Raw genomic sequence first — 52,991 nt, forward strand, 5'->3', positions numbered from 1 at the left:
GCGGCTCGATCAGCGCTTCGAGCGCCGCCCACGGTGTCACCGCTTCGATCTGGGCAAGGAACCGGTCGCGGCGCGTCATCTTCTTCTTGGCCGCGTACTCAAGGTCGGAGAAGCTCGATTGCATCGGGATCGTCACCGTCGTGAAGGAACTATGCGTATTGTCTCAAACAGAGCCGCCCGTGGGGCGATATGCAAACGAAATAATCAGCGTTTCCCTATGTCCTGATATTGCTGGCCGGCTATTTCGCGCTGTCGCCGCGCATGGCCGACCACGACACCCCGCCCCGCCTGTCGCCACGGCTGTTCGACCCCGTGGTCGGCGGCGGACTGGGGCTGTACGGCGGGGTGTTCGGGCCGGGCATGGGCTCGTTTTCCGCCGCGGCCTTCGCCGGCCTGCGCGGCTTCAACATGCGCAAGGCGACCGCATGCACCAAGCCCCTGGTGTTGGTGGCCAATGTCACCTCGATGCTGATCTTCGTCGCCGGCGGCCATGTGCTGTGGGCCTTGGCGCTCGCCATGGCGGTGGCCCAGTTCGCCGGTGCCCGCCTGGGCTCCAATCTGGTCATCGCCCGCGGCGCGGCACTGGTGCGGCCCGTGATCATCGCGGCCACCGTGGCCATCGCGGTGCGGCTGCTGTTGCGCTGAGGCGCAGGCGTCGCGATTCACCGAGGCGTTGAAGCCGGCGGTTTGTCGAGCGCGCCATGCTGTCGCGCCGATCCGGGCCGAATACTTTCCAATTCTCTGATATACACCGTTCGGCGTATTGAGCCCGCCTCTTTCATTGGCAAATTCGTCAATGAATCAATTGCTTGAAGAAATTTCCAGACGCGCTGAGGCGTATGTTTCGCCCCCGGCGTGGCCGTGGACTGTCCGCTTCGAGAACACATTGAGATCTTGCCCGGAAGATCGAAGCTATGCCATTGAATTGTCAGCGGTTTTTACGGAATGCTGCGGCCTCGGATCGGTGCGGGGCCAGCGTCGGAGTGTTCCACGAATGAAACACCTTGGCAGGGGGACGATGGCTTTGTGGGCGGCTGCTGAACAATAGTCATTTAAAAACAATTGCTTGAGATCTTTTCCCGCAAATGGCCCGGATTATGCGTGAGTGCATTCCGGAGGCCGGCCATCGCCGGTGCCATTCATGGAAAGGGAGACACGTGATGAGACTGACGCTGATATCAGCTGCTCTGGCACTCGCGTTCGGGATGTCCGGCGTAGCGCAGGCCAACCCGGTGGTCAATGGCGACCACGCCGGTCGAGGTGCCGGGGACGACACCGTCGAGCAGACCGCGACCGCCACGTCCACGCAAGGCAACGGGCCAAACGCCAACGAATACTCCAGTGTGAAGGTCGGTTCAGGCAACAAGACCAAGACCGACGTCGACAACGACAAGAGTTCTGGCGATGCGCGCGACAACCATGGCGTAGCCACCGCCACCGACTACGGCAACGCCGCGGCCAACAACGGCGGCATGGCGACCAGCAACTTCGACAACGCGTTCAATACCAACAAAGCGATCGCGGTGAGCAAGCTCGAAGGCCTGGTGACCAACAACCGCATCCACCACCTCGGCAACTACGTGACCAACAGCGGCAACGCCAACGGCGCGGACGGCGGCTCGGCCGGTGACGGCGGAGCGGGGGCCGGCGGGGCCGGCTATGGCGGCAATGGGGCCGGCGGCTCGGGCGGCAACGGCGGCTCGGCGGGCAATGGCGGTTCGGGCGGCAGCGGCGGCTCGGGCGGCAGCGCCAACAACGGCAGCGCCTCGGCCGGTGATGTGCAAAACGGCAGCGCCACCAACGGCAGTGCCTCAGCCGGCAACGGCGGTGACGGCGGCAACGCGCGTGACGCGATCGGTGCCAACGGTGGCAACAGCGGCATGGCGAATGCCACCGGCGGCAATGGCGGCACCGGCAACGGCGGTGACGGCTACGGCGGAAAAGGGGCCGGCGGCGACGGCGGCAAGGGTGCCGGGGGTGACGGCGGCCTGGCCCAGGGCGGTGCCGGCGGGGCTGGCGGCTCGGGCAGCGGCGGCGACTCCGGCTATGCCTATGGCGGCAGCGGTGGCAGCACCGGCAGCGCCAGCGGTGGCTCCGGTGGCAGCGGCGGTTCGGGTGGCAACGGCGGCAGCACCGGCAATGCCTCAGCCGGCAGTGGTGGCGATGGCGGCTACGGCGGCGATGGTGGCACCGGCACCGGCTTTGGCGGCAAGGGCTACGCCGACACCAACGCCGACGGCGGCACCTCAAGCGCCGCATCCTCTGGCGACGGCGGCAGCTCACACAACGATGGCGGCGCCGGTGGCGGCTCAATGGCCAGCGCGGGCGACACCACGGGCGGCGCCTCCGGCATGGGCGGCACCACCGGCAACCAGGGCAACGGCGGCGCCGGCAGCGAAGGCGGCACCGGTGGCAATGGCGCCGGCCCCAATGCCGGCAACAGCACCGGCGCTGGCGGCATGAGCGGTGATGCGACCGCATCGAGCGGTGCGGGCGCCGGCGGCAGCGGCACCGGCACGGGCGGCAACGGCAGTTCGGGCCCGGCCACCGCAACCGGTGGCTCGGCCGATACGGCCACCGCGATGGCCAACGGCGGCGCAGGCGCGGGTACCGGCGGCAACGGGGCGGCCGGCGCAGCCGGTGCGGACGGCGCAGCGGCGACCAACACCGCGGCAGCCGGCGCAGCCGGTGCAGTCGGTGCGGCCGGCGCAACCGCCAGCAACACCGGCGGTGCAGGCGCGACGGGCACCAGTGGTGACGGCGGCGCCGGCGCGGCAGCGGTCGGCGCAGGCGGCGGCATCGCCTCCAGCGCGGGCGCCACGGGCACCGGCGGCGATGGTGCCGTGGGCAACGGCGGCGAAGGCAACGGTGCGGTCGGCAACGGCGGCATGGGCGGCATGGCCACCAACGCCAGTGGTGCCGGCGGTGCCGGTGGCATGGCCCAGAACACCGGCGGCAACGGCGGTGAAGGCGGCATGGCCAGCAATGGCAGCGCCACCAACGGCAGCGCCGATTCGCAAGCCACCAACGGCAGCGCGACCGGCGGCCAGGGCGCGATGGCTGCGGCCGGCGCGCAAGGCGGCGACGGCGGCGACGGCGGCGTCGGCCAGGGCGGCACGGGCGGCATGGGCAACGGCGGTGTCGGCAACGGCGCAGCTGGCGGCACCGGCGGCGCGGGCGGTGCCGGCGGCACGCTGATGGTCGATGGCGGCGTGTTCGACATGTCCAACGCCATCAGCGGCAGCTTCACCAACGGGGCCGGGATCATGGTGTCGAGCCAGAACTCCGGCATGTCCTCACTGGTTCAACAGAGCGTCAATGTTCAGGCCAACCTGAACGTCGGCCGCTGATCGCAGACAGGAGACAGCATCATGAAACTCACCATCATGTCATCAGCCCTGGCGCTCGCGTTCGGCCTGTCGGCCCCGGTGTATGCCAACCCGGTGGTCAACGGCGAAAACGCGGGGCGCGGTGCCGGCAACGACACCGTGACCCAGAGCGCCACGGCCGACAACACGCAGGGCGACGGGCCCAATGCCAACGAGTTCTCCAGCGTCAAGGTGGACTCGTACAACAGGACCACCAGCGACGCCTACAACGACAAGAGCACCGGCAACGACCGTGACAACCAGGGCACCGCAACCGCCCAGGACTACGGCAACGCGGCCGCCAACAACAACGGTGTGGCGACCAGCAACTTCTCCAACGCCTTCAATGTGAGCAAGGCGATTGCGATCAGCAAGTTGCACGGCACCGTCACCGACAACCGCATCCATGACATCGGCAACTACGCCTCCAACGCAGGCAATGCCAACGGCGCGGCCGGCGGCAACGGCGGCAACGGCGGCGCCGGCTATGGCGGCAACGGCACCGGCGGCGACGGTTCGGGCGGCTACGGCGGCAGCGGTGGCGACGGCGGCAACGGCGGCAATGGGGGCAACGGCGGCTACGGCGGCAATGCCAGCAATGGCTCAGCCACGGCCGGCAACGCCACCAACGGCAGCGCCACCAATGGCGGCGCCAGCGCCGGCAACGGCGGCGACGGCGGTGCAGCCCGCGGTGCCCAGGGTGCCAACGGCGGCAACTCCGGCGATGCCACGGCCTATGGCGGCAACGGCGGCACCGGCAACGGTGGTGCGGGCACCGGCGGCGGCGGCTACGGCGGCGACGGTGGCTGGGCCTGGGGTGGCGACGGCGGCACCGCCAACGGCGGCTACGGCGGCGCAGGCGGTGGCGGTGACGGCGGCAACTCCGGCGGCGCGACCGGCGGCAACGGCGGTTACACCGGCAGTGCGTCCGGCGGTGACGGCGGCAATGGCGGCTCAGGCGGCAACGGCGGCTCGACCGGCTATGCCACCGGCGGCGACGGCGGCAACGGCGGCGACGGCGGCTATGGCGGCGACGGCACCGGCAAAGGCGGCTGGTCCGGCTCGGGCACGCAGGCCTATGGCGGCAGTGCCACCGGCACCGATTCGGCCAGTGGCGGCGCCAGCCACAACGATGGCGGCGCCGGCGGCGCAAGCGCAGCCAGTGCCGGCATGAGCACTGGCGGCACCTCCGGCGACGGCGGGCTGACCGGCAACCAGGGCAACGGTGGCATGGCCAGCGGCGACGGTGCCACTGGCGGTGACGGTGGCGGTGGCAACACCGGCAACACCACCGGCGCCGGTGGCGCGGCCGGCGGATCGTCAGCGACCAGCACGGCCAATGCCGGCGGCAATGCCGACGGTGCGGGTGGCGCAGGCACCAGCGGCGGCTCGGCCGCCAATGGCGGCTCCGCCAGCGGTGCCATGGCCAGTGCCACGGGCGGTACCGGCACTGGAACCGGTGCTGATGGTGGCGCCGGGGCCAATGCCGGCGCTGGGGCTGCGGCGACCAATACCGCCGGTGCAGGGGCTGCCGGGGCGCAAGGCGCCGCGGGGGCGGCCGGCACCAACATGGCGGGCAACGGCGCGGGCGGCACCAGCGGCATGGCCGGTGCGGGTGCGGCAGCGGCCGGCGGTGTCGGCGGCGATGCGGCCAGCGCAGGCGCCATGGCGCAAGGTGGTGCCGGTGCCGTGGGCAACGGTGGTGTCGGCAACGGCGCCGAGGGCAACGGGGGCGACGGCGGCATGGCCGACAACACCTCCGGTGACGGCGGTGCCGGCGGCATGGCATCGAACACCGGCGGCGCGGGCGGCAACGGTGGCGCAGCCACCAACGGCAGCGCCACCAATGGCGGCGCCAGCTCGACCGCGAGCAACGGCAGTGCGACGGCCGGCAGCGGTGCGACCGGTGCGGTCGGTGCGACCGGCGGCCAGGGTGGCCAGGGCGGCACGGGCGAAGGTGGCCAGGGCGGCAATGGCGTGGCCGGCGTCGGCAACGGCGCGGTCGGTGGCGACGGTGGTGCCGGCGGTGCCGGCGGCATGGTCAGCGTGAGTGCCGGCACCTTCGACATGTCGAACGCCATCAGCAACAGCTTCACCAACGGGGCGGGGGTCGTGGTTTCGAGCCAGAACTCCGGCATGTCCTCACTGGTGCAGCAAAGTGTGAACGTGCAGGCCAATCTCAACGTAGGCCGATAACCGGGGCAGCCGGCCAGGGGCGGTATTGCTCCCCTGGCCGGCCTGCGTACGGAGAGGAGTGACGGCCATGACTCGATCAATTCACGCCATGCCCCGCCTGCTGGCGGTGGTGTTGCCGGCCTTGCTGGCGATGTCGCCGGTGCAGGCCGAACCGGACGAGCCGGACGGCTTCCTGAGCCCGGCGCCGGTGATGGCGTTGCCACCGATGATGACGCTGGGCGCGGGGCCGGTCTCCGATGCCGCGCTGGACGGGCGCCGCGGTGGCGCCGAGACGCTCAATGACATGGATCTGGAGGGCGTGGTTGCAGGCAACCATGCCTCGAATCTGGTGACGGGGCAGAACATCGTCACCGACGGGTCGCTGACCGGCAACGCCGGTTTCGCGACGGTGGTGCAGAACTCGGGCAACAACGTGCTGATCCAGAACGCCACCATCGTCAATATCCAGCTGGAGTGAGCGCCATGCGACGCCATGCCATGCCGGGGATTTTTCTGGTGCTCAGCCTCGCGGCCGGAGGGCCGAGCGCGGGGCAGCTGAGTTTTCCGATCGATGTTGTCGGCCCCTACACCTTGCAGGTGACCAGCCTCAAGGAGGCGCGCCATCTGTCGACCCTGCGCCAGCAATACGACTTCAGCTGCGGCTCGGCGGCGCTGGCCACCTTGCTCACCCATCATTACGGGACGCGGGTCAGCGAGCAGGACGTGTTCGTGGCGATGTTCCGCAACGGCGACCAGGCCAAGATCCGGGCCGAGGGCTTTTCGCTGCTCGACATGAAGCGCTACCTGGCCTCGCGGGGCTACCAGGCCGATGGCTTCGAGGCGCCGCTGGAGGCGCTCTCCGCGGTCGGCATCCCGGCCATCACGCTGGTCAACGAGAACGGCTACAACCATTTCGTGGTGGTCAAGGGCGTGCGGGACGGCCGTGTGCTGCTGGGCGATCCGGCCTTCGGCACGCGGGCCATGCCGCGCGAACAATTCGAGCGCATCGCGCAGGAGAAGATCCTGTTCGTGATTCGCTCCCATCAAGACATTGCACGTTTCAATCGGGCGGAGGACTGGCGGGTGGCGCCGCGTGCGCCGATCGAAATGGGCCTGCGCGCACCGCTCGACATGGTGCGCTTCGTGCGCGCCGCGAGCGATTTCTGAGCGCCGAGTCGACACATGCATGCTGTCCCGCGCCGTGGCTCGCAGCCATGACCGCGGGGGGAGAGGGAAAATGATGGCCAACTGGGCAGACAGGCCGTGGCCGGGGGCGCTGGTGGCGCTCCTGGCCTGCACGGCGGCACCCGCGGCGGCGCAGGACGAGGCGCGGCTGACCGCGTTCTCGGCACCGCCGCAATGGCGCGTGCTGAGTGCGCAGCGGCTCAGCGAGATACGCGGGGGCTTCGAGATGCCGGACCTGCAGCTGCGCCTGTCCTTCGGGCTCGAGCAGTCGGTGCTGGTCAATGGCGAGCTGGTGGCGCGCACGGTGCTCAACATCGAGCGCCTGCGCCAGTCGGTGGGGGATCGCGTCAGCGCGGTGCGCAATACCGTGCTCGATTCGACCGCCGGGCTCAATGCCCAGATCCAGGCCCAGGTCGCCGCGCAGTTGCAGGCGGTGGGCCTGCGCACCACCACCATCAACACCGTGAGCACGCCCCAGGCGCAGACCGCGGTGGCGAATGCGGCGGCGCAGGCGGTCGCCATGCCTGCGGCGGCGAGCCCTGCCGCACCGGCAAGCCCTCCGGCCGCGGCGGCGAGTTCGCCCGCGCCGGTGGCGAGCGGCGCATCGGGCGCTGCCGCGGGATCGACGGGCAGCGGCACGGTCGGTTCGGTGCAGGTGGTGACGCCGGCGCTGGCGGTGCAGGCCACAGCGCCGGTGACGGTGGTGCAAAGCGGGCCGGGCAACGTGGTGAGCGGGGCCAGCGTGGTCGGCAACGATGCGATGAACACCATCATCCAGAACACGCTCGACGACCAGCGCATCCAGGTGCTGACCGAGGTAAGCGCGTCGGCCAACAGCCTGCAGGTGCTGCGGGCCATGAACATGGCCGCGACCATCCGCGAGGGGGTGATCAACTCGCTGCGCCGGTGAGCCGGCGCCGGCCTGCGACAGGGCTTCCCCAAGCAAACGACCCGCGCCAGGCGGGTCGTTTGCGTTGACGGCCTGAGGCCGGCCGGTGGTTCAGAGGGTGAAGGGCATGCGCAGGGTGAGCGTCAGGTCGGGGGTGTCGCGGGTCACGCCGACGCCGAGCGAGACGTTCACGGCGCGGTCGGGCGCCAGCCGGTAGGCGTAGCCGAACATCAGGGTGCCGAGCTGCACCCGCACGCCGAGCGGGTCGTCGCGGCCATTGATGCGGGTCACGCCGACCGAGGCGTGGTCGTAGCCGACGCTGAACGAGGAGCGGTCGTTGAGCGCCAGCCCCATGCCGAAGTTGAAGCCGAAGACGCCGCCGGGCTGGACCTTGTCGAGGTTGGTGACGGTGATGTTGCCCTGCCCGTCGTCCTGGCGCAGCTTGAGGTTGGAGCGCTCGAAACTGTACTGGTAGTTGAGGCCGCCGAAGAACACCACCGGGTCGGACGGGAAGAGGAAGGTCAGGCCCGGTTGTATCGAGTAGAAGCCCGAGCCGGTGGGCAGGTCGCGCAAGAGGCCGAGGCCCTGGAAGCCGGGCACGATGAGCGTGGTGGTGTCGAACTGGTCGGAGCCGGTGCGGGTCTTGAAGCGCAGCGAGGCGACATAGATCGGCTCGTTCGCCACCGTCGGGTTCAGCTGGTAGCGGGCGGTGAATTCGACGTCGCCGATGTCGCTGCCGGTGGTATTGAAGACCTGGTCGTTGCTGCTCGGGGTGGCGATCGGGCGGCTGATCGAGTCGTCGGACCGATATACCCAGGGGATCTTGGCTTCGACCTCCAGGCGGTTGGTCAGCCCGGTGCGGGCGGTGAGTGCTGCGGTCCAGGTATTGCGTTTGACCTCGCGCACGTCGATCAGGCCGATGGTCAGCGCCGGGATCACGGTGTAGCCGACCAGCGCCACCCGGTTGGTCGAAGCGTAGGAGTATTGCAGCGAGGGCTCGAGGATGAGCGTGCCGGGCTGGGTGAGGATGCCGGGTTGGTCGAAGATCTGGGCCACCGGCGGAGAATCCGCCGGCGTCTTTTCCGGCGGGCGCTGGCCCACCGGTTGCGGCGGGTTGGCGGCGGCCGGCTCGCCCGGGCCGGCGGCGCGCAGCGTGCGCAGGCGCTCCAGGCCGACCTCGCGGCGCAGGTCGTCGAGCCGGGATTGTTCCTGCTCCATCTGGCTGCGCAGGTCGTCCAGCCGTCGGGTCTGCTCGATCAGCATCTGGCGGAGCTGGTCCATCGTCGGCGCCTGGGCCGGGGTGTCCTGTGCGGCCGCAGTGCCTGCGACGGTACAGCTTAGCAGCGCCGCCATGGCCGGCGGGCAGGCCCGCCGGATGCGCGATTGCGTGTTCTTCATGATGCCTCCCTCTCCTGTGTGTGCTTCTCCTGCCGGTCAACCGGAATGTTCGTTGTGCTGGATCCCCAGCCGTGCCATCAGCCGGTACAAGGTGCCCCGGGAGACGCCGAGCTGGCGCGCCGAGCGCGAGACGTTGGCGTCGTTCTGGCGCAGGCACTGCAGCACCACCTCGCGGTCGAGCTTGCTGCGCGCGCCTTCGAGCGTCAGGAAATCGGGGGCGGGGGACGGGTTGGGGCCGATGCCCAGATCGGCCGGCATGATCTGGCTGCCTTCGCACAGGATCATGGCGCGCCGCACCCGGTTGATCAGGTCGCGCACGTTGCCCGGCCAGTGGTAGCTCTCCATCGCCCGGAGGGCCGCTTCGCTGAAGCCGGTCACGCGCGGGCTCTTGATCGCCATGTTGTTGTGGAAGGCGGTCAGTGCCAGCTGGCGCACGTCGTCGCGCCGTTCGCGCAAGGGCGGCACATGCAGGTGCACCACGTTGAGCCGGTAGAACAGGTCGGCGCGAAACCGGCCGGCGGTGACCGCGGCCGACAGATCGACATGGCTGGCGGCGACCACGCGGGTGTCGACCGCGATGGACTGGGTGCCGCCGACGCGCACGATCGTCATGTCCTGCAGGAAGCGCAGCAGATTGGTTTGCAGATCGAGCGACAGATCGCCGATCTCGTCGAGAAACAGCACGCCTTTGCTGGAGGCCTCGAGGTTGCCGATGTTGCGTTGCTGGGCGCCGGTGAATGCGCCCTTTTCATGGCCGAACAGTTCGGACTGGATCAGGTTGGCCGGCACCGCCGCGCAGTTCATGGCCACGAAGGGCCCGGCCGCGCGGGCCGAGTACTTGTGGATGGCGCGGGCCACCAGCTCCTTGCCGGCGCCCGATTCGCCGCTGAGCAATACCGGCACATCGACTTTGACCACCTTGTCGAGCTGTTCGTAGAGCCGTCGCATGGCCGGGCTGCGGCCGACCATGCCGAAGTGCGTGTCGCCGTCCGGGGCGTCATGCATGCGCAGGTGGACCATGGCTTTGCCATAGGCATGGCCGAGCGCCATCATCAGCCGCGTGTCGTCGACCGGCAAGGTGTGGAAATCATGGAAATGCTGAACGATGCAGGGGCTCAAGTGCGGATCGTCGAGCATGCGCGGTTCGAGCACGGCGAGCCATTCGCTGATCGCCGTGCCGGTCAGTCGGGGCAGGGCGCTGAGCAACGCCGACGGGTCGTCACGCAGGACCACGATGCCGACCCGGCAGGGGTTCTGCGCCTGGCGCCGTTGTGCCGCCACCAGGTCGCGCACATGATGAAAGCACCACGAGTCGCCCGCGAGGCTCATCAGATGCGTCGCGAACTCGTCGTGCGAATCGACCAACAGAACATCTCTTACCACACTGTCGTCTCCCGTTTTCGGGATGGCATTGGATGCGCCGACAGTTCTTGTTGTTGGTGGCGCGTGCTGCGTTGCCGACCCGCGGATCAATGTCGCGCGGTGTCGGACACTGGGGTCAGGGTGCGGGCCAGGATCAGCGGCGGTGTCTCGAGGGCGTGAACCGGTCGGGGCAATTGCGCGATCCTGGCCTTGGGGAGATTCATTTCCACATCGACCCGCCGGTTCAGCCGGCGTCCGGCGGCCGTGGCGTTGCTTGCCACGAAGCAGTCGACGCACTGGTGGGTCGAAATCTTGTCGCGCGATACGCCGGCGGCGACGAAGGCCGAGGCCACCGTTTGCGCGCGGGCCTCGGCCAGTGCCCGGTTGGAACTGGGTTTGCCGAGGGCGTCGGTGCGTCCGCGGACGACCACCTGACGCGCCTCATGGGCGATCGGGAGCAATTCGTTCACCGCCTGGCGGCCCTTCGGCCCGAGTCCGGAGCGGCTGCTGGCGAAAGGCACCATACGGCTGATCGAGGCGAGTTCATGGTCCAGCCGCAAGGCGGAGGGCGCCGCTGCCGGGGGCGGTGCGGCCACCACGGCCGCCGGTGTTCCGGTCGGCACACTGTGCGCCTGCGGCGGCGGGGCGCCGAGGGCGACGGCGGCCGGGATGTCGAGGCCGCCTGAGGGGGCCTGTGCCAGCACGATGCGTGGAGCATGCCGGGTGGCAAGCACCGCGCGCGTCGGCAATCGATACGTTGTGCCCGTCTGCGGATCGAAAAATTCCCCCGCCAGCGGGGGTGGTGGCTGCAGGTCGGCGCGCGGCTGTGCCGCGGTCAACGAGCAGCCGGCCAAGGCGATGGCGGACAGCCATGCCACCAGGTTTCCGGCGCCTTGCCCCATATCGTCCCCTCGTGCGCGTCAACGCCGAAGCGCTGACCGCTTGCGTGTCGCTTTGGGGGCTGCGTATGTGGCCGTGGGCCGTTTCGTTGCGGGGCGGCACCCGGAATGGCCTGGGTGCAAGGCGAGTGCTCTTGGTGGCACGTGTTCTTTGGTACGGCTGCCCTCGCAGCGTGTCAGACGTTTCCCCCTCCCGTCTGATGACAAGCATCAACTGCGCCGGAGTGCACAAGCCGTTGATATTTAAACTGGTTTGTTAAGATCTGTTTCGCCAGGACAGCTATGAGACCCCGGAGTGTAAGGAATGCCGACATGGGTATTGAGGCGCCCGGCGGGGGATAAATGGCCGCCGCGCACGACCGGGTGGCCGCGGCGGCCTTGCGTCTTGGGGGCTCCGCCCGGGATTGCTATGCTCCGTCTATGGCCACCATCTTCATCAGCTACCGTCGGGACGACACACCGGGCTTTGCGGGGCGCCTGGAAGATGATCTGTCCGAGCGCTTCGGCGATGCGCAGGTGTTTCGCGATCGCGAAATCCCCGCCGGTAGCGACTTTGCCCGTCACCTGGAAGACCAGCTGCGCGACGCGGCGGTGGTGCTGGTGGTGATCGGCCGGCACTGGCTCGATGTGCGCGATGCGGAGGGGCGCTTGCGCCTCGATTCACCCACCGACTGGGTGCGTCGCGAGGTGGAGGCGGCCTTGGCCGGGACGACGCCGATCGTGCCGGTGCTGGTCGGCGGTGCCGCCATGCCCTGGCCGGACCAGCTGCCCGACAGTCTGGCGCCGCTGGCCGGGCGGCAGGCCATCAGTCTGTCGGATCAGCACTGGGGGGACGATATCGAGACCTTGTCGGTGCAACTGTGCCGGCTGTCGCCCGAGCTGGCCGAGCATTTCCAGGCGCGGCATGTGGACCACCGGCCGGACCTGCTCAAGGTCTTGCGCGAGCGTCTGGACGAGGCGGGCCGGGCGGCTGGTGGGGCTGGCGGTGGCGGCGGGTTTGGCCGCTGGGTGGCCGGTCGCCTGGGCAAGTTGTTCGGTGCCGTGGTGACGCTGGCGGTGCTCTACATCCTGGTGCGCGCCCTCGGCGGCAGCCAGCTCAACCGCATGCTGGACCGGGTGATCGCCACCACGGTCGAGCAGGTCAGGGCCGTGTTCTAGAAATGCCAGCGTGCGTGCAGCGTCGGCGCATTGGTGTCGACGCCCGCTAGCCCCTGGTTGCCGAACTTGTTGCGCCACAGCTCATAGCCCAGACCCAGGAAGAGACGGTTCGGCGCACTCCCCGCCGCGGCGCCGACGTCGGCCATCAGCGCGGTGCGCATCAGGGTTTCTTCGCCGACCGGCCGGCCGGTGTAGTCCTCGCCGCTGCGAAAGGCGTGGGCGATGAAGCCTTCGAAGCGGACCGGCACCCGGGCCAGCGAGAAGGGCACGCGCCAGGCGGCGTGCAGCATCGGGTAGGCGTCGAAACCGATGTATTCCTCATTGCCGGGCGCCTTGCACGGCGGCAGGCCGCAGTGATTCCATTCCTTGGCAATGAGCAGCGAGACATCGAAGAAGCCCGGCGCCGCGACGTTGAAGCGCAGTGTGGGCCCCGCCAGCAGCACGCGCTTGCGCGGGGCGAAGGCGTTGTCCTTGCTGTTCCAGTCGAAGCCGGCGGTGAGGGCGATGTCGCGGATCGGGCCGGCGGCCAGCGCGGTGTCGAACACCTTGCCCAGCGACAGCAGATGGCGATAGACGATGTAGAACTCGGTGGCGCCGTGACGGCTGTCGCGCGCCGGGTCGATGTCGTCCGAGCGCAGCATCTTGATGCTGACCAGATTCATGCCGTGGCTGTAGCCGCTGGCATGCACGAATTCGAGGATGTCCTTGCGTACCGGTGCGCGGTTGGCCGGCTCGGTAAAGCGGTTGCCGGCGGTGTAGGTGAGCGAGTTGTCCTGCCAGTCGATGGCGTTGGCGGGCGAGGTGACCAAGGCGCCGGCGAGCAGCGTGATGGCCGGGAGCAGGGGGCGCAGCATGCGGTTCTCCGAGATTTTCCGCCCCGGAGTATGGCGGCCGGCGTTGCGCAGGGCTTTGATCTGGGTCGGGTTCAGCCCTGTTTGCCGCAGCGCCGTTCGAGGTCCGCCACCACCACCGACAGCGCCTGGGTGGAGATCACCACCTCGACCAGCGACAGCACCAGCGAGATCGCCAGGGTGACGATCGACAGGCCGAAGAGCCAGTGACCGAGCGAGGCATGGGCCAGGAAGATGGCCAGCATGGCCAGCGCGCACAGCAGGAAGCTGACTACCGCAAAGGTCTGCATGAAGCGGATCAGGCTGATGCGCAGCTTGAGGCCGGGAACCTGCGCGCGGACCAGCGGGATGTCCTCGGGCGCGCTGCCGGCGAGCTGGCGGATGAGCTGCGCCAGCGTCAGGAAGCGGTTGGTATAGGCCAGCAGCAGCAGGGAGATGGCCGGGAACAGCAGGGCGGGCGTGGTGATGTTCATGGTCGGGGGATGAGGTGGTGCGGTGATGAGGTGGTGAGGTGATGAGGTGATGAGGTGGCGGGTGCGGATTCCAATCACCAATCACCCATAACCCATCACCAAGCTACACCTTGTGGGTCGAGAGCAGGATGCTGGTTTCGGTGGCGGCGATGCCGTCGATGGCGCGGATGCGGCCGAGGGCGCGGTCGAAGGCTTCGAGTGTATCGGCGCGCAGTTCGGCGACGAAATCCCAGCGGCCGTTGGTCGAGTGTAGGGTCTGGACGGCCGGCTCGCCGCGCAAGGCCTTGAGCACCGCCGCCGTGGTGTTGCCCTCGACGGCGATGCCCATCCAGGCGCGGATGCGGTGCCCCTCGGCGGCCGGCTTGAGCCGCAGCGTGTAGCCGGCGATGACGCCGCTCGCTTCGAGCTTGCGCAACCGGTTGAGCACCGTGCCGCGCGCCACCCGCAACCGGCGGGCGAGGGTGGCCACCGGCAGGCGGGCATCGTCGCGCAGCAAGGCGATGAGTTCGCGGTCGGTATCGTCGATGTCGTGCACAACGTCAGTCATGGCTGACACTTTGCCATGTTTTGTGGCTTAAGTGATCAGTTCTCGGCCTTTCTGTTGATGCGCCGGCTGACCATACTGAGAACATCCCTGGTCGGTCCAGGCGCTTTCCATGATGAGGCCACCATGAACGAATCCGCTCACATCCTGCTCGTCGCACCAATGCATTACGAGGTGCGCTACACCATCAACCCGTGGATGCAGCCCGAACGCTGGCTGCAGGACGCGGCGGGCCTGCATGGGCAGGCGCGGCGCAGCTTCGACGCGCTGGCCGCGGCCCTGCGCGCAGCCGGCTGCCGCCTGACGGTGATCGAGGGCGCGCCCGGCCTGCCCGACATGGTGTTCCCCGCCAATGCCGGCGTGGTGCTTGACGGGCGGCTGTTGCTCGCCCGCTTCCGCCATGCCGAGCGCCGGGGTGAAGAGGTGCCGTTTGCCCGGGCTTTTGAGCAACTGCGCGAGGCGGGCATCCTGCACGAAGTGGCGACGCTGCCCGACGGCGTGTTCCAGGAAGGCGCCGGCGATTGCCTGTGGGACGCCACCCGCGGCCATTTCTGGGCCGGCTGGGGGCCGCGCTCGTCGCGCTCGGCGGTCGATGCGGTGGCGGACTACTTCGGCCAGACCGTGGTGCCGCTGGAGCTGGTCACCGAGCGCTCCTACCACCTCGACGTGTGCTTCTGCCCGCTCGCCGGCGGCGAAATCCTCTACTACCCGCCGGCCCTGTCGGCCGCCTCGCTCGACAGCCTGCGCCAGCGCGTGCCGGCCGAGTGGCGCATCGAGGCCACCGAGGACGATCTGGCGCATTTCAGCGTCAATGCGGTGAGCGTGGGCCGCGAGGTGGTGATGAGCCGCACCACCGACCGCCTGCGCGGCGTGCTCACCGAGCGCGGCTACCGGGTGCGCGAGGTCGATCTGTCGCCCTTCATGCTGTCCGGCGGCGGCGCCTTCTGCATGACCCTGCGCCTCGATCGTCGGAGCACGGCCGTCCAGCCGCCGGTGTCGGCCGAAGCGGTCGTTTGAGGAGGATGTGATCATGACCCGATTCATCGATGTCCCCGATCTGCAGCGCTGGCTGCGTCGCCGCGGCGTGGCGCCGGTGCTGGTCGACATGGCCGAGGCCATCCGCGAAGACTTCCTGCGCTGGGAGGCGTTCGAGAAGTCGCCGCGCGTGGCCAGCCACTCGCCGGTGGGCGTGATCGAACTGATGCCAGCCTGCGACGGCGTGCTGTATGGCTTCAAGTATGTGAACGGCCACCCCAAGAACGCCCGCGAGGGCAAGCTGACGGTGATGGCCTTCGGCCTGCTGGCCGAGGTGGATACCGGCTATCCGCTCCTGCTCTCGGAGATGACGCTGACCACCGCCTTGCGCACCGCCGCCACCTCGGCGCTGGCCGCACAGGCCATGGCCCGGCCCGGTTCGCGCTGCATGGCGCTGATCGGCAACGGCGCGCAGAGCGAATTCCAGTCGCTGGCCTTTCACGCCATGCTCGGCATCGAGCGCATTCAGGCCTATGACGTGGATCCGTCCGCCACGGCCCGCCTGCAACGCAATCTGGCCGAGGTGCCGGGGCTGCGCATCGAGGCGGCAGCGGGCGTGAAGGAAGCGCTGGCCGGCGCCGACATCATCACCACGGTGACTGCCGACAAGTGCCAGGCGACCATTCTGACGGACGACATGGTCCGGCCCGGCGTGCATCTGAATGCGATCGGCGGCGACTGCCCCGGCAAGACCGAGCTCGATCCGGCCATCCTGCGCCGGGCGCAGGTGGTGGTCGAGTTCGAGCCGCAGACCCGCGCCGAGGGCGAGATCCAGCAAATGCCGGCCGATTTTTCGGTCACCGAGTTGTGGCAGGTGCTCGCCGGGCAAGTGCCGGGGCGCGCCAGTGATGAGGCCGTGACGGTCTTCGATTCGGTCGGCTTCGCGCTGGAGGACTTCGCCGCCCTGCGCTATCTGCATCGACGCGCGGCACCGGCAGGCGTGGGCCGCGATCTGGCGCTGGTGCCCTCGCTCGACGACCCGCGCGACCTGTATTCGCTGGTGGCGCCGGCTAGCGTACCGCTGGCCCAACTCGCCTGACATGCCAAGGCGAACGCCCCGCCGGCGTACCGGGCGGGGCGTTCGCTCCTGCGCCTTCAGGCTACTTTCTTGGCGGCCTTGGCGGTCGCCTTGACGGCGGCGTCGGCGGCCTTGTTGATGTTGGCTTCGCTCAGCTCCACCACCGTGCGAGTGGTCTTGGCGGCATCCTCGATGGCCGAATGCGTGGCCGACACGGCGCTCTTCAGCGCGCTGGCAATCACCTCACCACCGACCGGCGTATTGGCCGACAGGTGCTCGATGGCCTTGTCCAGATCCTTGTTGATGGCCGCGTATTTCGGCGCCAGCAGGGCATTGATCGATTCGCCCATTTCCGAGGCCACGCCGTAGCAGGCGCGCAGATAGCCCACCGCCCGGGTCAGGGCCGGCTCGATGCTGCCGGCGCCCAGGGCCAGCACGGTCTTCGGCTCACGGGCGGTGCTCAGGCCGGACAACAGGGCGACATGGTCCTTGAGGGCGGCGCGGAACAGATCCAGGCTCAGGACGTTGAGCCGTGCCGTGGCATCGAAGCCGATGCCGACCAGCCCGCTCAAAGTGTCCAGCGCGTCGCCGTGGGAAACGATCAGGGTGTCTTTGGTCATCATGGTGAATCTCCTGGCAGGTAAATTCGACAAGGCAACGCTTTGGCTTTCCTTGAAATGTTGCGATGCACAATTAAATAATAGCTGCCGACAAAGAGAAGTAAACAAAAATTTGTGCAACGCAATATTTTTTTGGGCAACGACACCCGTCGATAAGGCGCCGAGGTCTTGTGTCTCGCCCACTTCGTAAGCAAGGGTAAAGCGCCGATGCCGCGCTTGTTCCGCCCCCGGCCGGGCTGATAGCCTGATCCACGTTGCATTTTTCTCGACATGGACACCTCATGAAACCTGTATTGCGCATCGCTGCCGGCCTCACCGTGCTGGTCCTGGTGGTGCTGGCCGCCTTGGCCGCCTACCTGAGCCTCTTCTTCGATGCGAACGACTACCGCGAGCGCCTCAGCGCGCTCGTCGCCGAGCGGACGGGGCGGCAACTGACGCTGTCCGGCGAGTTGAAGCTGTCGGTGTTTCCATGGCTGGGCTTCGAGCTCGGTGCGGCCGAACTGGGCAATGCCAAGGGCTTCTCCGATCGCCCGTTTGCGGCGCTCACCGCGGCCGAGGCGCGGGTCAAACTGCTGCCCCTGTTGCGCCAGGAGGTGGCGATCGACCGGGTCGTGCTCAAGGGCCTGCAACTGAGCCTGGAGCGCCGCGCCGACGGGACGACCAACTGGGCGGACCTGACCGGCGCACCCAAGGACGAAAGGCCGGACCGCGCAGGCCCCGGCGAGGGGGCCGGCCAGGCACCGGCGGGGCTCGTCGTCGGGGGCGTGGACATCCAGGATGCGGTGGTCCGTTGGGACGACGCGGTCAACGACACGCGCCATGCCTTGAGCGACGTGGACCTGACGATCGGCGCGGTGGTCCCTGGCCAGCCCTTCGATATCGATCTGGGCGCCAGTTTCTCCACCAACGCGCCGGCCATGCAAGGCCGCTTCAGCATGCGCGGCAGCGCCACGGTCGACATGGCCGAAAAGCGGTACAGCCTGCTCGGCCTGCGCGGCGCGCTCAAGGCCAACGGCGAGGGTGTCCCCGGTGGCGCGGTCGACGCGGCGCTGATGGCCGATGTGGCGGCCGATCTGGCCCAGGGCACGCTGTCGATCAAGGGCCTGTCGCTGAAGGCCTATGAACTGTCGCTGACTGGCGCCCTCGAAGGCACCGGGCTGCCGGAGGCGATGGTGCTCAAGGGGCCGGTGGCGCTGGACGGTTTCAACCCGCGGGAAGTGCTGGCGCGGCTCAAGATCGAGGCCCCGCGCACGGCCAACCCCGAGCGCCTCAAGCGCGCCGCCCTCAAGGGGATGCTGACGCTCACCCCGACGCGCATCGCCCTCGACGATCTGGCCGCCTCGCTCGATGACAGCAAGCTGACCGGTCGTGTCGAGGTGGCCGATCTGTCCCGCCGGGCGCTGCGTTTCGAGTTGTCGCTGGATGCGCTCGACGCCGACAGCTATCTACCCCCGGCGGCGGCCAACGGGGCGGCACCCGCGCCCAGCGCGGCCGGCGCATCCAAAGCGCCGTCGGCCGCCGCCCCCGGCCCGGCCGAGGGGCTGCGCGAACTCGATGCGGTCGGCCGCTTCCAGGTCGGCACGCTCAAGCTCAACGGCCTGCAGCTCAGTGCCATCGATGTGGGCCTCAAGGCCGCCGGCGGACGCCTTGATGTCACCACCAAGGGCGCCCTGTATGGCGGCGGGCTCGACAGCCGGGTCCGCGTCGACGCGCGTCCGAAAACACCCCAGCTCGACATGTCCGGCGGGGTGCGCGACGTGCAGATCGGCCCGCTGCTGCGCGACCTGACCGCAAAGCCGGAGCGCCTGAGCGGCCGCGCACAGCTCGCCTTCGATCTCACCGGGGCCGGCCTCGATGCACCCTCGCTGAAGCGGACGCTGAGCGGGACGACCACGCTGACGGTGCTCGACGGCGCGCTCAAGGGCGTCAACATTGCCCAGTTGCTGCGCGAAGCCCAGGCCCGGCTCACCGGCAAGGCCGCCGACAGCGCCAGCGGCCCCAGCCAGACCGACTTCTCCGACCTGAAGGCCACGCTCAGGCATGGTGGCGGCCTGGTGCGCAACGACGACCTGCTCATGCGCTCGCCGCTGCTGCGGGTGGGCGGCGCCGGGGCGGCCGATCTGGTGCGCGAGACCATCGACTACCGCATCGATGCCGCCGTGGTCGGCACCCTCACCGGCCAGGGCGGCAAGTCGCTCGACAAGCTGCATGGCGTCACGGTGCCGGTGCTGGTCAGCGGCAGCTTCGCCGAACCCAAATATGCGCTGGATGTTGAAGCCTTGCTGGCCCAGGCGGCCAAGGGGGCGGTCAAGGAACAGGTCGAGACGGTGCGCGAGAAGGCCAAGGATCGGCTCAAGGAGGAGCTGAAAAAGGGGCTGGGCGGCTTGCTCCGCTGAGCACAGGGGGCCGGGTTTGAGGATTTTTGTGACGAATGCGGCGCGCCGCCGATCCGGTGCGCCAATCCGGGCGGGATCGTGGTAGCGTGGCGACGGCAGGTTGAAAATCCATGACAAGGAGGTTGGAACGATGAGCGACTATTTGGCAGACGTGCAGAAATTCGCACCCAAGGCGGATGCCGCGGTTGTCGACAGTATCGTCAAGTACTGCGGCATCGCCCTGCGCAACAAGGATTCATCCCTGGTGTCGGCCTCCGACAAGGCCGAGCTGGATCGCGTGCGCGACGGCTTTGCCAAGAAAAAGCTGGAACTCGACGCGGCGGCGGCCGAAGCGGGCATCGCCAAGGTGTGCGACACGATGAAGGGCGTGAACCAGAAGAGCCGTGTGACCTTCTACTACCTGCTGGCCGAAGCCACCGGTACGCTGGGCAAGCTGGCCTGATCGGCCCGGCCCCACCCCATGAAAAACGCACCCCGCGGGGTGCGTTTTTCATGGGGTGGGGGTTCAGAGGATGACCGTGATCTCTTCGCGCCGCACCAGCTCCTTTTCCAGCTGGATGGCATCGATCGACAGCGCATCCTTGCTGGTGACCATGCCGATGGGGCGGTGGTTGTGATCCACCACCGGCAGGTGGCGGAAGCCGCCCTCGTACATCATGTGCAGGGCATGACCGAAGGGCTGGTCGGGCCGGGCGCAGACCGGGTTGTGGGTCATCACCTCGGCCACCGTGGCCGTGTCGGCGTCCACGTCAGCGGCGAGCACCCTGAAGGTGGCGTCGTATTCGGTGAAGATGCCGGTGAGGATGCCGTGTTCGGCAATCAGCGCGGCGCTGAGCCGGGCCTTGGCCATCCGGTGCACCACCTCGCGCACCGAGGTGTCGGGGGATACCACCAGCACATGGCCGGACTGGATGACGGAACGGATCGGATGTGTGGGCATGAGCGTCTCCTGTCGATCGTGGGTGACGATACGTCGAGCGGAAGGCCACGGGAGCCTGTTCCCGAGGTCTTCGCTACCGCCTGTGAATGACTTGGGGCAGGGATAACGCAAGCGCCTTTCGTGCCAGGCGGTTGCCGCACAGGCATGCTGCGGCGCGCCATTGCCGCGGCGCCCCGCGCAACGGTTTTCTGCGATCCGAAGGGGCGCATGATTGGATGCGGCGCAATAGTCCGCCGACAGCCCCGGCGATGCGCCAAGGCGGTGCGCAGCGCCCGGTTTGCACCGGCAGAGGGCGTGATCCGGGCGCAAAAAAGCCATGCCGCGGCATGGCTTTTTTTGTGGTGCCCGGCAGTGGGTCAGACGATCATCCCTGCGCCGACCGTGTTGTTGGTCGACTCGTCGATGACGATGAAGGCGCCGGTCGCGCGATTGCTGCGGTAGGCATCGGCGAAGATCGGCTGGGCCAGCTTGAGGCTCAGGCGGGCGATGTCGTTCATCGCCAGCGTGCTCACCGGTTCGTGTTCCATGGTGTTGATGTCGAGGCGGTAGTCGATCTTGGCGATCTTGGCCTTGACCTCGCGCGAGGTGTGGCGCACGAGGTAGGTGCGTGCCGGCGACATCGGGGTTTCGGACAGCCAGCAGACATTGGCGTCGATCTGCTTGACGGCCTCGGGCGCTTCGGCGCTTTTGACGATCATGTCGCCGCGCGAGGTGTCGATCTCGTCTTCGAGCAGCAGGGTGACGGATTGCTCGTGGATGGCGCGCTCGATTTTCTGACCGCCGATCTCGATGGCCTTGACCCGGCTGGTGAGGCCGCTGGGCAGCACGGTGACGGCGTCGCCGACCGCGATCTCGCCGGACTCGACCCGGCCCATGAAGCCGCGGTAGTCGTGCAGCTCGGGGTTGGCCGAGTCCTGCGGGCGGCACACGAACTGCACCGGGAAGCGGAAGCTTTCGGGGCGCTCGGTGTGGGCGGCCGGGGCGGCTTCGAGGATCTGCAGCAGGGTTGGGCCTTCGTACCAGGGCATGCGCTCGCCGCGCTCGACCACCATGTCGCCGGCCAGGGCCGACAGCGGGATGAAGCGCACGTCCTTGAGGCCGATCTTGTGGGCGAACTTGGTGTATTCGGCCTTGATGTGCTCGAAGGTGGCCTGGTCGTAGTCGACCAGGTCCATCTTGTTGATCGCCACCAGCAGGTGCGGGATGCCGAGCAGGTGAGCGATGGTCGAGTGGCGGCGGGTCTGGTTGAGCATGCCCTTGCGCGCGTCGATCAGGATGATGGCCAGGTTGGCGGTGGACGCCGCGGTGACCATGTTGCGGGTGTACTGCTCGTGGCCCGGCGCGTCGGCGATGATGTATTTGCGCGTGCCGGTCGAGAAGTAGCGGTAGGCCACGTCGATGGTGATGCCTTGCTCGCGCTCGGCTTGCAGGCCGTCGGTGAGCAGCGACAGGTCGACGGCGGTCATGCCGCGCTTGGCCGAGGTCTTTTCCATGGCGTTGAGCGTGTCGGCGAGGATGGTCTTGCTGTCGAACAGCAGACGGCCGATCAGGGTGCTCTTGCCGTCGTCGACGCTGCCGCAGGTCAGAAAGCGCAGCAGGCCGTTGTCGATGCCGGGCAGGTGTTCGAGTGCGGACATGGTTTTCTCGTGATTCGTGATGAGTAATTCGGAATTTGAAGGAGGCGACAGCGTTGGTGACCAGTCCAATGACCCATCACCAATCACCCATCACCGCCCCTCAGAAATAGCCTTCCTTCTTGCGCTGCTCCATGGACGCTTCGGAGGTCTGATCGTCCATGCGCGTGGCGCCGCGTTCGGTGATGGTGGTGGTGGCCGTCTCGGCGAGGATCTTGTCCACGGTGTCGGCGTCCGACTCGACCGGCGCGGTGCAACTCACGTCGCCGACGGTGCGGAAGCGCACCATCACCTCTTCGATCGTGTCGCCGGGCTTGGCCGGAGTCAGGTCGGTGACCGGCATCAGCAGCTCGCCCTTGCGCACCACGGGGCGGGTGTGGGCGAAGTAGATCGACGGCAGCTCGAGCTGTTCGCGCTGGATGTACTGCCACACGTCGAGCTCGGTCCAGTTGCTGATCGGGAAGGCGCGGATGTTCTCGCCCTTGTGGCTGCGCGCGTTGTAGAGGTTCCACAGCTCGGGGCGCTGGTTCTTCGGGTCCCACTGACCGAACTCGTCGCGGAAGCTCATGATGCGCTCCTTGGCGCGCGCTTTTTCCTCGTCGCGCCGCGCGCCGCCGATGCAGGCGTCGAAGCCGAATTCCTCGATGGCTTCGAGCAGGGTCACCGACTGGTGCTTGTTGCGCGATTCGAGCGGATGCTTGAGCACGATGCTGCCGCGCGCCATCGAGTCTTCGAGCGAGCGCACGATCAGGCGTTCGCCCAGCTCGGCGGCGCGCTTGTCGCGGAAGGCGATGACTTCCGGATAGTTGTGGCCGGTGTCGATGTGCATCAGCGGGAAGGGGAAGCGCCCCGGGCGGAAAGCCTTTTCGGCGATGCGCAGCATGCATACCGAGTCCTTGCCGCCGGAGAACAGCAACACGGGGCTGCTGCACTGGCCGGCCACCTCGCGCATGATGTGGATGGCTTCCGCTTCGAGCCAGTCGAGATGGGTGAGCGTCTGTTGGGTGAGCGTGGTCATGATGAGTCTCAGCGATGCGTGTTTCGGGCCAGCAGGGCGCGGATCGCCGCGCGCAGGCCGGCGCGCAGCGCGGCGAGGCGCTGCAGAAGAGAATGGCTCAGCGAGGGCGGCAGATGGTGGACCTTGGGCATGGGGTCATCCTCCTGTGAACGGGCTCAGGATTTCTTGACATGCAGGCCGCATTCCTTGGCGGTGGGGTCTTCCCACCACCAGCGGCCGGCGCGGATGTCCTCGCCGATGGCGACGGCGCGGGTACAGGGCGCGCAGCCGATGCTGGGGTAGAACTGGTCGTGCAGGGCGTTGTAGGGCACCTCGTGCAGGCGGATGTAGGCCCACACGTCGGCCTCCGACCAGGCGGCCAGCGGGTTGAGTTTTTCCAGCCCGTTGCCGGCGTCGAACTCGCGGGTCGGCAGGTTGGTGCGCGTTGCCGCCTGGGCGGCGCGCAGGCCGGTGATCCAGGCCTTTTTACCGGCCAGCGCACGCTGCAGCGGTTCGACCTTGCGGATATGGCAGCAGCGCTTGCGCAGGTCCATCGAGTCGTAGAAGGCGTTGATGCCCTCGGTGCGCACATAGTGCTCGACCGCCGCGGTGTCCGGGAAGAAGACCTTGAGCTTGGTGTCGTAGCGCGACTCGACCTCGCCCATCAGGGTGTAGGTCTCGGCCGGTAGGCGGCCGGTGTCGAGCGAGAAGATCTCGATCGGCAGCTTGTGGCGCAGGATCAGGTCGGTCAGCACCATGTCTTCGGCGCCGAAGCTGTTGGCGAAGGTCAGCTGGCCTTCGGTGCCGAACTCGGCGACCGCTGCCTTCAGAAAGGCCAGGGCCTCTTCGGCGCGGGCGGCGACCTCGGCGCGCAGCGCCTCGGTCAGCTCGGGACGGGTGGCCGGGTTCTCGACCGGGCGGCGCAGGGGGGAGACGGCGCTCATGGCAATACCCGTTGATGGCGACGGAACAGCGGATCGCGGTGCGCGATCGAGGCCTGGTAGGGCTCGGTGAAGTCAGCCAGGCTGGCCAGCGCCGCCGCGAGCTGGGCGTCGGTGTATTTGCCGGCGGCCGGCGACAGGGCGTCGAAGCCGCAGCGGAAGTAGGCGTTGAACTGGTCGCGCAGCACGTCGCCCACCGCGCGCAGCTCGCCGGTGTAGCCGTAGCGGCTGCGCAGCAAGGTGGCGATGGAGTAGCCGCGGCCATCGACGAACTTGGGGAAGTTCACCGCCACCAGTGGCAACGCGGCGAGCTGGTCGGCGAGTGCGGCCGGGTCGTCGGCGCCGTCGAGCAAAGGCGCCACATCGCCGCGCGCCGCCAGTGCGGGTTGCGCCTGCCACACGGCGAGCGGCACGATCCACTGGCCGGCGGGCACGGCGACGCCGGCCGGATCGGTGTCGGCCTCGAGCGCCATCACCTGCCAGGCGTCGTCGATGATCTGTTGGTTCTTGATGAGCTTAGCCATTGGCCACCTTCCTTTGTGCCGGCGTCTTGTCGCCGTACACCGCTTGCTTGAACGGCTCGACCCCGATGCGATGAACGGTGTCGATGAACAGCTCGTCCTCGTGGCGGTGGGCGATGTAGGTTTCGATGAGGGTCTCGATCACGTCGGGCACGTCGGCCGCCGCGAAGGACGGGCCGATCACTTTGCCGAGGCCGGCGTCGTTGCCCTGACGGCCACCGATGGTGATCTGGTACCACTCCTCGTTGTTCTTATCCACGCCGAGAATGCCGATGTGGCCCACATGGTGGTGACCACAGGCGTTCATGCAGCCGGAGATGTTGAGCTCGATCTCGCCGATATCGTGCAGGTAGTCGAGGTCGTCGAAGCGGCGCTGCACCGATTCGGCGATGGGGATCGACTTGGCGTTGGCCAGGTTGCAGAAATCGCCGCCCGGGCAGCAGATGATGTCGGTGAGCAGGCCGATGTTCGGCGTGGCCAGTCCGGCGTCGCGCGCCGCCTGCCACAGTTCGAAGAGATCGGACTGGCGCACGTCGGCGAGCACCACGTTCTGCTCATGGGTGACGCGCACTTCGCCGAAGCTGAAGCGGTCGGCGAAGTCGGCCACGGTGTCGAGCTGCACGTCGGTGATGTCACCCGGGGCGATGCCGGTTTTTTTGAGCGACAGCACCACGCTGGCATAGCCCGGCCGCTTGTGGGCGCGCACATTGCGCTTGGCCCAGGCGGCAAAGGGCTTGTTCTCGGCCAGGGCGGCGCTGTAGCCGGCGTCGGTGGCGGGCAGGTCGGCATAGGCCGGATCGACGAAACAGGTGGCGATGCGGTCCACCTCAGCCTGGGTCAGCGTCGCCGGCCCGTCCTTGAGGTGTGCCCACTCGCTCTCGACCTGCTCGCGGAAGGCCTCGACGCCCAGCGCCTTGACCAGGATCTTGATCCGCGCCTTGTACATGTTGTCGCGACGGCCGAAGCGGTTGTAGACACGCAGGATGGCCTCGCAATAGGTGAGCAGGTGCGGCCAGGCCACGAAGGGGCTGATCTCCTGGCCGATGATCGGCGTGCGGCCCAGGCCACCGCCGGCAAACACGCGAAAGCCCAGCTCGCCGGCATCGTTCTTGACCAGTTCCAGCCCGATGTCGTGGGCGCGGATCACGGCGCGGTCGTCTTTCGCGCCGTTGACCGCGATCTTGAACTTGCGCGGCAGGAAGGCGAACTCGGGGTGGAAGGTGCTCCACTGGCGCAGGATCTCGCACCACGGGCGCGGGTCGATGGCCTCGTCGGCAGCGACGCCGGCGAAGGGGTCGGAGGTGACGTTGCGAATGCAGTTGCCGGAGGTCTGGATGGCATGCATCTGCACCGTGGCCAGCTCGCCCAGAATGGTCGGGATGGTCTCCAGTTTCGGCCAGTTGAACTGCATGTTCTGGCGCGTGCTGAAGTGGCCGTAGCCCTTGTCGTAGGTGCGGGCGATGTGCGCCAGCTTGCGCACCTGATCGGAGCGCAGGTTGCCATAGGGCACGGCGATGCGCAGCATCGGCGCATGCTTCTGGATGTAGACGCCGTTTTGCAGGCGCAGCGGACGGTACTCGTCTTCGCTCAGTTCGCCGGCGAGATAGCGCTCGGTCTGGTTGGCGAACTGGATAACCCGTTCATCCACCAGCTTCTGGTCGTAAGCGTCGTAGCGATACATATTTCTCTCTCAGTGAGTAATCATTTTCGCGCCCACCAGCACCAGGGTGCTGGCCAGGATCGGACGCAGAACGCGGTCGGGGACCCGCGCCGACACATGGCTGCCCAGCCAGATACCCGGCAGGGAGCCGACAAGCAGGCTGCCCAGCAGGGCCCAGTCCACCGTGCCCAGGGCCCAGTGCCCCATGCCGGCCACCGCGGTGAGCGGCACCGCGTGAGCGATGTCGGAACCGACGATGCGCAGGGCGGGCAGCGCAGGATACAGAAAGAACAGGGCGGTGACCCCAAGCGCCCCGGCGCCGACGGAGGAAATCGACACCAGCACGCCCAGCACCGCACCGGTCAGGATGGTCAGGTTGCGGGTGCGCACCGGCTTCGGTGTCGTGCCCATCACGCGCGTCGAGAAGGCCTGGATGCGGGTGCGGAACACGATGGCGATGGCGGTCAGCACCAGGGCCACGCCTAGCGCGAAGGTGATGACATGGGTGGCGCCGTCCATGCCGCCCGGCGCGTAGCGATGCACCGCCCACAAGGTGACGAGCGCGGCCGGAATGCTGCCACTGGCCAGGCGGCGGGTGATCTGCCAGTCGACCGAGCCTTTCAGGCTGTGCGCCAGCGTGCCGCCGGCCTTGGTGATGGCGGCGTAGAGCAGGTCGGTCCCGACCGCCACCGAGGGGTGGATGCCGAACATCAAGACCAGCAGCGGCGTCATCAGCGACCCGCCGCCGACGCCAGTCAGGCCGACGACGGCACCGACGACAAACCCGGCAATCGTGTACGCGAAGTCCATGTCATTCCACCTGTGGATGTTGCATTGCATCGTAATGGGGGCGAATAGATCACAACAGGGGGGATGAGTTAATCTTTAATAATCAAAAGTTATTTGGACTGCGCCGACCGGCGGATCCGGGAGAGTGAGGATGAACTTCCAGCAACTGCGCTATATCGTCGAGGTCGATCGCAACGGGCTGAACGTGTCCGACGCGGCCGAAGCCCTGTTCACCTCCCAGCCCGGCGTGTCCAAGCAGATCCGCGCGCTGGAGGAGGAACTGGGGGTGGCCGTCTTCGTGCGCCACGGCAAGCGCATCGTCGACGTCACCGAGCCGGGCCGCGAGGTGCTGGCCATTGCCCGCCGGGTGCTGGCCGATGTCGACAATCTGCATCGTGTCGGCGAGGAGTTCCGCAACGAGGGCCAGGGGCGCCTGTCGATCGCCACCACCCATACCCAGGCGCGCTACAAGCTGCCCAAGGTGATCGCCGAATTCACCCGGCGCTATCCCAAGGTGCGCCTGGAGCTGCACCAGGGCAGCCCGCGCCAGGTGTGCGACATGGTGCTGTCGGGCGAGGCCGACCTGGTCATCGCCACCGAGGCCATCGCCGAATACGACGACCTGGTGATGCTGCCCTGCTACCAGTGGAACCGCTGCGTGGTGGCACCGGTGGATCACCCCATCCTCAAGGCCAAGCCGCTCACGCTCGAAGAGATCGCCCGCTGGCCGATCATCACCTACGACTCGGCCTTCACCGGCCGTGGCCAGATGAACAAGGCCTTTCTGGGGCGCGGCCTCAAACCCAGCGTGGTGCTCACCGCCATCGACTCGGATGTGATTAAGACCTATGTGCGCATGGGCTTGGGTATCGGCATCGTCGCCGCGATGGCCTTCGACCCGTCGATGGACAAGGGATTGGGGATGAGCGATGCGGCCCATCTATTCGAATCGAGCACCACGCGCATCGGCATCCGCCGCAATGTCTGGCTGCGTGGCTACATCTATGCCTTCGTGGAGCTGTTCGCGCCGGCGCTGAACCGGTCCGTGGTGGACGCTGCACGGGCCGGTGGCGGCACCGATCCCGGCCTGTAATGAGAGTCGCATTATTTTACTGCGAGCGGAAAATGATGTCTGATTTGTTGTTTTAATTCAATGGTTTGCGCTGTTCTTGTGGCCGTGGCTCGATTTGTGCTTTGAACTAGTCAGCAATTTGCGAGGGAGCGATGGCCATGAGAACCGGGATACTAGCAAGCGCGCTGACGGGCGCCCTGTGGATGACGCAAGCCGCGGTGGCTGCGCCGGTGGGGACCTACGATGCGGTCATCGACAAGACCTCGGCCGCCTGTCTCACGATTGGCGACGCCATCAGCTGTTCGGCGCCGCTGCTGAACTATCTCGACGGCCTGGCGCCCACGACCACCGTGGCCAATGGCGGCTACGTGTTGCCCACGCCGCAGGGCGCGCTGGACTCATACATCGTTGTCGGTGCCGGTGGCGGCGCCCAGGACAACAGCGATATCAATCCGGCCCCGCCCTCGGAAGTCGAGAACGGCTTCAAGACCAACGATGTCACCAACGACGACTTCATGGCCACCGGCAAGTCCGACGGCACCACCGTCACCGCCGGCAACATGAACGATCCGGACAACAACGGCTTGGTCGCGGGCGACAACGTGGGCACCTGGGACGTGGGCGTGAACTGGCTGCTCGATGCGCTGACCATCAACGGCCAGCGGCGCGAGTTGATGATCGGCTTCGACTACAACCAGCCACAGAACACCACCACCTCGCTCGACTACTGGGCCCTGATCACGGTGCGCGACCTGGATGGTCTGAACACCGACATGAATTTCGAGATCCGCTCGCCGACCGGGCAATCGAACATCATGTTCACGACGCCCAAGACCTTCGCCAGCCAGCCCGCCTCCACCGACTTTGCGACGGTCAACGGTGTGACCTGCCTGGATGACGACAATATTCTGCCGATCCTGCCGATCTCGGGCGGGCAGTGTCCGGCCGGCTATGAGACGGCCATCAACAATGCCCAGTCGACCAGCAGTACCGAGATCTTCGCCTTCATCCCGGAGCTGAACGAGAACCTGCTCGCCTTCTCCGCAGCCGGCTACGACGTGATCTCCGCGCGCATCCTGTTCGGTTGCTTCGGCGGCACGCCGGGGGGCAACTTCCAGCCGGGCATCGGCTACCTGTCCGACGAGGCCAACGGTGGCATGACCACCAACTGCGAAGGCGGGGGCTTTGGCGATGTGTATCTACTGGCCGGTCAGGTCATGGATGTGACGCAGATGCCGGAGCCGGGGATGCTGATGCTGCTCGGGTTCGGTCTGTGGGCCGCTGGCTGGAGCCGCCGTCGGGCCGTACGCTGCTGAACGGTTGTGGCGATATCCCGAACAGGGGCCTGGCGGCCCCTGTTTGCATTCAGGGGGTCAGGCAGGCGATGCCGGTGGCCTGTTCGAGCATCAGGGCGATCCGCGCCTTGACCGGGTTCAGGCGGCCGCTGCCGGGAAGGGCGGCGTCGGCATCGGCGGCGGGGCTGACGGCGCCGGCCGGCGTGCGTGAGGCGCGCAGCACCCGGACGCCGGCCGCCTGCGCCTGCCGGGCGGCGTCGACCCAGGCGGCGGGCAGGCTGCCATTGCCCGGCAGGGCCAGGACGACGCCGGCGCAGTGCCGGTCGGCGGCGCCGGCGAGCAGATCCGGATCGCTGCCGGCGGCGACATGCAGGATGTCGACCCGCGGCAGATCGTCCAGCGCGGCGAGGGCATCGGCCGGCACCCGGCCGGCGGTGTCGTCGACGGGGGTGGCGACGAAACGCACCGGCAGGGCATGGCCGAGCGGGCCGACGTCTGGCGCGGTGATGGCGTCGAGGGCGCCGGTGTGCCTCTTGACCACCGTGGCACCGGCAAAGATGGTGTCGTTCATGACCACCAGCACGCCTTTGCCGTGCGCCGCCGGATCGGCCGCCACGGCCACCGCCTGGTAGAGATTCATCGGCCCGTCCGCCGACAGGGCGGTGGCCGGTCGCATGGCGGCGGTCAGCACCACCGGCTTGCCGGGTGGCAGGCACAGGTGCAGGAAGAAGGCGGTTTCCTCCAGCGTGTCGGTGCCGTGGGTGATGACCACGCCATCGCAGTCGGCGCGCGCCAGATGCTGCCGCACGGTGCGCAGCAGCGTCAGCCAGCGGGCCGGCGTCATGTCCTTGCTGTCGATGGCGAAGACGGCCTCGCAACTGAGCATGGCGAGGGTGTCGAGCCCCGGCACCGCGGCGATCAGCGCGGCCGGGTCGAGCGCGCCTGCGGTGTAGCCGGTGGTGTCGGCGGCGCTGGCGGCCCGGCCGGCGATGGTGCCGCCGGTGCTGAGCAGGGTCAGTCGGGGCGCCATGGCGGTCACTGGAAGGGCTTGTCGTTGGGCTCTTGGAACAGCGCACGCATGCTGTCGGAGAGCGGGAAGTTGAGGTTCAGCTGCTTGGGGGGGATCGGCTGCATGAACCAGCGCCGGTAGATGCGCTCGGCCTCGCCGGAGGTCATCAGCCGGGTGAGGGTGTCGTCGACCAGTTGCTTCATCGCCGGATCGTCCTTGCGCATCATGCAGCCGTAGGCTTCGAAGGAGCGCGGCGTGCCGGTGACGATCCAGTCGTCCGGCTGCGATGCCTTGGCCCGTTCGCCGTAGAGCAGGGCGTCGTCGAGCATGAAGGCGTCGGCCCGGCCGGTGGCCAGGGTGAGAAAGCTCTCGCCATGGTCGCGCGCGGTGATCAGGGTCAGGTCGATCCGGCGATCTTCCTTCATCTGCCGCAGCAGGCGTTCGGAGGTGGTGGCGGCGGTGGTGATGACGCGCTTGCCGCCCAGGTCGTTGAAATCGGCAATCCCCGAATCGCGTCGGGTGAGCAGGCGGGTGCCGATGATGAAAATGGTGTTGGAGAAGCTCACCAGCCGGGCGCGGGTGGTGTTGTGGGTGGTCGAGCCGCATTCGAAATCGATCTCGCCCTTGGTGATCAGCCGGAAACGGTTGCCCGAGGTGATCGGCACCAGCTCCACCGGCAGGTCGGACTGGCCCAGGCGCTGGCGGATGGCCTCGACGATCTTCATCGCCAGATCGTGCGAGTAACCGACCACCTGGCCGTTCTCGTCGAGATAGGAAAAGGGGACCGAGGAGAGCCGGTGGCCGAGGCGGATGGCGCCGTGTTCGCGGATCGCCGTGAGGGTGCTGCTGGCCTCGGGTGCGGCAGATACGCCCGAGGCGAGGGCGACGAGGATGGCGAGGAGGATCAGGCCTTGTCGGATCACGGAGCGCTCTTGCTGGCGGGCAAAGACGGTATTGTGCCTTGAGTCGCTCGCGCTGACGACCGCGTCAGTGGGCTGTTGGGGCGCGCAAATGTCATGAATGGTTGCGCAGCGGATGGGTGCGGTTGTCGCGGGCGCGGTCGAGCAGCATGCGCGCCGCCTCGTCCGGCACGCCGAGCTGGGCCAGTGCACCGGCGGCCAGCTGCAGGCTGGATTCGAGGGTTTCGGGGATCACCACATTGGCGCCCGCCTTGCGCAACGCCAGTGCATGCTTTTCGTCGCGCGCGCGCGCCAGCACATGGATGTCGGGCGCGATCTTGCGCAGGCCGTGCACGGCATGGATGGCCGGGGCGGTCTGGTCCATGGTCAGGATCACGGCGCCGGCGCGGTCCAGGTGCAGCCGGCGCAGCATCTCCGGATTGCTGGCATCGCCGAACACCACCGGCAGGCCGCGCGCCCGGTAGCGGGCCACCAGTGCCGGGTCGCTCTCGATGGCGCAGTAGGCCACGCCCAGGTCGGTCAGCAGCTCGCCCACCAGCTGGCCGACCCGGCCGTAGCCGGCCAAGATGACATGGTTGTGCAAGGTGTCGACATCGCTCACCTGGGTGGCATCGGCCCGCTGGCCGCTGCGCCGGTCGATGGCGTTGCCGACGGCCTGGCCGATGCGGGCGATCAGCGGCGTGGCCAGCATGCTCAGCCCGACCACCAGCAGCATGAACTGCGCCACGTCGCGCGGCAGCAGCTCGTAGCTCAGGGCCATGCCGATGACGATGAAGGCGAACTCCCCGCCCGCGCCGAGCAGCAGCCCGCCCTCGACCGCGCGGCCGGTCGACAGGCCGAAGCCGCGGAACAGCACGGCGATGACCGCGCCCTTGATCAGCACCAGGCCGATCACCGACAGCGGCAGCCACAGCGGCCGGCTGATCAGCTCCGCCAGGTCGATGCCCATGCCCACTGACATGAAGAACAAGCCCATCAGCAAGCCCTTGAACGGCTCGATGGTGACTTCGACCGCGTGGCGGAATTCGGTCTCGGCAATGATCAGCCCGGCCAGCAGCGCACCCATCGCCATCGACAGCCCGGCCGCCCAGGTCAGCGCCGCCACGCCGAGCGAGACCAGCAGCGTCAGCGCCATGAAGGTGTCGGACTGCTGGTTGGCCGCCAGATGGTGGAACACCGGCTGCACCAGGCGTCGGCCGACCAGATAGATGGCGCCGATGGTGACTACGCCTTTCATGGCGGCCTGCCCCATCTGCAGCGCAAAGCTGCCGTCGCCATGCTGGCCGAGCAGGCCGACCAGCACCAGCAGCGGCACCACCGCCAGATCCTGGAACAGCAGCACCGAGAAGCTCGCCTGGCCGAGCGGCGTGCCGAGGTCGCGGCGCAGGGTGAGCAGCTGCATCACCACCGCGGTGGAAGAGAAAGCCAGCACCAGGCCAAGGATCACCGAGGCTTCGGCCGGGTTGCCGAAGGCATGGGCCAGCCCGCCGATGATCACCGCCGACAGGCCCACCTGCAGCGCGCCCACGCCAAACACCCAGCGCCGCAGCGCCCACAGGCGATCCACCGACATTTCCAGGCCGATCATGAACATCAGGAAGATGACGCCCAGTTCGGCAAACACCGACACGTCTTCGACACGGGCGAAGGTCAGGTGCGAGAGCCAGGGCCATTGCTCGACCAGCCGGCCCAGGCCGTAGGGGCCGACCAGCGTGCCCATCGCCAGAAACCCCAGCACCGGGTTGATGCTGCGCCGCTGAAGCAGCGGGATCAGCACGCCCGACAGGCACAAAAAAAGAATCAGCTCGCGCAGATGCGGCAAGCCTTCGTGGGCAGACATGAGTGGACGGGCTCCTCGACGCTCTGCCGGCAGTCTACCGGAAATCCCCGCCCCGACTGGGCCTCGGCGATGCCGTCCGGCGCGCTCCCGCAATGGATCTGTCCCGCTGCCAAAAGATGTCACAGTGTTCCCGCGAGCCGCCCCTCTATACTCGCGCAATGACACATTCTTCCGACCACACTCTGGGGGCCGTATGACAAACGCCTCTTGCGCGGTGCGCCTGCGTCGCGCGTTCGCCATCCTGGCCTTCGCCGTTTCCCTGCCTGCGCTGGCCGACGCCGGCAAGGCAGCCGCCTTCTACGAAGACGGTCTGTCGCGCTTCGAGAAGGGCGACATGGCCGGTGCCGTCATCCAGCTCAAGAACGCGCTGCAGCAGAACCCCAAGATGCTGTCCGCCCATCTGCTGCTCGGCCGGGCCCTGCTCGAGCAGACCGAGTTGCCGGCGGCCGAGGCGGCCTTCAACGAAGCACTCAAACTGGGCGTCAGTCCGACGGAAGTCGCCGTGCCGCGCGGGCAGCTGCTGATGGCGCTGGGGCGCACCAAAGACCTGCTGCGCGACATCCAACCCGACGGGCTGAGTGGTGCCGCCCGCATCGAAGTGCTGACGCTGCGCGCCTCGGCGCTGGCCGACGAAGGCGATGGCAAAGCGGCCAGCCGTGCCTTCGAGGCGGCCATCGCGGCCGATCCGTCTGCGCTGCGCCCCTACTTGTCTTGGGTGCCCTTCCTGCTCCAGCGCGGAGAAATGACCGCCGCGCGCGATGCGGTTGCACGAGCGGTCGCGCTGGCGCCGAAGGACGCCCGGGCGTGGAACCTCAGCGCTTCGTTGCGTCATGTCCAGGGCGACCTGGACGGCGCCCTGGCCGACTACAGCCGCGCGCTGCAGCTGGAACCGGCGCATATCGACGCCCGGGTAGGACGCGCGTCCTTGTTGGTGGACGTCAAGCGGGACGCCGAAGCCGCCAAGGACCTCGACTATCTGGCCGAGCATGCCCGCTCGGAACCCCGCTCGGCCTATCTGCGGGCGGTGCTGGCCGGGCGGCGCGGCGATGCCGACACGGTGCAGAAATCGCTCAGCGAAGTGGCGCGTATCGTCGATACGCTGCCGCCCGAATACGTCAATGCCCGCGAACAGTTGTTGATGTTGGGCGCGCTGTCGCATCACGGCCTGGGGGCCCGCGAGAAAGCCAAGGGCCTGCTCGACGGCCTGATCTCGCGCTACCCGAGAAATCTGGGCGCGCGCAAGTTGCTCGCCAGTATTTACATCGACGAGGGCGACAGCGCACGGACGCTGACCACCGTCGAGCCGGTGCTGAGGGTGCGCCCGGACGACCCCCAGGCACTGTTGCTGATGGGGCGGGCGCATCTGGTGAGCAAGCGCTACTCGCGCGCGACCCACTACCTCGAACGGGCGGCCGAGGCCATGCAGGGCGATGCCCAGGTGCAGGCCGCGCTGGGCTACAGCCTGCTTGGCGGCGGCCAGGCCGACGCCGGCATCGCCAGCCTCGAAAAGGCGTTCGCCACCAATCCGCGCGACGGCGCGGTGGGCATGGTGCTGACCTCGCTGTACATGCGCCGGGGCGAGGCCGACAAGGCCATGGCCGTGGCCGAGGCGCTGGTCAAGCAGCGCCCGGACGATTTGTCGGCGCTCAATCTGCTCGGTGCGATCCGTGCCGCCAATGGCGATGTCGCCGGCGCCCGTGCTGCCTACGAACAGGTCTTGCAGCGCGATCCGGCCTTCGTGCCGGCCTCGCTCAATCTGGCGCGGGTGGATGCGGAAGAAGGCAAGCCCGACATGGCGCGTCGGCGTCTGATGGCCGTGGTCGACATCCGCAAGGACGACGAGCGGGTGATGTACGAACTCGGCTTGCTGGCGCGACGCCAGGGTGACCTGGCCAGCGCCATCGACTGGCTGCGCAAGGCCGCCGCCAAACAGCCGGACGACCCCCGGGCGGCGCTGGCGCTGGTCGAGTTGCTGTCCGCCACGCGCCAGCCGGCCGTGGCGCTGACGGCCGCCAAGGAAGTCGGGCTGCGCCACCCCGGCAATTTGCGGGTGCAGGCGGTGCTCGGCCAGGCCTACTTGGCCGCCGGCGACGCCACGGCTGCCCGCCAGACCTTTCGGGATATGACGCGTTTGGCCGAGTTTGACCCCGACGCACAGATCCGCATCGGTCAGCTGCAACTGGAGGCGGGCTATCCCGACGATGCCGCCTACAACATCCAGAAAGCACTGACCGCCGTGAAGGACTACCCGCCGGCGCTGTCGCTGGCGGTCGATGTGGCGCTGGCCCGCGCCGATCTCGCGGCCGCGCGAGCGGCGTTGTCCGACTTGCGCAAGGTCGAGCCGGAGGGCAGCGCCGTGGCCACCCACGAGGCGGCGATCGCCTTGGCGAGCGGCGATGTGACTCGCGCCGTCGAGGCCTCGCGGCGCGTCTATCAGCGTTGGCCGGGCTCGCAAAGCGCGCTCGCGCTGGCGCGGGCGCAATTCGTCGGCAAGGATCCGGGCGGCGCGATCGAGGTCTTGCAAAATGAGCTCAAGCGGGCGCCCAGCGGCGACGTGCGCCGTGCCCTGGCGGAGTTGCTCATGCAGCGGGGCAGCTGGCGCGAGGCGCGCCGCCACTACGAAGTCCTGCTGGCCGGCAACGGCGCCAACATCGACTTGCTCAACAACTATGCGCTGGTGCTGCTGGCACTCAAGGATCCGGCGGCCATCACCCAGGCAGAAAAGGCCCGCGCGCTGGCACCGCAGGATCCGCTGGTGACCGACACCCTTGGCTGGATCAAGCTGCAGACCGGCGATACCGAGGGCGCGCTCGGCCTGTTGCGCGACGCGCGATTGCGCGCACCGCAGAATCCAGAGATCCGCTACCACCTCGCCGAAGCCCTGCACCGGAGCGGGCGCACGGCCGAAGCCAAACAGGAGCTGGACGCCGCGCTGGACGGAAATGTCGCGTTCGCCGGCGCCGACGCGGCGCGGCAGTTGCGCGGCAAGATCGGCCGCTGAGGCACTGTCGGGAAATCTGACGCTTTTTTTTGAATCGTCGCTGGCTGATTTTCAAGCGGTTGATTAATAATGGATATTTAAAGTGGCATGTGGATTGCTTTGAAAGCTTCGACCACAGTATCCAGCAGGGAGAATGAGATGAAGAAAACGATCTGGAGGCAGGCGCTGATCGCCGCAGGGCTGATGATCGCCATGCCGGCGATGGCTGCAACGGCATGGACTTTTGCCGGGGGCAGCAACAGCAGCAACACCTACGGGAACGTGCGCACCTATTCGAGCGACGGCGTACAGGTGCAGGCCACGGCCTGGGCCAACACCGGCGGCTCGTCCAACACCTTGCTGGAAAACGCCTATCTCGGCTCCTATACCGGCGGCCTTGGCGTTGGCAACCGCGACGCCGACAACGGGCAAGACCCGGGAGAAGGCACCAATCCGGAACACGCCATCGACAACGACGATCGTTACGACTCGGTGCTCCTGTCCTTCAGCCAGGCCGTGAATCTGACCGCGGTCCAGAACGGCTGGTACAGCAACGACTCCGATCTGTCCGTGCTGGCCTATATCGGCGCCGGCACCCCGACCCTGGCCGGCACCACCTACGCCGACATGGTGTCGGGCGGCTGGGTGAACATCGCCAGCCTGTCGAACCCGGGCACTGGTCTGGCCTCGACCGGCTCGTCGGTGTATTCCTCCTACTGGCTGGTGGGCGCCTTCAACCCGACCTTCGACAGCGGCAACGCAAACTGGGCGATGGGCAAGGACTACGCCAAGCTCTATGCCGTGAAGGGCTCGATCTGCACCGCATCGGGTGGCGCCAATGGGGGTGTATGTGGTGGTACGCCGGGCACCGGTGTGCCGGAACCTGGTTCCTTGGCGCTGGCAGGTCTGGGCCTGCTCGGTGTCATCGGACTGCGTCGCCGTCGTAAGTAATCTGGCGATTCAACTCCGTCCTTTGAACGGCGCCCTCGGGCGCCGTCTTTGTTTCATGGGCCAGGAAAATCGGCCTCAATGATCCGTCTTGCACGCCGTGCGCGCACGGTGGGGCTTTCGTGAGCGCATTGCCTGGCTTGGCAGGGATGGCGCGGCAATGGCTCTGGTGCGGAGCGGAAGGGCGATGCGACAGCGCAGGCGGGCTTTGCCCGTGCCGGCCGCCTCGCGTGCTGCGAGGGTCGGCGGGGCGGCGCGAGGTCCGCGGGGCCGGCTCCCTACGCGCGCGGGCCGGACTCGTCCGCTTCCTGCTGCTGCAGGCGCCACATCTGCGCGTAGGCGCCGTTGGCTGCCAGCAGACTGTGATGGCGACCGCGCTCGACGATGTGGCCCTGGTCGAGCACCAGGATTTCGTCGGCATGGGCGATGGTCGACAGGCGGTGGGCGATGATCAGCGCGGTGCGGCCGCGGGCGGCCAGATCGATCTGCGCCTGGATGGCCTTTTCGGTGCGTGAGTCGAGCACCGAGGTGGCCTCGTCGAAGATCAGGATCGCCGGGTCCTTGAGCAGCGCACGGGCGATGGCCACACGTTGTTTCTCGCCGCCGGAGAGTTTGAGGCCGCGCTCGCCGACCCGGGCCTCGTAGCCGTCGGGCAGGCGGCCGATGAAGTCGGTGAGCTGGGCGGCCGCGGCGGCATGGTCGATCAGGCCGTCTGCCGCCTCGGGGCGACCATACTGGATGTTGTAGCGCAAGGTGTCGTTGAACAGCACGGTGTCCTGCGGCACGATGCCGATCGCCTGACGCAGGCTGTCTTGCTGCAAGTCGCGGATGTCGATGCCATTGACCGTGATGCGTCCGCCGGTTACGTCGTAGAAGCGGAACAGCAAGCGGGCGATGGTCGATTTGCCCGAGCCGGAGTGGCCGACCACGGCCACCGTCTTGCCGGCCGGGATCTCGAAGTCCACATCGAAGAGGATCGGGCGCGCCGGATCGTAGGCGAAGCTGACATGCTCGAAGCGCACCGTGGCGTTGTCGGCCGAGAGGCTGCCGGCATCGGGCTTGTCGGCGATCTCGCGCGGCTGGCCGAGCAGGCCGAACATGCGCTCGATGTCGGTCAGCGCCTGGCGGATCTCGCGGTAGATCACGCCGAGGAAGTTGAGCGGGATGTAAAGCTGCAGCATATAGGCGTTGACCAGCACGATGTCGCCGATCGTCATGCTGCCCTCGACGACGCGGACGGAGGCCAGCCACAACATGGTGGTGACGGCAACGGCGATGATCGCCGCCTGGCCGATGTTCAGCCCCGACAGCGACAGCTGGTTCTTGATCTGCGCGTCGGCCCATTGATGCAGCTGCTCGTCGTAGCGGCGCGCTTCGAATTCCTCGTTGTTGAAATACTTGACCGTCTCGAAGTTGAGCAGGCTGTCGATGGCGCGGGCATTGGCGGCCGAATCGAGCTCGTTCGCCTTGCGTCGCAGGGCGGTGCGCCAGTTGGTGATCTTGACCGTGAAGACGATGTACAGCGTGAGCGCGATGGCGGTGATGATCGAGAAGATCGCATCGTAGTTCACATAGAGGATGCCGATCACCAGCCCGACCTCGACCAGCGTCGGCAGGATGCTGTAAAGCGTGTAGCTGATCAGCGAGCCGATCGAGCGGGTGCCGCGCTCGATGTCGCGGGTCAGCCCGCCGGTCTGGCGCTCCAGGTGAAAGCGCAGCGACAGCGCATGCAGGTGGCGAAACACCTGCAGCGAGATGTTGCGCACCGCCTGCTGCGTCACGCGGGCGAAGATCAGCTCGCGCAGCTCGGTGAGCATCGAGGTCATGAAGCGCAGCACGCCGTAGGCCACCACCAGCGCGGCGGGCACCACGATCAAGGCCTGCTGCGGGGTGATCGTCATGGCATCGACCATGTGCTTGAAGACGATCGGCACGCCCACGTTGGCCACCTTGGCGCCGAGCAGACAGGCCAGCGCGAAGAACACCCGGCCCTTGTAGCTCCACAGGTAGGGGATCAGCGTCTTGATGGTCTTCAGGTCGTGACGCTCGCCGGTGGCCGGCGCCGGCAGGGCGCCCTGCGAATGTCGTCGCATGCGGCTCAGCCTTGGGTGTCGTCGAGCACCAGGCGCAGCGCCAGGCCGATGAAAATGACGCCGGCCACGCGGTCGAGCCAGGGGGCCACGCCGGGGCGGCGCTGCAGCAGCCGACCGATGCTGCCGGCCAGATAGGCCACGGTGCCGAAGACCACCACCGTCTGCATCATGAACACCAGGCCGAGCACCAGCATCTGCAGCGTGGAGCTGCCGGCCTCGGCATGCACGAATTGCGGCATGAAGGCGAGGAAGAACAGACCGACTTTCGGGTTGATGGCGTTGGCGATGAAGCCGCGGCCGACATCCTTGCGCCACGGGCGGGGTGCTGCGGTCTGGGCGTCGACGGCCAGTTGGCCGCTGCTGCGGATCGCCTGCAGGCCGAGCCAGGCCAGGTAGGCGGCGCCCGCCAGCTTGAGCGCGGTGAAGGCCGCCGGCGAGGCGGCCAGTGCGGCGCTGACCCCGAGCGTGGCCCACAGCACATGGGTGAAACAGCCCAGCGCACAGCCCACGGCAATGCCGAAGCCGGCCATGCGGCCGCGGGCCAGGCTCTGGCCGAGCACCATCAGGTTGTCGGGGCCGGGGGCGAAGGTGATGATCAGGGCGATGCCAAGGAAGGCGAGGAGGGTATCGGGGCTGGGCATGGCGCGAAGCTCGTGGTGGCCGAAGATCGGCCAGTGTACCGGGCTGCCGGGCCGGCGTCATGCATGCTACCGTGCCATCGGGCGTGGCGACGGGAGCGGACCGGATGGCGCATCGGAGCGAAACTTTCGAATGGACCCTGGTGGCCGGCGTCTTGCTGGCGCTGGCGGCCTCAGGCATCGCGCCGCATGACCGGCTGACCTGGTGGATGGAGGTCTTGCCGGTGCTGATCGCCTTGCCGGTGCTGCTGGCGACCCACCGCCGTTTCCCGCTCAGCCGCCTGGTGCTGGCATTGATCGCGCTGCATGCGCTGGTGCTGATCCTCGGCGCCACCTACACCTATGCGCGGGTGCCGCTGGGCTTCTGGTTGCAGGAGGCCTTCGATCTGGCGCGCAACCCCTATGATCGCATCGGCCATTTCGTGCAGGGTTTCGTGCCGGCCATGATCGCGCGCGAACTGTTGATCCGGCTGCAGGTGTTGCGCCGGCCGCGCTGGCTGTTCTTTCTGGTGTGCTGCATCTGCCTGGCGATTTCGGCCGCCTACGAGCTGATCGAATGGCTGGCGGCGGTCGTCATGGGCGGGCAGGCCGAGGATTTTCTCGGCACCCAGGGCGATGTGTGGGACACCCAGTCGGACATGGCCTTGGCCTTGCTCGGCGCCGCGCTCGCGCAGTTGCTGCTGGGCCGCTGGCACGACCGCAGGTTGGCCGCTCAGGCCGCTGCCGAGGGGCGCTGACGCAGCGGCAGGCGCATCTCCATGAGCAGACCGCCGCCGTCGCGCAGCCGGGCGTGGATCTGGCCGCCGTGGGCGGCCAGTGCGCGCCGGGCGATGGCCAGCCCGAGGCCGAAGCCGGGCGCCTCGTTGCCGCCATGACTGCGATGGAAGGGCTCGAAGATGCTTTCCAGCTCGTCGGCCGGCACGCCCGGGCCGCGGTCGGCGACGGTGACGAGCAGCTGCCCGGCCGACGGTGTCACGCAGACCTCGACCTGGGTACCCGGCGCCGTGTATTTGACCGCATTGCGGATCACGTTCTCGAAGGCGCGGTGGATCAGTTCGGCCTGGCCCCAACTCCACCATTCGCCCGTGCCGCTGAAGTCCAGCCCCCGGCCGCCGGCCTCGGCCTCGAAACGTGCATCGTCGGCGATGGCCGCGATCAGCTCGACCAGTTCGAGCTGCTCGTCCCGACCGCCCGCGCCGGCCTCGAGGCGCGACAGCGTCAGCAACTCGCCGACCAGGGTATCCAGCCGCGCCGATTCGCGCTCGATGCGCTCTAGCATCACCTCCTGGTTGCCGCCGCCCTGGCGCCCAAGGCCGATGGCGGCCTGCATGCGGGCCAGCGGCGAGCGCAGCTCGTGGGAGACATCGTGCAGCAGCCGCCGCTGGGCCGTGATCTGCGCCTGCAAGCGGGCCGCCATGCGATCGAAGTCGTGACCCAGGTCGGCGATTTCGTCTCGCCGGCCACCCATCAGTGGGGCCACGCGGGTGTCGAGCTGGCCACCGGCAGCGGCATCGAAGGCGCGTTTCAAGTGGCGGATCGGCTTGGCCACATAGCCGGCAAGCAGGGCGCTGAACGCCACGCTGGCGAGCAGGATGGTGGATACCGGCAGCCAGGGCGACGGCGCTGGCCGCCGGCCGGAGAAGCCATGCGGGGGGAGGCGCAGGGGCGCGAAGATCTCGAACACCTCGCCATCGACGGTCTGGATCTGCCGGACGTTGTCCGGGCGCGAGGGCGGCAGCGGGCGATCGAGCAACTCGCGGCCCTGCCGGTCGACCACCAGCACCTCGGTGCCGCGATGCGCGCGTCGCATCAGGAATTGGCGGGCGGCCGGCGCGCCGCCGTGCTGCAGTACCGACTCGACCGTGTCGAGCGACAAATTGGCCCGGAAGGTGGCCACCTCGCGGCGCGCCTCGTCGTCGTCGGCCCCGCGGTAGAGCCACACGGCCGTGCCGACCGCGACCACCGACAGCATCAGGGTCAGCCACAGGGCGAGGAAGGATTTCCAGAACAGGCGGCCCATCCGGCTCACTCCCGCACGAACTGGTAGCCCTGACCGCGCACGGTCTGGATCCACGAGCGACCGTCGTCGCGCGGCGCCAGCTTGTGGCGCAGGCTGCTGACATGCACGTCCACGCTGCGGTCGAAGCGTGCCAGCGGGCGCCCCAACGCCTTTTCCGACAAGGTGGCCTTGCTCACCACCTGGCCGGCATGGCTGACCAGCACTTCGAGCAGCGAAAATTCGGTGCTGGTCAGCGCCAGCGGGGTGTCGGCCCAGCGCGCTTCGCGTCGCGCCGGCCACAGGTGCAAGGGGCCGACGACCAGCGCGTCGCCATTCGCCGCCGCGCCGTCGGTGGTATCGGTGCGGCGCAAAATGGCGCGCAGGCGGGCCACCAGCTCGCGCGGGCTGCAAGGTTTGGGCACATAGTCGTCGGCGCCGAGCTCCAGGCCGACGATGCGGTCCACGTCGTCGCCGCGCGCGGTCAGCATCAGCACCGGCAGGCGGCTTTCCTGGCGGATCCGGCGCAGCGCCTCGACGCCGTTGAGGCGCGGCATCATTACATCCAGTACGGCAATGGCGTAGCGGCCGCTGAGCGCTTCGGCCACACCGGTCTCGCCGTCCGCCACGGGAGTGGCCTCGAAGCCCTCCTGGGCCAGGTACTCCTTGAGCATGGCGGACAATTCCTGGTCGTCATCGACCAGCAGCACGCGCGTCATGTCGACTCCACGATTTCTTCGAACACGCGGCAATGATACGGCGCAGGCGGCGCCCGGCGACGGCCTTTACGCCGCTTTACGCGTCTTTACCCGTCCCTAACCGTGCTTTACCGGCGCAGGCCGGACACTGCAGCTGTCGGTCGAGGGCAGGGTGCCCGGGCCGGAGAGACGATACCCATCAAGGAGATGATCATGACTGTACGCAAATCGACCCTGTTTGCCTTTCTGCTCGCCAGCAGCGTGGCGCTGGCCGTTCCCCTCGCCGCACAGGCGGGCCCCGGCATGGGTGGCTGCCGCGGCGACATGCACGGCGGCGCCGGCATGGGCTACGACAAGGGCGGCATGCGCATGTTGCGCGGGCTGGACCTGACCGAGGCCCAGCGCGACCAGATCTTCGAACTCAAGCATGCCCAGATGCCGAAGATGCGCGATCAGGTGAAGGTGATGCGCGAGCTGCGTGGGCAACTGCGCGATGCCGCCATGTCGGACGCCTACGATGCGGCCAAGGTCAAGGCGCTGACCGAGCAGCAGGCCGCCGCCATGGCCGCCATGACGCAGCTGCGCCTGGCCAACCAGCACGCGGTCTACCAGGTGCTGACCGCCGAGCAGCGCGAGCAGCTCAAGAGCCGTCGGGCCGCCCGTGCCGAGCGCCGTGGCGACATGCGCCAGGGCATGATGCGCGGCGACCGATCGGCCGATACCTGATTTACTCTCATCGGGTAATTGCGGGGGCGCGCAAGCGCCCCTTTTTTGCGTCTACACTGGCGTCGAACGTGGCGCTGCGCGGAAATTGCTGCGTTGCATCAGTTGCTTAGAGGGCGTCTGCAGTTGATCTTTTTCAGGCAGGCGCCTAGAAAACAGTTGACATCGTTTTAGCAGAACGTATGATTCAAACGAACGTTTGAACAGGACTGCGTCCGCGCTATAGCGATGATCTGCCCCAATACACAACTAGAACGAAGGAGCGTGATCCCCATGAGCGAGGCAACGGCAAAGCAGGGGCCCGACACCCGGGCGCGCATTCTGGATGCGGCGGAAGCGCTGTTCATGACCCACGGTTTCGAAGCGACTTCGATGCGCATGATCACCGGGCAGGCGGGCGTCAATCTGGCCGCGGTGAACTATCACTTCGGCAGCAAGGACGCGCTGATCCAGGAAGTGTTCCGGCGCCGGCTGACCGAGCTGAACCGCGACCGCCTGGCCGCGCTGGAAGCGGAAGAGGCGGTGGCCGGCGGCGCGCCGCTCAAACCGAGCAAGATCGTGGCGGCCTTCTTTGGCGTGTCGCTCAAGATGGCGGCCGATACCGAGCACGGCGGCGCCACCTTCATGCGCTTGCTCGGGCGCACCTACACCGAGCCGAACGAATTCGTGCGCCAGTTTCTGGCCGAAGAGTATGCCGAAGTGGTGCAGCGCTTCATGGATGCGCTGTACCGGGCGCTGCCCGATGTGCCGCGCGAGGAAATCCTGTGGCGCTTCCATTTCATGATGGGCGCCATGTCCTACGCGATTGCCGGCACCGATGCGCTCAAGCTGTTTGCCGGCGATTTCGACGACGAGGACCCGGCGCGCCTGATGCCGCGCCTGATGTCCTTCCTGCTCGGCGGCCTGCGGGCACCCTTGCCGGAAGAAGTGGTCGATCAAAACACACAGCGCCGCGATGCGGCGTGACGAAAGCATGGGCGTGAGCGCGCAGCAGAACGCGACACGCCGAACGAGGAGACGTTGCACATGATCTGGTTTTTTCTGTCCCTCCCTCCCTTGGCAGGTGCGCTCGCCTACGGGCGAGCGCCATTTTTTGCCTGGTTTGTGGCGGGTCTGGTCTGGCTGACGGGTTTGGCCTGGGTCGGCGCCTGGCCGGTCGGTGCCGCGTTGCTCACCCTGGTGCTCTATGTGGCGCTCATGGGCGTGTTTCTCATGCCCTCGCTGCGCAAGTGGTGGATCAGCGGGCCGATCCTGAGCGCCTTCCGCAAGGCGTTGCCGTCGATGTCGCAGACCGAAAAGGATGCGCTCGAAGCCGGCACCGTGTGGTGGGAGGGCGAGCTCTTCGCCGGTGCGCCCGACTGGCGCAAGCTGCTGGCCTATCCGTGGCCCAAGCTTTCCGACGAGGAGCAGCAGTTTCTCGATGTGCAGACCGCCGAGTTGTGCCGCCTCACCGACGAGTGGGAAAGCGCCCAGAAGCAGGATCTGCCGCAGGTGGTGTGGGACTACATCAAGACCGAGGGCTTCCTCGGCATGATCATTCCCAAGGAATACGGCGGCAAGGGTTTCTCGGCCTATGCCCATTCGCAGGTGGTGACCAAGCTCTCCACCCGTTCGTCGGCCGCCGCGGTGACGGTGATGGTGCCCAACTCGCTCGGCCCCGCCGAGTTGCTGCTGCACTACGGCACGCCTGAGCAGAAAAATCACTACCTGCCGCGCCTGGCCAAGGGGCAGGACATCCCCGCCTTTGCGCTGACCAGTCCGTGGGCCGGCTCCGACGCGGCCTCGATCCCCGATGCCGGCGTGGTGTGCAAAGGCATGTGGGAGGGCGAAGAGGTGCTCGGCGTGCGCGTGTCCTTCGACAAGCGCTACATCACGCTGGCGCCGGTGTGCACCGTGTTTGGCCTGGCCTTTCGCATGTTCGACCCGGACCACCTGCTGGGCGACACCGAAGACATCGGCATCACCTGCGCGCTGGTGCCGTGGAACCACCCCGGCGTGGACATCGGCCGCCGCCACTTCCCGCTCAACGCGGTGTGGATGAACGGCCCGATCCGCGGGCAGGACGTGTTCATGCCGCTCGACTTTATCATCGGCGGCCCGAAGATGGCCGGCCAGGGCTGGCGCATGCTGATGGAGTGCCTCGCCGCGGGCCGCTCGATCTCGCTGCCGGGCTCCAACACCGGCATGCAGAAGCTCACCGCGCGCGCCGTCGGCGCCTATTCCCGAGTGCGCTACCAGTTCAAGACCGCCATCGGCCGTTTCGAGGGCGTGGAAGAAGCGCTGACGCGCATCGGCGCCAACACCTATCTGTCGGACGCGGCGCGGGTCATGACCGCCAGCGCGATCGACCTCGGCGAGAAGCCGTCGGTGGTGTCGGCGATCGTCAAATACCATGTCACCGAGCGTGCGCGCCAGACCGTGAACGACGGCATGGACGTGATCGGCGGCAAGGGCATCTGCCTCGGCCCGCAGAACTTCCTCGGCCGTGCCTACCAGCAGATCCCGGTCGGCATCACCGTCGAGGGCGCGAACATCCTCACGCGCAGCCTGATCCTCTTCGGTCAGGGCGCGATCCGCTGCCATCCGTATGTGCTCGACGAGATGCATGCGGCGCAGGCCAACGACCTGGAGACCTTCGACAAGGCCTTCTGGGGCCACATCGGCTACACCGTGAGCAACATCGCGCGGGCGCTGGTGATGGGCCTGACCGGCTCGCACTTCGTCAAGGTGCCGGACAACGTCGCGCCCGAAACCAAGCGCTATTACCAGCAGCTGACGCGCTATTCGGCCGCTTTCGCCTTCCTGTCCGACATCTCGATGGGCACCATGGGCGGCGCGCTCAAGCGCAAGGAGAAACTGTCGGCACGCCTGGGTGACATCCTCTCGCTGATGTACTTGGTCTCTGCCACGCTCAAGCGCTACGAGGCCGAAGGCCGCAAGGCCGAGGACGCGCCGCTGATGCACTGGGCGGTGTGGGACGCCATGTTCAAGGCGCAGAACGCCTTCGAGGGCGTGATCGCCAACTTCCCCAACAAGCTCTTCGCCGCCTTCCTGCGCCATGTGGTGGTGTTCCCGCTCGGCCGGCCCTATGTGGTGCCGTCCGACAAGCTCGGCCACGAGGTCGCCAAACTGCTGATCGAGCCCTCCGCCACGCGCGACCGGCTGGTGGCCGACTCCTACGTGGGCACCGATCTGGACGACCCGGTCGCCGCGCTGGAAGCCGCCTTGCTGGCGACCGTCGAGGCCGAGCCGATCGAGCACAAGGTGCGTCGCGCGATCAAGGCCGGGCAATTCACGCCGGGCGTGCTGATCGGTGGCGGGGTCGATGCGCTCTACACCAAGGCGCTCGAGGCACGGGTCATCACCGATGTGGAATACGCCGCCATCCGCCGTCGCGGCGAGCTGCGCGACAAGGTGATCCGGGTCGACGACTTCGAATACGACTTCGGCCTGCGCGCCGCGCTCGAAGACGTCACCCCCGAAGACCAGAACGCACGGCGCAAGGTCGCGTGAGGGGCTCCGCCATGAATCAGCCGGTGTACCTCATCGACGGTGCGCGCACGCCCTTCCTCAAGTCGCGCAACACGCCGGGGCCGTTCGCCGCCGCCGACCTGGCCACCGCGTCCGGCACGGCCCTGCTGTCGCGCCAGCGCTTTGCGCCCGACCAGCTCGACGAGGTGATCCTCGGCTGCGCCAGCCCCTCGCCCGACGAAGTGAACATCGGCCGCGTGGTCGCCCTGCGCATGGGCTGCGGCCTCAAGGTGCCGGGCTGGACGGTGATGCGCAACTGCGCCAGCGGCATGCAGGCGCTCGACTCGGCCCTCATCAACATCCAGGCCGGCCGCTCCGAACTGGTGCTGGCGGGCGGCACCGATGCGCTGTCGCATGCGCCGCTGCTGCTCTCCGAGGCCATGGTGCGCTGGCTGTCCGGCTGGTACGCGACCAAGACCGTTGGTCAGAAGGTGGCGGCGCTGCGCCGGTTCAAGCTCGGCTACCTGGCGCCGGTGATCGGCATCATGAAAGGCCTGACCGACCCGATCGTCGGCCAGCTGATGGGGCAGACCGCCGAGAACCTGGCCTGGAAGTTCGGCATCTCCCGCGAAGAGATGGACGAATTCGCCGCGCGCAGCCACCAGCGCGTGATCGCCGCCCAGGCGGCCGGCCACTTCGACGAGATCGTTCCGCTGATCGATCGCAACGGCAAGGTCTATGCGCAGGACGACGGCATGCGCGCCGACTCCACCGCCGCCAACCTGGCCAAGCTGCGCCCCTTCTTCGACAAGCGCTACGGCAAGGTCACGGCCGGCAACAGCTCGCAGATCACCGACGGCGCGGCGTGGTTGATCCTCGCCTCCGAAGCGGCCGTCGAAAAACACGGCCTGGAACCCGTCGGCAAGATCGTCGACAGCCAGTGGGCGGCTCTCGCCCCCGACCAGATGGGCCTTGGCCCGGTGCATGCCGCCACGCCGATCCTGCAGCGCCACGGCCTCGGGCTGAATGACCTGGACGCCTGGGAAATCAATGAAGCCTTCGCCGCCCAGGTGATCGCCTGCCTGCGCGCCTGGAACGACGACGATTACTGCCGCAATGAGCTCGGTCTCGACGCCGCCCTGGGCGCGCTCGACGAGACCCGTCTGAATGTCGATGGCGGAGCCGTCGCGCAAGGCCATCCGGTCGGCGCCAGCGGCGCGCGCATCGTCTTGCACCTCCTTAACGTGCTTCGCCGCAGCGGCGGCAAGCGCGGCATCGCCAGCATCTGCATCGGTGGCGGGCAGGGCGGTGCCATGTTGGTTGAAGCCCTGTGAGGGCGACTGGTTACGGTCGGGCGCGGGGGGCGGCAATGCCCCCCTGCATATTGCCAAGCTCCGCGTCCGCCGTAGCCTTCGGGCGAGTTCCGCGCATTGGGCGCTCGCGTTTTTCGACAACCAAGGTGTGCGCATGAAGATCGGATTGGTGGTCGACGCCGCCTGCGATCTGCCGGGCGAGTTCCTGCGCGACAAGGGCATCCATGTGCTGCCCATTGGTCTGCGCGTGGGCGAGCGCCAGTTGGTCGACACGCGCGACCCGGCGGCCACCACCGCCTTCTACCGCGAGCGCCAGGACAAGCGCGCCGAGCTGCATGCCGAGTCAGTGCCTCTGTCGGCCGCCGAGATCGAAGCGCTGTTTCTCGACCAGTGGGTGACCGCCTACGACCACCTGGTGTGCCTGACCATCACCAGCGGTCGCAGCCCGATCTTCGCCCATGCCACCCAGGCGGCGCTGACGGCCGGGCGCAGCGCCCGCGAGCGGCGCCGGGCGGCCGGGTTGAGCCTCGGCTGGGGCGCCACGGTGATCAATACCCGCACCCTGTTTGCCGGGCAGGGCGTGCTGGCCTACGAAGCGGCGCGGCTGCGCGAAGCCGGCACCCCGCTGGAGACGATGCACCCGCGCCTCGCCCATGTGGCCGACGGTCTGCATGCCTTCATGGTGGCCGACGACCTCTACTACATCATGCGGCGCGCCGCCAAGAAGGGCGACCACAGTGTGAACTGGGCGGCCTATGCAGTCGGCTCGATGCTCAACGTCAAGCCGGTGCTGTATGCCCATCGCGACGACACCGGGCCGGTGGACAAGGTGCGCGGCGTCGAGAACGGCGGCAAGTCGCTCTTCGCCCGCGCGGCGCGCCAGATCCGCCGGGGGCTGGACGTGCCCTGCGTGTGCGTGAGCTACGGCGGCCCGGTGGATCGGGTGCCGGCGATGCCGGGGTTCGACGAACTGAAAACGGCGGCCGACAAGGCCGGGGTCGAGTTGCTGGTCTCGCACATGAGCCAGACTGCGGCCATCAACGTGGGCGCCGGTGCCCTGTGCGTGGCCTTCGCCGCCCATGGACATGAAGTGTGATGCGCCCCGCTTCCAGCGGGCGCGAACGACGCGAGCAAATGGAATGACCTACAAACACTGGCGCCTGCGCCGCGAAGACGAAGGGCTGGCCTGGCTGGATTTCGATGCCGCCGGCAGCAGCACCAACACGCTCTCCGCCGAGGCGCTGGACGAGCTCTCGCGCGTTTTGTCCGCGCTCGCCAGCCAGCCGCCCAAGGCCCTGGTGATCGCCTCGGCCAAGCCGGCCGGCTTCATCGCCGGCGCCAATATCGAAGAGTTCACGCAGATCGACTCCGCCGAAGCGGCGCGCGCGCTGGTCAAACGCGGCTGGGAGGTGATGAACCAACTCGCCGCCGTCCGCTTTCCGACCCTGGCGCTGATCCGTGGCCACTGCATGGGCGGCGGCCTGGAGCTGGCGCTGGCCTGCCGCTATCGCATCGGCGTGGACGAGCCCGGTACCCGGCTGGCGCTGCCCGAAGTGATGCTCGGCATCGTACCCGGCTGGGGCGGCATGCTGCGCCTGCCCGAGTTGATCGGCCCGGCCGCCGCGCTCGATCTTATGCTCACCGGCAAAGGCCTGGACGCCAAGCGGGCGCACCGGCTCGGGCTGGTCGACGCCTGCGTGGCGCCGCGGGTGATGGACAACGCCGCCCGCGTGCTGGCGCTGTCCGGCCAGCCGGCGCGGCAACTGCCTTTCATGCAGCGGCTGATGAATGGTCCGCTCAAGACCTTCGTTGCCGGCAAGGCGCGCAAGCAGGTGGCCGCCAAGGCGCGGCCGGAGCACTACCCGGCGCCCTACGCCATCATCGACATCTGGGCCAACTACGGCGGCAACGCGCTGGCCGTGCCGGCCAGCAGCCCGTCGTCGCTGGAGGCCATCTTCCGCTCGCCGACGGCCAAGAACCTGGTGCGCGTGTTCTTTCTGCAGGAGCGGCTCAAGGGTTTCGGCAAGGACAGCGACTTCGCGCCCAAGCGGGTGCATGTGGTCGGCGCCGGCGTGATGGGCGGCGACATCGCCGCCTGGTGCGCGCTGCGCGGCCTGACGGTGACGCTGCAGGACCAGTCCGCCGAGCGCATCGCCCCGGCCATCGCCCGTGCCGCCAAGCTCTATGACAAGAAATTCCGCAGCGACAAGAAGCAGGCGCGCTTCGCCCTCGACCGGCTGATCCCCGATCCGCAAGGCCATGGCGTGGCCCATGCCGACCTGATCATCGAGGCGATCTACGAAAACCTCGAGGCCAAGCGCACGCTGTTCGCCGATATCGAGCGCCGCGCCAAGCCCGAGGCGGTGCTCGCCACCAATACCTCCAGCCTGCGGCTCGAAGACATCGCCACCGCGCTGGCCGCGCCCGAGCGCCTGGTCGGCATCCACTTCTTCAACCCGGTGGCGATGCTGCCGCTGGTCGAAGTGGTGACCGGCGAGCAATCCGACCCCGAGGCCGTCAAGTGTGCCGCGACCTTCGTGCGCAAGATCGACAAGCTGCCGCTGCCGGTCAAGAGTGCGCCCGGCTTCCTGGTCAATGCCGTGCTCGGCCCCTACATGCTCGAAGCGCTGCGCTGTGTGGATGAAGGCATCGCGCCCGAGACCATCGACGCCGCACTGGTCGCGTATGGCATGCCGATCGGCCCGGTCGAGCTGGTCGACACCGTCGGTCTCGACATCGCCGTGGCCGCCGGCAAAGCACTCACCGGCAGCGAGGCCAGCGCCGCGCCGCGCGGCTTGATGCAGCGGGTCGAGGCCGGCAAACTGGGCAAGAAGACGGGCGAGGGCTTCTACGTGTGGGCCGACGGCAAGGCACAGAAAGCCACACTGGGTACCATTCCCGACGGTTTGGCGGCGCGTATCATCGAACCGCTACTGCAAGCGGCCAAGCGTTGCGTGCAGGCTGGCGTGGTCGCCGACGGCGATCTGGCCGACGCCGGCGTGATCTTCGGCACCGGCTTTGCGCCCTTCTCCGGCGGACCGATCCAGACCTTGCGCGAACGCGGCGATCTGCCGGCCGCCGACGAATCCGTCGCGCCCATGGTCCCCGAGGGCGCCTGAGGCTCCCAGGAGAACCCGGACATGACCCAAGACACCCAAATCTGCGACCTGCCCGACGACCGCGATCTCGCCCTGCGCGTGATGCCCATGCCGGCCGACACCAACCCCACCGGCGACGTGTTCGGTGGCTGGATCGCGGCCCAGGTAGACATCGCCGGCGCCATCCCGGCGCGGCGGCGCGCCTGCGGGCGGGTGGCGACCATCAGCATCAACTCGTTCCTGTTCAAGCAACCGGTGTCGGTCGGCGATCTGCTCAGCTTCTACGCCACCATCGTCAAGGAGGGGCGCACCTCGATCACCATCGCCGTCGAGGTCTATGCCGAGCGGCATCCGGAAAACCCGGTGGTGGTCAAGGTGACCGAAGCGACGCTGACCTACGTGTCCGTCGATGAACAGGGCAAGAAGCGGCCATTGCCGCCGAAGTAAGCGGAATTCGACAGGACGACCACCCAAGGTGGTCAGCTTTTAGTGATTGCCCGGTCTGTCGGACCGGGGGGGAAGACCCGCAAGGGCATTATTTAGCGCAGTGAGGAGACATCTATGAAAATGAAACACATGGCACGCCTGGTTCCCCTGGCCCTGCTGGCCCTCGGCAGCGGCCACGCCGCCGCAGCGGGCTTCCAGTTGCTCGAACAGAATGCCAGCGGTCTGGGCAATGCCTACGCGGGTTCTGCCGCGGTGGCCGACAACGCGAGCACGATCTTCTTCAACCCGGCGGGCATGACGCAGTTGCAGGCGCGGGAAGTGTCGGCGGGTTTGAACCTGGTCAAGCCGTCGTTCAAGTTCAAGGATGAGGGCAGCCGCTTCCTGACCACGCCGCTGTCGATTCCCGCGTCGGGCTCGGATGCGGGCGACGCCGGTGACATCGCCGCGATCCCCAATGCCTATATGTCCTGGGCGCTGACCGATCGCTTGTGGGCCGGCGTGGGCATCAGCGCACCGTTCGGGTTGGTGACCGAGTATGACGAGGATTGGGTCGGCCGAGCACAGGCGATCCTGTTCGACATCAAGACCATCAACATCAACCCCTCGCTGGCCTTCAAGGTCAATGACATGGTGTCGATCGGTGTCGGTCTGAACTGGCAGCGCTTGGAGGCGGAGTACGAGCGTTTTGCAACCGTCCTACCCAACGGTGTGGCACCGATCCCGGGTTTGTCGGCGACCAAGGCCATTCTCGAGGCGGATTCCGACGCGTGGGGCTGGAACATCGGCGCACTGTTCACCCTGTCGCCGGCCACCAAGGTTGGTGTGTCCTACCGCTCGAAGATCAAGCACGAGCTGGATGGCACGCTGAAGGTGGAGGGACCGGCCGCTGGTTTGGCGGCCACTGTCACCACCTCCGACGCGTCGGCCGACGTCGAGTTGCCCGACACCTTCATTCTCAGCGTTTCGCAGCAACTGAGCGATCAGTGGGAGATGCTGGGTGACGTTTCTTGGACCGGTTGGAGCAGCATCCAGGAGGTCAACATCGTCCGGACCTCGGGTGGCGCCTCCGGCACCACGGCGCAGACCCTCGAAACCAAGTTCCGCGATACCTGGCGCATTGCGCTGGGCGCCAACTACAAGCTGAACGATGCATGGAAGCTGAAGTTCGGCGTGGCCTATGACCAGACGCCGGTGCGCAACCAGAGAGAGCGGCTGGTGTCGCTGCCGGATGCCAACCGGACCTGGTTCTCGTTCGGCACCCAGTGGAAAGCCACCAAGGCATCGACCCTGGACCTTGGCGTGTCCTATCTCTTTGTGCCGGAAACCAAGATCAACAATGACCAGCAGGCAGCCGGTCGGGGCCTGGTGCGCGGCACCTACGACTCCAGTGTCTGGATCCTCGGCGCCCAGTACTCCATGGCGTTCTGATCCGCTTCGGATCGACGGCGCGGCGAGAGTCGCGCCGTTTTTCTTTGTGCGCCCAGCATGGGCGCACTCCTGCGGGTGCAAGTCCCGCCGTAAGTTGATCACAGCGAACGAAGTGAAGCGCAACTGCGCGAGGGCGACCGAGCGTGGGAAGGAAGCGTGGAGCATAAAC

45 protein-coding genes and 2 pseudogenes are annotated in these 52,991 nt (G+C 67.7%); 24 read left to right on the forward strand and 23 right to left on the reverse strand.

Features of this window, described 5'->3' with window-relative positions; all coding sequences use genetic code 11:
- Positions 1 to 124: pseudogene (locus tag I8J34_RS20045) on the reverse strand (IS5/IS1182 family transposase); the annotation flags it as partial.
- 95 nt (positions 125 to 219) lie between these two features.
- Here I8J34_RS20045 and I8J34_RS20050 point away from each other — a divergent pair.
- The 6 genes and pseudogenes from I8J34_RS20050 to I8J34_RS20075 form a co-directional block, all read left to right on the forward strand.
- A pseudogene (locus I8J34_RS20050) lies at positions 220 to 645 on the forward strand (TSUP family transporter); the annotation flags it as partial.
- 515 nt (positions 646 to 1,160) lie between these two features.
- The gene (locus I8J34_RS20055) at positions 1,161 to 3,350 is read left to right on the forward strand and encodes a hypothetical protein (protein WP_214363416.1); all 2,190 of its coding nucleotides are present in this window, start codon (positions 1,161 to 1,163) and stop codon (positions 3,348 to 3,350) included.
- 21 nt (positions 3,351 to 3,371) lie between these two features.
- On the forward strand, positions 3,372 to 5,564 hold the full coding sequence (locus I8J34_RS20060) for a hypothetical protein (RefSeq protein WP_214363459.1): 2,193 nt from the start codon (positions 3,372 to 3,374) through the stop codon (positions 5,562 to 5,564).
- Between the two features lie 67 nt (positions 5,565 to 5,631).
- Positions 5,632 to 6,021 (forward strand): hypothetical protein, encoded by a 390-nt coding sequence (locus I8J34_RS20065; RefSeq protein ID WP_214363417.1) that lies wholly within the window; start codon positions 5,632 to 5,634, stop codon positions 6,019 to 6,021.
- Between the two features lie 5 nt (positions 6,022 to 6,026).
- Entirely contained in the window at positions 6,027 to 6,710 is a 684-nt protein-coding gene (locus I8J34_RS20070; RefSeq protein ID WP_230411929.1) for a C39 family peptidase, read from the forward strand.
- Between the two features lie 70 nt (positions 6,711 to 6,780).
- Positions 6,781 to 7,638: a hypothetical protein gene (locus tag I8J34_RS20075; protein ID WP_214363418.1), complete on the forward strand. Its 858-nt coding sequence runs from the start codon at positions 6,781 to 6,783 to the stop codon at positions 7,636 to 7,638.
- 90 nt (positions 7,639 to 7,728) lie between these two features.
- Here the strand turns inward: I8J34_RS20075 and I8J34_RS20080 are convergent, their stop codons facing one another.
- From I8J34_RS20080 to I8J34_RS20090, 3 genes are all read right to left on the reverse strand, one after another.
- The gene (locus I8J34_RS20080; RefSeq protein WP_214363419.1) at positions 7,729 to 9,015 is read right to left on the reverse strand and encodes an acetate kinase; all 1,287 of its coding nucleotides are present in this window, start codon (positions 9,013 to 9,015) and stop codon (positions 7,729 to 7,731) included.
- A 36-nt stretch (positions 9,016 to 9,051) separates the two neighbouring features.
- Entirely contained in the window at positions 9,052 to 10,398 is a 1,347-nt protein-coding gene (locus tag I8J34_RS20085; protein ID WP_255553133.1) for a sigma-54 dependent transcriptional regulator, read from the reverse strand.
- An 86-nt stretch (positions 10,399 to 10,484) separates the two neighbouring features.
- On the reverse strand, positions 10,485 to 11,255 hold the full coding sequence (locus tag I8J34_RS20090) for an OmpA family protein (RefSeq protein WP_214363421.1): 771 nt from the start codon (positions 11,253 to 11,255) through the stop codon (positions 10,485 to 10,487).
- Positions 11,256 to 11,696: 441 nt separating this feature from the next.
- Between I8J34_RS20090 and I8J34_RS20095 the strand changes: the two genes are divergently transcribed.
- Entirely contained in the window at positions 11,697 to 12,434 is a 738-nt protein-coding gene (locus I8J34_RS20095; RefSeq protein WP_214363422.1) for a toll/interleukin-1 receptor domain-containing protein, read from the forward strand.
- Here I8J34_RS20095 and I8J34_RS20100 read toward each other — a convergent pair.
- The 3 genes from I8J34_RS20100 to I8J34_RS20110 form a co-directional block, all read right to left on the reverse strand.
- Entirely contained in the window at positions 12,431 to 13,288 is an 858-nt protein-coding gene (locus tag I8J34_RS20100) for a hypothetical protein (RefSeq protein ID WP_214363423.1), read from the reverse strand. The genes I8J34_RS20095 and I8J34_RS20100 overlap by 4 nt on opposite strands.
- 71 nt (positions 13,289 to 13,359) lie before the next feature.
- Positions 13,360 to 13,758, reverse strand: coding sequence for a DUF2721 domain-containing protein (locus I8J34_RS20105; protein WP_214363424.1), 399 nt, complete (start codon positions 13,756 to 13,758; stop codon positions 13,360 to 13,362).
- Between the two features lie 103 nt (positions 13,759 to 13,861).
- The gene (locus I8J34_RS20110; RefSeq protein WP_230411930.1) at positions 13,862 to 14,305 is read right to left on the reverse strand and encodes an Lrp/AsnC family transcriptional regulator; all 444 of its coding nucleotides are present in this window, start codon (positions 14,303 to 14,305) and stop codon (positions 13,862 to 13,864) included.
- 123 nt (positions 14,306 to 14,428) lie between these two features.
- On the opposite strand from I8J34_RS20110, the gene I8J34_RS20115 reads away from it, so the two are divergent.
- Entirely contained in the window at positions 14,429 to 15,319 is an 891-nt protein-coding gene (locus tag I8J34_RS20115) for a dimethylarginine dimethylaminohydrolase family protein (protein WP_214363425.1), read from the forward strand.
- 13 nt (positions 15,320 to 15,332) lie between these two features.
- Positions 15,333 to 16,376 carry an ornithine cyclodeaminase gene (gene ocd, locus I8J34_RS20120; protein WP_214363426.1) on the forward strand — a complete coding sequence of 348 codons (1,044 nt, stop codon included), beginning with the start codon at positions 15,333 to 15,335 and terminating at the stop codon, positions 16,374 to 16,376.
- Between the two features lie 56 nt (positions 16,377 to 16,432).
- Here the strand turns inward: ocd and I8J34_RS20125 are convergent, their stop codons facing one another.
- Positions 16,433 to 16,978, reverse strand: a complete 546-nt coding sequence (locus tag I8J34_RS20125; protein ID WP_214363427.1) for a phasin family protein — start codon at positions 16,976 to 16,978, stop codon at positions 16,433 to 16,435.
- Positions 16,979 to 17,256: 278 nt separating this feature from the next.
- On the opposite strand from I8J34_RS20125, the gene I8J34_RS20130 reads away from it, so the two are divergent.
- A complete protein-coding gene (locus tag I8J34_RS20130) occupies positions 17,257 to 19,371 on the forward strand; it encodes an AsmA family protein (protein WP_214363428.1) in 2,115 nt (704 codons plus the stop codon).
- A gap of 130 nt (positions 19,372 to 19,501) precedes the next feature.
- Positions 19,502 to 19,813, forward strand: a complete 312-nt coding sequence (locus I8J34_RS20135; protein ID WP_214363429.1) for a DUF2853 family protein — start codon at positions 19,502 to 19,504, stop codon at positions 19,811 to 19,813.
- Positions 19,814 to 19,876: 63 nt separating this feature from the next.
- On the opposite strand, the gene I8J34_RS20140 is transcribed toward I8J34_RS20135, so the two are convergent.
- The 8 genes from I8J34_RS20140 to I8J34_RS20170 all read right to left on the reverse strand — a co-directional run bounded on the left by I8J34_RS20140 (position 19,877) and on the right by I8J34_RS20170 (position 26,874).
- Positions 19,877 to 20,311, reverse strand: coding sequence for a CBS domain-containing protein (locus I8J34_RS20140; RefSeq protein ID WP_214363430.1), 435 nt, complete (start codon positions 20,309 to 20,311; stop codon positions 19,877 to 19,879).
- A 356-nt stretch (positions 20,312 to 20,667) separates the two neighbouring features.
- Positions 20,668 to 21,948, reverse strand: coding sequence for a sulfate adenylyltransferase subunit CysN (gene cysN / locus I8J34_RS20145; RefSeq protein ID WP_214363431.1), 1,281 nt, complete (start codon positions 21,946 to 21,948; stop codon positions 20,668 to 20,670).
- 100 nt (positions 21,949 to 22,048) lie between these two features.
- Complete coding sequence (cysD, locus tag I8J34_RS20150) at positions 22,049 to 22,963, reverse strand: sulfate adenylyltransferase subunit CysD (protein ID WP_214363432.1); 915 nt, start codon at positions 22,961 to 22,963, stop codon at positions 22,049 to 22,051.
- Positions 22,964 to 22,971: 8 nt separating this feature from the next.
- Entirely contained in the window at positions 22,972 to 23,094 is a 123-nt protein-coding gene (locus I8J34_RS24865; RefSeq protein ID WP_255553134.1) for a hypothetical protein, read from the reverse strand.
- A 24-nt stretch (positions 23,095 to 23,118) separates the two neighbouring features.
- Positions 23,119 to 23,886 carry a phosphoadenylyl-sulfate reductase gene (locus tag I8J34_RS20155; RefSeq protein ID WP_214363433.1) on the reverse strand — a complete coding sequence of 256 codons (768 nt, stop codon included), beginning with the start codon at positions 23,884 to 23,886 and terminating at the stop codon, positions 23,119 to 23,121.
- Positions 23,883 to 24,407: a DUF934 domain-containing protein gene (locus tag I8J34_RS20160; RefSeq protein ID WP_214363434.1), complete on the reverse strand. Its 525-nt coding sequence runs from the start codon at positions 24,405 to 24,407 to the stop codon at positions 23,883 to 23,885. Before I8J34_RS20160 ends, I8J34_RS20155 begins: the two co-directional genes overlap by 4 nt.
- A complete protein-coding gene (locus tag I8J34_RS20165; protein ID WP_214363435.1) occupies positions 24,400 to 26,085 on the reverse strand; it encodes a nitrite/sulfite reductase in 1,686 nt (561 codons plus the stop codon). Before I8J34_RS20165 ends, I8J34_RS20160 begins: the two co-directional genes overlap by 8 nt.
- A 9-nt stretch (positions 26,086 to 26,094) precedes the next feature.
- Positions 26,095 to 26,874 (reverse strand): sulfite exporter TauE/SafE family protein, encoded by a 780-nt coding sequence (locus I8J34_RS20170; protein ID WP_214363436.1) that lies wholly within the window; start codon positions 26,872 to 26,874, stop codon positions 26,095 to 26,097.
- A 130-nt stretch (positions 26,875 to 27,004) separates the two neighbouring features.
- On the opposite strand from I8J34_RS20170, the gene cysB reads away from it, so the two are divergent.
- Positions 27,005 to 27,946 carry an HTH-type transcriptional regulator CysB gene (cysB, locus tag I8J34_RS20175; protein ID WP_214363437.1) on the forward strand — a complete coding sequence of 314 codons (942 nt, stop codon included), beginning with the start codon at positions 27,005 to 27,007 and terminating at the stop codon, positions 27,944 to 27,946.
- A gap of 137 nt (positions 27,947 to 28,083) precedes the next feature.
- On the forward strand, positions 28,084 to 29,241 hold the full coding sequence (locus tag I8J34_RS20180; RefSeq protein WP_214363438.1) for a PEP-CTERM sorting domain-containing protein: 1,158 nt from the start codon (positions 28,084 to 28,086) through the stop codon (positions 29,239 to 29,241).
- A gap of 49 nt (positions 29,242 to 29,290) precedes the next feature.
- Here I8J34_RS20180 and I8J34_RS20185 read toward each other — a convergent pair whose 3' ends face one another.
- The 3 genes from I8J34_RS20185 to I8J34_RS20195 all read right to left on the reverse strand — a co-directional run bounded on the left by I8J34_RS20185 (position 29,291) and on the right by I8J34_RS20195 (position 32,989).
- Positions 29,291 to 30,250: an asparaginase gene (locus I8J34_RS20185; protein WP_214363439.1), complete on the reverse strand. Its 960-nt coding sequence runs from the start codon at positions 30,248 to 30,250 to the stop codon at positions 29,291 to 29,293.
- Between the two features lie 5 nt (positions 30,251 to 30,255).
- The gene (locus tag I8J34_RS20190; RefSeq protein WP_230411931.1) at positions 30,256 to 31,152 is read right to left on the reverse strand and encodes a glutamate/aspartate ABC transporter substrate-binding protein; all 897 of its coding nucleotides are present in this window, start codon (positions 31,150 to 31,152) and stop codon (positions 30,256 to 30,258) included.
- Positions 31,153 to 31,243: 91 nt separating this feature from the next.
- Positions 31,244 to 32,989 carry a cation:proton antiporter domain-containing protein gene (locus I8J34_RS20195; RefSeq protein ID WP_214363440.1) on the reverse strand — a complete coding sequence of 582 codons (1,746 nt, stop codon included), beginning with the start codon at positions 32,987 to 32,989 and terminating at the stop codon, positions 31,244 to 31,246.
- A gap of 193 nt (positions 32,990 to 33,182) precedes the next feature.
- Here I8J34_RS20195 and prsT point away from each other — a divergent pair, with 193 nt between their 5' ends.
- Together prsT and xdp1 are read left to right on the forward strand one after the other, a co-directional pair.
- Positions 33,183 to 35,990, forward strand: a complete 2,808-nt coding sequence (prsT, locus tag I8J34_RS20200) for an XrtA/PEP-CTERM system TPR-repeat protein PrsT (RefSeq protein ID WP_214363441.1) — start codon at positions 33,183 to 33,185, stop codon at positions 35,988 to 35,990.
- Positions 35,991 to 36,128: 138 nt separating this feature from the next.
- Complete coding sequence (xdp1, locus tag I8J34_RS20205) at positions 36,129 to 36,920, forward strand: exosortase-dependent surface protein XDP1 (protein WP_214363442.1); 792 nt, start codon at positions 36,129 to 36,131, stop codon at positions 36,918 to 36,920.
- Positions 36,921 to 37,195: 275 nt separating this feature from the next.
- Here the strand turns inward: xdp1 and I8J34_RS20210 are convergent, their stop codons facing one another.
- A complete protein-coding gene (locus tag I8J34_RS20210) occupies positions 37,196 to 39,010 on the reverse strand; it encodes an ABCB family ABC transporter ATP-binding protein/permease (protein ID WP_214363443.1) in 1,815 nt (604 codons plus the stop codon).
- A 5-nt stretch (positions 39,011 to 39,015) separates the two neighbouring features.
- Complete coding sequence (locus I8J34_RS20215; protein ID WP_214363444.1) at positions 39,016 to 39,651, reverse strand: LysE family translocator; 636 nt, start codon at positions 39,649 to 39,651, stop codon at positions 39,016 to 39,018.
- Between the two features lie 104 nt (positions 39,652 to 39,755).
- Between I8J34_RS20215 and I8J34_RS20220 the strand changes: the two genes are divergently transcribed.
- Positions 39,756 to 40,385 carry a DUF2238 domain-containing protein gene (locus I8J34_RS20220; RefSeq protein ID WP_214363445.1) on the forward strand — a complete coding sequence of 210 codons (630 nt, stop codon included), beginning with the start codon at positions 39,756 to 39,758 and terminating at the stop codon, positions 40,383 to 40,385.
- Here the strand turns inward: I8J34_RS20220 and I8J34_RS20225 are convergent.
- Both I8J34_RS20225 and I8J34_RS20230 read right to left on the reverse strand, forming a co-directional pair.
- The gene (locus tag I8J34_RS20225; RefSeq protein ID WP_214363446.1) at positions 40,361 to 41,668 is read right to left on the reverse strand and encodes an ATP-binding protein; all 1,308 of its coding nucleotides are present in this window, start codon (positions 41,666 to 41,668) and stop codon (positions 40,361 to 40,363) included. The genes I8J34_RS20220 and I8J34_RS20225 overlap by 25 nt on opposite strands.
- A 5-nt stretch (positions 41,669 to 41,673) precedes the next feature.
- The gene (locus tag I8J34_RS20230; protein ID WP_214363447.1) at positions 41,674 to 42,363 is read right to left on the reverse strand and encodes a response regulator transcription factor; all 690 of its coding nucleotides are present in this window, start codon (positions 42,361 to 42,363) and stop codon (positions 41,674 to 41,676) included.
- A gap of 192 nt (positions 42,364 to 42,555) precedes the next feature.
- Here I8J34_RS20230 and I8J34_RS20235 point away from each other — a divergent pair, with 192 nt between their 5' ends.
- From I8J34_RS20235 to I8J34_RS20270, 8 genes are all read left to right on the forward strand, one after another.
- Positions 42,556 to 43,068 carry a Spy/CpxP family protein refolding chaperone gene (locus tag I8J34_RS20235; RefSeq protein ID WP_214363448.1) on the forward strand — a complete coding sequence of 171 codons (513 nt, stop codon included), beginning with the start codon at positions 42,556 to 42,558 and terminating at the stop codon, positions 43,066 to 43,068.
- Positions 43,069 to 43,338: 270 nt separating this feature from the next.
- Positions 43,339 to 44,031 carry a TetR/AcrR family transcriptional regulator gene (locus I8J34_RS20240; RefSeq protein ID WP_214363449.1) on the forward strand — a complete coding sequence of 231 codons (693 nt, stop codon included), beginning with the start codon at positions 43,339 to 43,341 and terminating at the stop codon, positions 44,029 to 44,031.
- 60 nt (positions 44,032 to 44,091) lie between these two features.
- Entirely contained in the window at positions 44,092 to 46,578 is a 2,487-nt protein-coding gene (locus tag I8J34_RS20245; RefSeq protein WP_214363450.1) for an acyl-CoA dehydrogenase, read from the forward strand.
- Positions 46,579 to 46,589: 11 nt separating this feature from the next.
- A complete protein-coding gene (locus I8J34_RS20250) occupies positions 46,590 to 47,870 on the forward strand; it encodes an acetyl-CoA C-acetyltransferase (RefSeq protein WP_214363451.1) in 1,281 nt (426 codons plus the stop codon).
- 133 nt (positions 47,871 to 48,003) lie between these two features.
- On the forward strand, positions 48,004 to 48,945 hold the full coding sequence (locus I8J34_RS20255) for a DegV family protein (RefSeq protein WP_214363452.1): 942 nt from the start codon (positions 48,004 to 48,006) through the stop codon (positions 48,943 to 48,945).
- Between the two features lie 43 nt (positions 48,946 to 48,988).
- The gene (locus I8J34_RS20260) at positions 48,989 to 50,968 is read left to right on the forward strand and encodes a 3-hydroxyacyl-CoA dehydrogenase NAD-binding domain-containing protein (protein ID WP_214363453.1); all 1,980 of its coding nucleotides are present in this window, start codon (positions 48,989 to 48,991) and stop codon (positions 50,966 to 50,968) included.
- Positions 50,969 to 50,989: 21 nt separating this feature from the next.
- Positions 50,990 to 51,394 (forward strand): acyl-CoA thioesterase, encoded by a 405-nt coding sequence (locus tag I8J34_RS20265; protein WP_214363454.1) that lies wholly within the window; start codon positions 50,990 to 50,992, stop codon positions 51,392 to 51,394.
- A 114-nt stretch (positions 51,395 to 51,508) separates the two neighbouring features.
- A complete protein-coding gene (locus I8J34_RS20270) occupies positions 51,509 to 52,822 on the forward strand; it encodes an OmpP1/FadL family transporter (RefSeq protein WP_214363455.1) in 1,314 nt (437 codons plus the stop codon).
- Positions 52,823 to 52,991: the final 169 nt, after the last annotated feature.

The organism is Denitromonas iodatirespirans (assembly GCF_018524365.1).
GTDB classification, from domain to species: Bacteria; Pseudomonadota; Gammaproteobacteria; order Burkholderiales; family Rhodocyclaceae; genus Nitrogeniibacter; species Nitrogeniibacter iodatirespirans.

Excerpts from the sequence above, each read along its gene's own strand:
- I8J34_RS20135 (WP_214363429.1), top strand. The coding sequence starts at position 19,502 with ATGAGCGACTATTTGGCAGACGTGCAGAAATTCGCACCCAAGGCGGAT.
- ocd (WP_214363426.1), top strand. The coding sequence starts at position 15,333 with ATGACCCGATTCATCGATGTCCCCGATCTGCAGCGCTGGCTGCGTCGC.
- I8J34_RS20250 (WP_214363451.1), top strand. The coding sequence starts at position 46,590 with ATGAATCAGCCGGTGTACCTCATCGACGGTGCGCGCACGCCCTTCCTC.
- I8J34_RS20115 (WP_214363425.1), top strand. The coding sequence starts at position 14,429 with ATGAACGAATCCGCTCACATCCTGCTCGTCGCACCAATGCATTACGAG.
- I8J34_RS20185 (WP_214363439.1), bottom strand. The coding sequence starts at position 30,250 with ATGGCGCCCCGACTGACCCTGCTCAGCACCGGCGGCACCATCGCCGGC.
- I8J34_RS20155 (WP_214363433.1), bottom strand. The coding sequence starts at position 23,886 with ATGAGCGCCGTCTCCCCCCTGCGCCGCCCGGTCGAGAACCCGGCCACC.
- I8J34_RS20165 (WP_214363435.1), bottom strand. The coding sequence starts at position 26,085 with ATGTATCGCTACGACGCTTACGACCAGAAGCTGGTGGATGAACGGGTT.
- I8J34_RS20220 (WP_214363445.1), top strand. The coding sequence starts at position 39,756 with ATGGCGCATCGGAGCGAAACTTTCGAATGGACCCTGGTGGCCGGCGTC.
- I8J34_RS20210 (WP_214363443.1), bottom strand. The coding sequence starts at position 39,010 with ATGCGACGACATTCGCAGGGCGCCCTGCCGGCGCCGGCCACCGGCGAG.
- I8J34_RS20075 (WP_214363418.1), top strand. The coding sequence starts at position 6,781 with ATGATGGCCAACTGGGCAGACAGGCCGTGGCCGGGGGCGCTGGTGGCG.
- cysN (WP_214363431.1), bottom strand. The coding sequence starts at position 21,948 with ATGTCCGCACTCGAACACCTGCCCGGCATCGACAACGGCCTGCTGCGC.
- I8J34_RS20070 (WP_230411929.1), top strand. The coding sequence starts at position 6,027 with ATGCGACGCCATGCCATGCCGGGGATTTTTCTGGTGCTCAGCCTCGCG.
- I8J34_RS20060 (WP_214363459.1), top strand. The coding sequence starts at position 3,372 with ATGAAACTCACCATCATGTCATCAGCCCTGGCGCTCGCGTTCGGCCTG.
- I8J34_RS20225 (WP_214363446.1), bottom strand. The coding sequence starts at position 41,668 with ATGGGCCGCCTGTTCTGGAAATCCTTCCTCGCCCTGTGGCTGACCCTG.
- I8J34_RS20100 (WP_214363423.1), bottom strand. The coding sequence starts at position 13,288 with ATGCTGCGCCCCCTGCTCCCGGCCATCACGCTGCTCGCCGGCGCCTTG.
- I8J34_RS20105 (WP_214363424.1), bottom strand. The coding sequence starts at position 13,758 with ATGAACATCACCACGCCCGCCCTGCTGTTCCCGGCCATCTCCCTGCTG.
- I8J34_RS20230 (WP_214363447.1), bottom strand. The coding sequence starts at position 42,363 with ATGACGCGCGTGCTGCTGGTCGATGACGACCAGGAATTGTCCGCCATG.
- I8J34_RS20140 (WP_214363430.1), bottom strand. The coding sequence starts at position 20,311 with ATGCCCACACATCCGATCCGTTCCGTCATCCAGTCCGGCCATGTGCTG.
- I8J34_RS20055 (WP_214363416.1), top strand. The coding sequence starts at position 1,161 with ATGAGACTGACGCTGATATCAGCTGCTCTGGCACTCGCGTTCGGGATG.
- I8J34_RS20160 (WP_214363434.1), bottom strand. The coding sequence starts at position 24,407 with ATGGCTAAGCTCATCAAGAACCAACAGATCATCGACGACGCCTGGCAG.
- I8J34_RS20180 (WP_214363438.1), top strand. The coding sequence starts at position 28,084 with ATGAGAACCGGGATACTAGCAAGCGCGCTGACGGGCGCCCTGTGGATG.
- I8J34_RS20130 (WP_214363428.1), top strand. The coding sequence starts at position 17,257 with ATGAAACCTGTATTGCGCATCGCTGCCGGCCTCACCGTGCTGGTCCTG.
- I8J34_RS20095 (WP_214363422.1), top strand. The coding sequence starts at position 11,697 with ATGGCCACCATCTTCATCAGCTACCGTCGGGACGACACACCGGGCTTT.
- I8J34_RS20065 (WP_214363417.1), top strand. The coding sequence starts at position 5,632 with ATGACTCGATCAATTCACGCCATGCCCCGCCTGCTGGCGGTGGTGTTG.
- I8J34_RS20125 (WP_214363427.1), bottom strand. The coding sequence starts at position 16,978 with ATGATGACCAAAGACACCCTGATCGTTTCCCACGGCGACGCGCTGGAC.
- I8J34_RS20195 (WP_214363440.1), bottom strand. The coding sequence starts at position 32,989 with ATGTCTGCCCACGAAGGCTTGCCGCATCTGCGCGAGCTGATTCTTTTT.
- cysB (WP_214363437.1), top strand. The coding sequence starts at position 27,005 with ATGAACTTCCAGCAACTGCGCTATATCGTCGAGGTCGATCGCAACGGG.
- I8J34_RS24865 (WP_255553134.1), bottom strand. The coding sequence starts at position 23,094 with ATGCCCAAGGTCCACCATCTGCCGCCCTCGCTGAGCCATTCTCTTCTG.
- I8J34_RS20170 (WP_214363436.1), bottom strand. The coding sequence starts at position 26,874 with ATGGACTTCGCGTACACGATTGCCGGGTTTGTCGTCGGTGCCGTCGTC.
- prsT (WP_214363441.1), top strand. The coding sequence starts at position 33,183 with ATGACAAACGCCTCTTGCGCGGTGCGCCTGCGTCGCGCGTTCGCCATC.
- I8J34_RS20245 (WP_214363450.1), top strand. The coding sequence starts at position 44,092 with ATGATCTGGTTTTTTCTGTCCCTCCCTCCCTTGGCAGGTGCGCTCGCC.
- I8J34_RS20110 (WP_230411930.1), bottom strand. The coding sequence starts at position 14,305 with ATGACTGACGTTGTGCACGACATCGACGATACCGACCGCGAACTCATC.
- I8J34_RS20260 (WP_214363453.1), top strand. The coding sequence starts at position 48,989 with ATGACCTACAAACACTGGCGCCTGCGCCGCGAAGACGAAGGGCTGGCC.
- I8J34_RS20240 (WP_214363449.1), top strand. The coding sequence starts at position 43,339 with ATGAGCGAGGCAACGGCAAAGCAGGGGCCCGACACCCGGGCGCGCATT.
- I8J34_RS20255 (WP_214363452.1), top strand. The coding sequence starts at position 48,004 with ATGAAGATCGGATTGGTGGTCGACGCCGCCTGCGATCTGCCGGGCGAG.
- I8J34_RS20265 (WP_214363454.1), top strand. The coding sequence starts at position 50,990 with ATGACCCAAGACACCCAAATCTGCGACCTGCCCGACGACCGCGATCTC.
- xdp1 (WP_214363442.1), top strand. The coding sequence starts at position 36,129 with ATGAAGAAAACGATCTGGAGGCAGGCGCTGATCGCCGCAGGGCTGATG.
- I8J34_RS20080 (WP_214363419.1), bottom strand. The coding sequence starts at position 9,015 with ATGAAGAACACGCAATCGCGCATCCGGCGGGCCTGCCCGCCGGCCATG.
- cysD (WP_214363432.1), bottom strand. The coding sequence starts at position 22,963 with ATGACCACGCTCACCCAACAGACGCTCACCCATCTCGACTGGCTCGAA.
- I8J34_RS20270 (WP_214363455.1), top strand. The coding sequence starts at position 51,509 with ATGAAAATGAAACACATGGCACGCCTGGTTCCCCTGGCCCTGCTGGCC.
- I8J34_RS20235 (WP_214363448.1), top strand. The coding sequence starts at position 42,556 with ATGACTGTACGCAAATCGACCCTGTTTGCCTTTCTGCTCGCCAGCAGC.
- I8J34_RS20215 (WP_214363444.1), bottom strand. The coding sequence starts at position 39,651 with ATGCCCAGCCCCGATACCCTCCTCGCCTTCCTTGGCATCGCCCTGATC.